This is a genomic window from Streptomyces sp. NPDC001852 (genome assembly GCF_042891825.1).
Classification (GTDB): Bacteria; Actinomycetota; Actinomycetes; order Streptomycetales; family Streptomycetaceae; genus Streptomyces.
The window spans coordinates 1-57,671 of sequence record NZ_JBIATN010000010.1 but is presented as its reverse complement, the minus strand read 5'-3'; the positions used below and the strand labels follow the sequence as shown (position 1 = coordinate 57,671).

Below are 57,671 nucleotides of genomic sequence, written 5' to 3'. Positions count from 1 at the left end.
CCCGAACTCCTGCACCGACAGCGCCGCCGTGAGCCCGGCGAAGGCCAGCCGGTCCGCCAGCGGCCACCCCGCCAGCGACCCCGTCACGAACCCGGCGACGAAGACGTCCCCCGCCCCCGTCGGATCCAGTGCCTCCACGGCGATCGCCGGCACCTCCGCCGCCTCCCCCGTCCGCCGGTCCACGGCGTACGCCCCCTCCGACCCCAGCGTCACCACAGCCACCGGCACGTGCTCGGTCAGGGCGTGCGCGGCGAGCCGCGGACAGTCGGTCCCCGTGTACCGCTTCGCCTCCTCCGCGTTCGGCAGGAAGGCCTCGCAGTGCTCCAGATCGGCCAGCCCGGCGAGATCCCACGCCCCGGTGTCGTCCCAGCCGACGTCGGCGAAGATCCGGGTCCCCTCCCGCGCGGCCTGCGCGATCCACGGCGCGCGGGAACCGGGCGTCAGTGAGGCCACGGCGGCCCGCGCGCGTGCCGGGCACCGCGCGGCCCCCTCCTGGATGAGCACGGCCTCCGGCGGCGGCTCGTGCCCGTGGGAGACCATCGTCCGCTCGCCCTCGTACGCCATGGACACCGTCACCGGCGAGTGCCAGCCGGGCACGGTCCGGGACGACGACAGATCGATGCCCTCACCCTGGGCGAGCGCGTCCCAGCAGTACTCGCCGTAGTGGTCGTCCCCGAAGGCGGCCGCCAGGGAGGTCTTCAGGCCGAGCCGGGCCAGGGCCGTGGCCATGTTGGCGACCCCGCCGGGGCTGGAGCCCATGCCCCGGGCCCAGGACTCGGTGCCGCGCACGGGCGCCGAGTCCAGGCCGGTGAAGATGATGTCGAGGAAGACCGTGCCCGTCAGATAGACGTCCCAGGGCGGATCGCCGGGCCGGCGCAGCGCGGCGAGCGGATCGACCCGGGCCTGACAGCGCGCGGCCTGGGTGAGGTGTTCCGGTTCCTCTCCGGTGATCGTGTGCGAGGCGGTCACGGTGCGCTCCCTGGCATGGTGCGGATCTGGCCAGTGTGCACCAATCAGCCCGCCGCACAGAGGGTTACCAGCGGGGCATCACCGGTTGCCGCCAGCCCGGTTCGGCCACCCGCATCGCGGCCGCGTCGTCGCGGTCGCGCAGCGAGCCGTCGTCCTCGGCCCACCGCCGGTGCAGCCGGGCCAGTTCGTCCCGGTCGAGCTCGACCCCGAGGCCGGGGGCGTCGGAGACCCGGACCCGCCCGTCACGGAACGCCGGCCGTTCGGTGAGGACGTCCTCGGACTGCCAGGGATAGTGCGAGTCGCACGCGTGGTGGAGCCCGGGGACCGTGGCCGCGACCTGGGTCATCGCGGCGAGGCTGATCCCCAGATGGGTGTTGGAGTGCATCGACACCCCGACCCCGAAGGCGGCGCAGACCGCGGCGAGCCGCTGGGTGTTGCGCAGCCCGCCCCAGTAGTGGTGGTCGGAGAGGACCACCTGCACGGCATCGCGCGTGAAGGCCTCCCTGATCTCCCCGAAGGTGGTCACGCACATGTTCGTGGCAAGCGCGACGCCCGCCCGTCGCCCACCACCACCCTTGTCCGAGGCGCTTCGCGCCGCCCCTCTCAATTCCGCCGACACCTCGGCCATCGCCGCCGTACCCAGCGTCGGGTCCTCCAGGTACTCCAGGACGTCCCCGAGTTCCTTCGCCACCTTCAGCGAGGTCCCGACCGACCAGGCGCCGTTGGGGTCGAGGCGCAGCGGATGCCCGGGGAAGGCCTCGGCGAGGGCCCGTACGGCCGCGATCTCCTGGTCGGGCGGGAAGACGCCGCCCTTGAGCTTGAAGGAGGTGAAGCCGTGCCGCTCCGTGAACCTCCGCGCCTGTTCCACGACCCCGGCCGGGTCGAGGGCGGCTCCCCAGTCGTCCGGTTCGGCCGGCACGCCCTCCGGATGCCGGGCCCACTTGTAGAACAGGTAGGCGCTGTACTCGACGGATTCCCGCACCCTGCCGCCGAGCAGCGCGTGCACGGGCAGCCCGAGTGCCCTGCCCTGGGCGTCCAGGCAGGCGACCTCGAAGGCGGACAGCACCGAAAGGCGGAGCTTGTCGGCGCTCTGCACGCCGCGCAGCCCGCCGGCGTCCACCTCGCCCCGGACCCGCGACTCGTCCACGCCTAGGTCGATCGCGAACAGGCCGTTCACATCCATGACCGATCGCCCAAGGAGCCGTTCGGCCAGCGGGCGGGCCAGTTCCAGGTACTTGGTGTCGCCGTAGGTCTCGCCGAGCCCGGTGATCCCGTCGCCGGTGACGATCTCCACGATCAGCCGCGGGGTGTACGGCTGGTGCACCCCCTGGGTGTTGAGCAGCGGCGGGTCGGCGACCAGGATCGGCGTCAGCCGCACCTCGGCGATGGTCAGGTCACGGGTCACAGGGCGGCTCCTACGAGGTCGAGTCCGGTGGTGAGCAGGGCCTTGCGGGCGGCGAGGCCGGCGGGCGCGGGGTCGGCGTCCCGCAGGGCGGTGACGAAGGCGCCGGCGATCTCGGGGGCGAGGGCGTGCACGGCGGAGGAGTGGGCGGGGGCGCCGACGGGCCGCGCCACGCCTTCGGGACTCGGATCGCCACCCACCTTGACCATCTCCCCTTCCATCTCTCCTTATGAATCATGTCCATGTATGCGAACGCAGCCTAGCGCTTCTACCCGAACCCCTGCCAGGCAAACAGAAAAGTGACACAGATCGCATCCCCCGCCCTTCTTCCGGAAACCGCGTGCTTGATACAACTTGCTCGCGCGTTCCTGTCCGTCGACGGTCGTCGCCCCTCCCCCTTCTTCGAGCCCTTCCTTTCGCCTGCCCTGGGAACGCCCGTGTCCGCCCCCCGCCCCCTGCCCTGGCCCCTCGTCGCCCTTTTCACGGCGGGGTATCTCGCGCCCTATCTGCTGCCGACCACCGTCGGCCGGCTCGATTCCGGGCTTCCGCTCACCGCCACCCAGGCCGGGGCGATCGGCAGTGCGCTGCTGCTGAGTTCGGCGTCGGCGGGCTTCCTGCTGGCCTCCCGGGTCGACCGGATCGGCCCCCGCACGCTCGCCCGGCTCGGCCTCGCGCTCGCCGTCCTCGGCTACGGCGGCGCCGCCCTCACGGCCTTCGTGCCGGCCGTCGTCGCGGGCGCGGTCATCGGCGGATTCGGATCCGGCACGGTCACGGCGGTCGCCGCGAGCGGCATCGCGGCACACCGCGACCCGCACCGGGTCACCACGCTCGGCCTGCTCAGCGTCTCCGCCCTCGCCGGCGCCCTGTACCTGACGATCCCCCACCTCGGCCCCGGCCACGGCCAGCCGCTCGCGGCCCTCGCGCTCACGGCACTCGCCGCTCTCCCGCTCACCGGCCGCCTGTCCGGTCGTACCGCACCGGCCCCGACGACCATCGCGCACGGCCGTCTCCCCCGCCCGCGTGCCGGGCTGCTGCTGGCCGCCGCCATGCTCTGCTGGTCCCTCGCCCAGAACTCGCTGTGGGGCGTCAGCGGCCGGATCGGAGTCGACCAGGCCCACCTCACCGAGGCCACCGTCGGCGCGGTGTTCGCGATCGCGCTCGGCGCCGGACTCGTCGGGGTCGTCGGCGCGGGCGCGCTCGGCCCCCGGCTGGGCCGGGCGGTGCCCATCGGCGCCGGTACGGCGCTGATCGCGGGCTGCATCGCGCTCAGCGCGTCCGCGAGCGACCTGCCGGCCTTCGCGGCGGGCGAGATCTCCTGGAACGTGCTGTACCCGGTCGTCCTGTCGTACGTCATCGGCCTCGCCGCCTCCCTCGACCCGCGCGGCCGCTGGGCGGTCCTGGTCGGCTCGGCGGCATCCCTGGGGACGGCGGCCGGACCACTGGCGGGGAGTGTGCTGGCGGCGGGCGCGGGCTTCCCGGTGATGGGGCGGGTGCTCGGCGCCGGGCTGCTGCTGATCGCCGTGCCGATGACGGCGGTGGCGCTGCGGGCGGGCAGGCGGCCCCTGCCGGTCGTGGAACTCCCGGTGGTGGAAGTACCGGTGGAATCGCCCGCCGTGCCCGCCCGGCACGCCTACGACACGGCGTCGCCGAACTCGTACGCGTCGACCTCGGCGAGGTAACGCGCCCGCCGCTCCTCGTCGTCCTCCAGGAAGGAGGCGAGGAAGGAGTTGCGGGCCAACTCGCGCAGCCGGTCCTCGCCCAGGCCCAGGGTCCGGCGTACGGCCGCGAAGTTGTCGCCGGCGTACCCGCCGAAGTACGCCGGGTCGTCGGAGTTGACCGTGCACAGCAGGCCCGCGTCCAGCATGGCCGGCAGCGGGTGGTCGGCGAGGGTGTCGACGGTGCGCAGGCGGACGTTGGACAGCGGGCACAGGGTGAGCGGGATCCGCTCCCGGACCAGCCGCTCGACCAGCGCCGGGTCCTCCATGCAGCGCAGCCCGTGGTCGACACGCTCGACGCCGAGCACGTCCAGGGCCTCGGTGATGTACTCCGGCGGCCCCTCCTCACCGGCGTGCGCGACACGGCGCAGTCCGAGCGCGGCGGCGGCCTCGTACACCTCCCGGAACTTCACCGGCGGATGCCCGACCTCGGCGGAGTCCAGGCCGACGCCGGTGATCCGGTCCAGGTACGGCCGGGCCGCCTGGAGGGTCTCGAGGGCCGACTCGGCGGATTCGTCCCGCAGGAAGCACAGGATCAGCCTGGTGGAGACGCCGTGGTTCTCCTCGCTGCGGCCCAGCGCCCGCCACAGCCCCTCGACGACCGTGCCCATGGACACGCCCCGCGCGAGGTGGGCCTGCGGGTCGAAGAAGATCTCCGCGTGCCGTACGCCCTGCGCGGCGGCGCGGGCCAGGTAGGCGTTGGCCAGGTCGGCGAAGTCCTGCTCGGTGCGCAGGACGGCCATCAGCTCGTAGTACAGGTTCAGGAAGGACTGGAGGTCCTCGAACTGGTAGGCCTTGCGCAGGGCGTCCGTGTCGGCGTACGGCAGCTCGACGCCGTTGCGGGCGGCCAGCTCGAACGCCAGCTCCGGCTCCAGGGTGCCTTCGATGTGGAGGTGCAGTTCTGCTTTCGGGAGGGGCATCAAAGCATCGTACGGATCTTTTATCGCCGTTTCGGAACCGCCACCCGCTGCAGGTCGTGCGCCACGGTCAACTCGCCGTCGAATCCGGCCGCCCGTGCCTGCCGCTCGAACTCCTCGGGTTCGGTGTAGCGCTGGCTGAAGTGGGTGAGGACGAGGTGCCGTACGCCCGCCTCCCGGGCGACGGCGGCGGCCTGCCCGGCGGTCAGGTGACCGTGCTCCACGGCCAGTTCGACGTCCTCGTCCAGGAAGGTCGACTCGATGACGAGCAGGTCGCAGCCCTCCGCGAGCGCGTGCACGCCGTCGCAGAGCCGGGTGTCCATGACGAACGCGAACCGCTGCCCGCGCCGCACCTCGCTGACGTCCTCCAGCGTGACCTCCCCCAGCCGGCCCTCGCGCTGCAGCCGGCCGACGTCCGGGCCCTTGATCCCGAGCGCGGCGAGCCGGTCGGGCAGCATGCGGCGGCCGTCGGGTTCGATCAGCCGGTAGCCGTAGGACTCGACCGGATGCGACAGCCTGCGCGCCTCCAGGGTGTACGACGGGGTCACCGCGAGGATGCCGTCGGCGGCGACCGGTGCCTCGGTGACGCCGACCGTCTCCCGGTACGCCGTGGCGTACCGCAGTCGGTCGAAGAAGCGCTGCCCGGAGCGCGGGTAGTGCGCGGTGATCTCGTGCGGCACCTGGTCGAGGTTGATCCGCTGGATGACACCGGCGAGGCCGAGGGAGTGGTCGCCGTGGAAGTGGGTGACGCAGATCCGGTTCAGGTCGTGGGCTGCGGCCCCGGCGCGCACCATCTGCCGCTGCGTGCCCTCGCCGGGGTCGAACAGGATGCCCTCGCCGTCCCACCTCAGCAGATAGCCGTTGTGGTTGCGGTGCCGGGTCGGGACCTGGCTGGCGGTGCCGAGGACCACCAATTCACGTACGGACACGGTGGGTCACCCGGGGGGCCACTGCATGCCACGGCCGCCGAGGACGTGCGCGTGGGCGTGCCACACGGTCTGGCCCGCGCCGCTGCCGGTGTTGAAGACGATGCGGTAGCTGTCGAGCTTCTCCTCGTCGGCCACGGCCTGGGTCTCGGCGAGGACGTCGGCGGCGAGTTGCGGTGCTTCGGCACCGAGGACGGCCGCGTTCTTGTAGTGGGCCTTGGGGATCACCAGGATGTGGGTGGGGGCCTGGGGGTTTATGTCCCGGAAGGCGACGGTGGTGTCTGTCTCGCGGACGATCGTCGCCGGGATGCTCCCCGCGACGATCTTGCAGAACAGGCAGTCGTCCTGCGCTTCTCCGGCCATGCGTGTGCCTCCTCACGCTGGTGATCAATACCGGTGCATCGTAGTCGTATCAGGCCGGCATTCCCGGCGGGGTTTTCGCGGGCCGTTCCTCCAGTGCCTCCAGCGCGAGCCGGATCGCCTCGTCCAACTGGGTGTCGCGACCCGCTGCCCAGTCCTGGGGACGCTGTACGACCTCCACATCCGGGTCCACCCCGTGGTTCTCCACGTCCCAGCCCACCCCCTCCAGCCACATCGCGTACTTCGGCTGGGTGATCAGGGTGCCGTCGACCAGGTGGTAGCGGCTGTCGATGCCGATGACGCCGCCCCAGGTGCGGGTGCCGACGACCGGGCCGATGCCGAGGGCCTTGATCGCCGCGTTGACGATGTCGCCGTCGGAGCCGGAGAACTCGTTGGCGACGGCGACGACCGGGCCGCGCGGGGCGTCGAGGGGGTAGCTGGTGGGGCGCATGCCGCGCGGGAGGTCCCAGCCGATGATGCGGCGGGCCAGCTTCTCCACGACCAGTTGGGAGGTGTGGCCGCCGCGGTTCTCGCGGACGTCGACCACGAGTCCTTCGCGGGCCACCTCCACGCGCAGGTCCCGGTGGATCTGGGCCCAGCCGGGGGCCTGCATGTCGGGGACGTGGAGGTAGCCGAGGCGGCCTGCGGAGGCGGCGTGGACGTGGGCGCGGCGGTCCGCCACCCAGGCGTGGTAGCGCAGGGGTTCCTCGTCGGCCACGGGGACGACGACCGTGTGCCGGGGTTCGCCGCCGCCCGCCGGGGAGACGGTCAGCTCCACCGGGTGGCCCGCCGTGCCGACGAGCAGCGGACCCGGTCCCGTCACCGGGTCGACCGGGTGGCCGGAGACGGCGATGACCGCGTCTCCCGGGCGGACGGCGACACCCGGCGCGGCGAGCGGGGAGCGGGCGTCCGGGTCGGAGGTCTCGGAGGGCAGGATCCGGTCGATGCGCCAACTGCCGTCCGGGTGGCGGGAGATGTCGGCGCCGAGCAGACCGTGCCGGGGGCCGCCGCCACGGCCGCCGGAGGGGATGACGTAGGCGTGCGAGGTGCCCAGTTCGCCGTGCAGCTCCCAGAGCAGGTCGACCAGGTCGCTGTGGGTGGCGAGGCGGGCCAGGAGGGGGCGGTAGCGGGCGAGGACGCCGGTCCAGTCGACGCCGCCGAGGTCGGGGCGCCAGAAGTGGTCGCGCATCAGGCGGCCGGTCTCGTCGTACATCTGCCGCCACTCGGCGGCCGGGTCGAGGGTCTGCCGGACGCGGCCGAGGTCGACGGTGACGCTGGTGTCGCCGTCGTCCTCGGTGCCGGTACGGCGGTCGCTGGGGACGACCCGGAGCCGGCCGTCGCTCCACAGCAGCACGCGTTTGCCGTCGCCGCTGACCTCGAAGTGGTCGGCGTCGGAGGCCAGGTGCTCCAGGCGCCGCTGGGCGAGGTCGTAGCGCTCCAGCTCGGTGTGCGGGTCGGGGTCCTCGGGGTGGGCGCGGGCGGCGCCGAGGACGCCGTGCACGGGGTGGCGCAGCCAGAGCACGCCGTCCTTGGCGGCGCGCAGGGTGGAGTAGCGGCCGGCCTCGACCGGGAAGGGGACGATCCGGTCGGCGAGGCCCTCGGGGTCGATGCGGGTGGCGGGGGTGCCCTCGCTGTCGGGGGTCTCGTCCCTGTCCGGGGTCTCGAAGGGGCGGCCGTGGCGTTGCGGGCCGAAGGGCGAGGGGGTGGTGGCGGCGAGGGTGATCAGGTGCGGGCGGGCGCCGACCACGAAGGCGAGGTCGAAGACGTGCTCGTCGTAGACCGGGTCGAAGGCGCGGTTGGAGAGGAAGGCGAGGTGTTTGCCGTCGAGGGTGAAGGCGGGGGCGTAGTCCTGGAAGCGGAGCGGGGTCGCCTCGGTGACCGACAGGTCGGTGGTGTGGGCGATGCGCAGCTGGGAGAGCGGGCGGGGGCCGGGGTGGGCCCAGGCGAGCCAGGCGGAGTCGGGTGAGAAGGCGAGCCCGGAGACCTCGCCGTCGTCGCTGCGGTCGACCTCGCGGACCTCTCCGGTCTCGCGTTCGACGAGCAGCAGCCGTCCGTCGTGCGCGGCCACGGCGGCCCGGCTGCCGTCGGGGGCCATGGCCAGCTCCAGGACCCGGCCGAGCTGTCCGGCGGCGAGGCGGCGGGGCGGGGCGCCCGGTACCGTCCCGGTCGCGGGGGCGAACTCCAGGGCGTCGTCGCCCTCGGCGTCCGTCACCCACACCACCCATTCCTCGCCCTCGGCGCGGAAGGCGCGCGGCATCCGGGCGCGGACCCCGGAGCCGGCGGCGAGGGCGCGGGCGGGCCCGGAGCGGTGGGTGACCCAGTGGATCCCGCCGCGCACGCAGACCGCGCTGCCGCGCGCGGTGTGGTCGGGGGACGCCTCGCCGAACCAGCGACCGGCGTTCACCGGCCGGGGCCGCAGATCGATCCGGGGCCCGCCGAGCCGCACGTCCAGCCGACGCGGCTCGGCGCCCTCCAGGTCGTCCAGCAGCCACAGTTCACCGGCCGAGCTGTAGACGACCCGGGCGCCGTCACCCGAGGCGTGCCGGGCGTAGAACCCGTCGAGCGGGGTGTGCCGACGCAGGTCGGAGCCGTCGGCGAGGGAGGAGTACAGGGCGCCGGTGCCCTCGTGGTCGCTGAGGAAGGCGATCCGGTCCCCCGCCCACACCGGCCGCTCGATGTTCCCGTCGACGTCCTCGTGCAGCCGGACGAACTCCCCGTCGCCCTCCCGGTCGATCCACAACTTGCCCGCCGTGCCGCCCCGGTAGCGTTTCCAGTGCGCGGCCTCGCGGCCCATCGGTGCGGACAGCAGCACGGTGGCGGGGCCGAAGGCCACGTCGCCGACCGGGCCGTACGGCAGGGTCTCGGCGGGGCCGCCGTCCAGCGGGACGGCGTACGCCCAGGTGTGCCGGAAGCTGGCCCGGCCCTGCGCACCGAGCGCGAGCACCCGCCCGTCGGCGGTCCAGCCGAGCACCTCGGTACGACGGTTGCCCCAGTAGGTCAGCCGGTCGGCGGGGCCGCCGTCGACGGGGGCGACATGCACCTCGGGCGCGCCGTCACGGGTGGAGGTCCACGCGAGGTGCCGTCCGTCCGGAGACATCCGGGGCGAGGTCACCGGCACGTTGTCGGCGCTGACCCGCCAGGCCCTGCCGCCGGCGAGGGGCACGAGCCATACGTCGTCCTCGGCGACGAAGGTCACCAAGTCGCCGTGCACATGGGGGTATCGGAGATAGGCGGCACCCTGAGTCACCCCGTCACTGTACGCAGTGACCGGTGTGTCCCGCTTGCGTTCCGATCACTTGCCCCCGGCGGGCCAGCAGGTGGGGTCGCCCTTGCACCAGACGGTGCGGGTGACGGTGACGGTCACGGTGGGCTTCCCGCCCCCCGGCCGAGGGGTGGGCGGCCTGTACGTCGGCCCGGTCGTGGCGCCGCAGTCCCCGAGCCCGCTGACGTGGAACACCTGCCTGCCGCCGACCTCGGCGGTCAGGTCCCCCCGCACACACGCCCCGTCGACGGCCTTGGTCACCTTCCCGGTGACGGTGATCTTCCGCCCGTCCTTGGTCTCACCCCGGCAGTCGACGGACACGACGGTGCTCGCGCCGGGCGAGGGCGACCTACCCGTCGAACCGCCCCCGTCATTGCCGGTACAGGTGAGCCAGCTGACCTCGATGTGCTGCTGCTCGAGCCTGGCCTTGGCGGTGGTGGCGGTGGTGTAGGCGACGGTGGCGGGACTGAGGTCGGCGGGCCGGCACGCGACCACGACCGCACCGGCTCCCACGACCATTCCGGCCGCGGCAACCACCCGCACTCCACGCCGATTCCCTCTCAAAGCCCCCATGCAGGGCAGCGTGCCACCGACGCGGGCACCGGGGAAGGCCGCATACGGCCACTCACTCGTCCGGGAGCAGGGCAGCGCCCCGAAGGGGCGCGGGGAACTGCGCGGGCAACCACGACGGACCCGCAGACGCCGGACGACACATGCCCGGCACGTCCGATCGCGCCCTCGGCCGAACCAGCGGAGCTACCCCCGCAACAGCAGCCACTGCTGGAGTTCGACCAGGTTGCCCTCCGGGTCCTTGAGGTGGGCGACTCGCATGCGGTCGGTCATGGGGGCCGGGCCGTGCACCAGGACCGCGCCCCGGGCGACGATCTCCGACACGTAGGCGTCCAGGTCGTCGACGCGCAGCACCACCAGCGAACGGTGACCGGTGGCCGTGTCCCCCAGCTCCTCCAGCACCTCCGCCATCATCGCCCGGTCCTGCAGCGCGATCCCCGCGGAACCGGTGTGCGGGCTGAACTTCTCGTACGGGCCCCCGGTCGCCCCGGACTGCGGCTTGAGGCCGAGGACGTCGGCGTAGAAGCGGTAGCAGGCGGCGAAGTCGGTGACCAGGAGCCGGACTTGGGCGAGTTCCACGGTGTCCCCCAGGTGTCAGGACCAGCGGCCGGTGCGGCCCAGCAGCAGGGCCACCGCGGCGGTGCCGGCGGTTGATGTACGCAACACGGTAGGGCCGAGTACGTACGCCTTCGCACCCGCCTCCTCGAAGAGCGCCAACTCGTCCCGGGCGACCCCTCCTTCGGGGCCGACGACCAGCACGATCTCGCCCTCGGTGGGCAGTTCGGCGGTCGCCAGCCGCCCGCTCTCGTGCTCGAAGTCGGAGTGGAGCACGGCGGCGAAGTCGGCTTTGGCGAGAAGTGCGGCAACCTGCTTGGTGGTTGCCGCGTCCGCGACCTCCGGGAAGCGCAGCCGGCGGGACTGCTTGCCGGCCTCGCGCGCGGTGGCCCGCCACTTGGCGAGGGCCTTCTGACCCCTCTCGCCCTTCCACTGGGTGATGCACCGGGCGGCCTGCCAGGGGACGACCGCGTCGACTCCGGTCTCCGTCATCGTCTCCACGGCGAGTTCGCCCCGGTCGCCCTTCGGGAGGGCCTGAACCACGGTGATACGGGGGCTGGGCTCCGGCTCCACCGGGAACTCGAAGGGCTCCACGACCAAGTGGTCCTTGCCCGACACACCGACCACGGCCCCGGCGGCCCCGCGCCCCTTGCCGTCCGTCAGCACCACGTGCTCTCCGGGCTGCAGCCGCCGTACGGAGACCGCGTGCCGCCCCTCGGGGCCCGTGACGTCGACGACCGAGCCGGGACCCACACCCTCCAGCGAGTCCACGACGAACACCGGCGCGGTCATCGCAGGCCCCCCTTGGCCGACAACGCTGTCCGGGCGGCGTCGAGTTCGGCGGCCAGCACCTCCACGAGCTCCCCGGCGGGCAGCTCGCGGGCCAGCCGGTGGCCCTGGCCCGCCCACAGCGCCATGCCCTGCGCGTCCCCGGCCTTGGCGGCGGCCTTGCGCAGCGGCGAGGTGAGGTGGTGGATCTCCGGGTAGGCGGCGGGGGCGTACGGGCCGTGCTCGCGCAGGAAGCGGTTGACCAGTCCGCGCGCCGGGCGGCCGGAGAACGCGCGGGTCAACTCGGTACGCACGAACAGGGGGTTGGTCAGCGCCTGCTTGTGCACGGGCTGGGCGCCGGACTCCGGGGTGGCGAGGAAGGCGGTGCCCAGCTGGGCCGCGCTCGCGCCGGCCGCGAGCGCGGCGGCGACCTGGCTGCCGCGCATGATGCCGCCGGCGGCTACGACCGGGATGCGCACGGCCTCCCGGATCTGCGCGACCAGAGAGAGCAGCCCGATGCCGGAGCCGTCGTTCTCGGGGAGGTCCCGGTGGGTGCCCTGGTGGCCGCCGGCCTCCACGCCCTGTGCGATCACCGCGTCCGCGCCCGCCCGCTCGACCGCGCGGGCCTCCTCGGCGGTGGTGGCGGTGACCAGGGTGAAGGTTCCGGCACGGCGGAGGGCGTCGAACACGTCCCGGCTCGGCACCCCGAAGTGGAAGGAGACCACCGGTACCGGGTTGTCGAGGAGTACGGCGAGCTTGGCGTCGTAGCCGTCGTCCCGGCCGCTGTCCGGGTCGCCCAGCTCGGTCTCGTACCAGGCGGCCTCACCTGCCAGCTGGTGGGCGTAGACCTCGACGGCGCCCGACTCGGCGTGCTCCTGCTGCGGCATGAAGACGTTCACGCCGAACGGGCGGCTCGTGAGCCCCCGCAGCTGCTTGATCTCCTGGTACATGCCGTCGGCCGTCTTGTACCCGGCGGCGAGAAACCCGAGGCCACCGGCCTCGGAGACGGCGGCGGCGAGCTGCGGCACGGAGACACCGCCCGCCATGGGGGCCTGCACGATCGGGTGGGGGAAGAGATCGGTCAGTGCGGAGGACATGACCGCATGTTGTCACGTCCCTTGAACAAGTCCGAATCCGGGCGCCCCATGGCATAAACCAATGGCATACGGGGTGCCGAAGCACCCCGTACCCACCATCTCAGCGACCGTTGAAGGCGTCCTTCAACCGTGAGAACAACCCCTGCTGACCCGGCTGGAACTGTCCCTGCGGCCGCTCCTCGCCGCGCAGCTTGGCCAGCTCGCGCAGCAGGCGCTCCTGCTCGGGATCGAGCTTGGTCGGGGTCTGCACCTCGACGTGCACGATCAGGTCACCCCGGCCGCCGCCGCGCAGATGCGTGACGCCCCGGTTGTGCAGCGGGATCGACTGGCCGGACTGGGTGCCGGGCCGGATGTCGACCTCCTCCATGCCGTCCAGCGTCTCCAGCGGCACCTTGGTGCCGAGCGCCGCCGCCGTCATCGGGATCGTCACCGTGCAGTGCAGGTCGTCACCGCGCCGCTGGAACGTCGGGTGCGGCAGCTCGTGGATCTCGACGTACAGGTCACCGGCCGGACCGCCGCCGGGCCCGACCTCGCCCTCACCGGCGAGCTGGATCCGCGTGCCGTTGTCGACGCCGGCCGGGATCTTCACGGTCAGGGTGCGCCGCGAGCGGACCCGGCCGTCTCCGGCGCACTCCGGGCACGGGGTCGGCACCACGGTGCCGAAGCCCTGGCACTGCGGGCAGGGACGCGAGGTCATGACCTGGCCCAGGAAGGACCGGGTGACCTGCGAGACCTCACCGCGGCCACGGCACATGTCACACGTCTGGGCGGTCGTGCCGGGCGCCGCGCCCTCGCCGTTGCAGGTGTTGCAGACGACCGCGGTGTCGACCTGGATGTCCTTGGTGGTCCCGAAGGCCGCCTCGTCCAGCTCGACCTCGATGCGGATCATCGCGTCCTGGCCGCGCCGGGTGCGCGAGCGCGGCCCGCGCTGCGACGCCGTACCGAAGAACGCGTCCATGATGTCGGAGAAGTTGCCGAAGCCACCGGCCCCGAAGCCGCCCGCGCCCGCGCCGCCGGACTGCGAGAGCGGGTCGCCGCCGAGGTCGTAGACCTGCTTCTTCTGCGGGTCCGACAGCACCTCGTAAGCGGCGTTGATCTCCTTGAACCGCTCCTGGGTCTTCGGATCGGGGTTGACGTCCGGGTGCAGCTCGCGCGCGAGCCGACGGAACGCCTTCTTGATCTCATCCTGCGACGCGTCGCGGCGCACGCCGAGAACGGCGTAGTAGTCCGTGGCCACTTACGACTCCGCCAGGATCTGTCCGACGTACCGTGCCACTGCGCGTACCGCTCCCATCGTTCCCGGATAGTCCATGCGGGTCGGTCCGACCACGCCGAGCTTGGCAACCGCCTCGCCGCCCGAACCGTAGCCGACCGACACCACGGAGGTGGAGTTGAGTCCCTCGTGGGCGTTCTCGTGCCCGATGCGCACCATCACGCCCGGATCCTTCGCCTCGCCGAGGAGCTTGAGGAGCACGACATGCTCCTCCAGGGCCTCCAGGACGGGCCGGATCGTGAGGGGGAAGTCATGTCCGAAGCGGGTGAGATTGGCGGTGCCGCCGATCATCAGCCGCTCCTCGTTCTCCTCGACGAGCGTCTCCAGGAGGGTGGAGAGCACCGTCGAGACCGTACCGCGGTCCTCGGGGTCGAAAGCCTCCGGCAGGTCCTCGACCAGCTTCGGCACGTCCGTGAACCGGCGGCCCGCGACCCGGCTGTTCAGCCGGGCGCGCAGATCGGCGAGGGAGGTCTCGCCGAAGGGCGCCGGGCAGTCGACCATCCGCTGCTCGACCCGGCCGGTGTCCGTGATCAGCACGAGCATCACGCGCGCGGGGGCGAGCGAGAGCAGCTCCACGTGCCGCACGGTGGACCGGGTCAGGGACGGGTACTGCACGACGGCGACCTGGCGGGTGAGCTGCGCGAGCAGCCGTACCGTACGGGCCACGACGTCGTCGAGGTCGACGGCGCCCTCCAGGAAGTTCTGGATCGCCCGCCGCTCGGGCGCGGTCATCGGCTTGACGCCCGCCAGCTTGTCCACGAACAGCCGGTAGCCCTTGTCGGTGGGGATGCGCCCGGCGCTGGTGTGCGGCTGAGCGATGAACCCCTCGTCCTCCAGGGCCGCCATGTCGTTGCGGACCGTCGCCGGGGACACGCCCAGGTTGTGCCGCTCTGTGAGGGCCTTCGACCCGACCGGCTCCTCGGTGCCGACGTAGTCCTGGACGATGGCGCGCAGTACCTGCAGCCTGCGTTCACTCAGCATCCGCGCGCACCTCCAGCACGTCGTCCCCTCGGTTCCACTCGGTCCTGCGGTCCGTCCGCCTGGCACTCTTCGCATGCGAGTGCCAGCGTTCCCGGGCCCAGTGTACGGCTGTCGGGTACGCCCGGGGCAAGGTCGGTGCCGTCCCGGCGGCTCATGCGGCTAGCGTCGCGGTATGACGGTGACTTGGGAAGAGCTGGGGTGGGAGCGGTTGGCCGCGGGGGTCGGCCGGTGCCGGCTGCCCGGCTGGGACTGCACGGCCGGACTGGTCCTCGGCGAGGGTACGGCACTGATGGTGGACGCCGGCTCGAGCGTGGCCGAAGGCGCGCGGCTGCGGGGACAGGCCGAGGAACTCGCCGACGGCCGTGTGACCCATCTCGCGCTGACCCATCCCCACTTCGACCACGTCTTCGGGGCGGCGGCCTTCGCGGGAGCGCAGGTGTACGGGGCGGTGGGCGTCGACGTGGTGTTCGCCCATGAACGCCACGAGCTGCACATGGACGCGGTCAGGAACGGTCTGCCGGTCGCCGACGCCGACGAGGCGGTGGACGCGCTGGTGACGCCCGGCCATCCGGTCTCCGGCGAGTGGACGCTGGACCTCGGGGGCGGCCGCCAGGCGCTGCTGGCGAACGTGGGTCCGGGTCACACGGCCCACGACCTCGCGGTGCTGGTCCCCGGCTCTCCGGAGGTGGTCTTCTGCGGAGACCTGGTCGAGGAGTCCGGCGAGCCACAGGCCGGTCCGGACGCGCTGCCCTCCCGCTGGCCGGACGCCCTGGACCGGCTTCTCTCCCTGGGCGGCGAGGACGCACTGTACGTGCCCGGTCACGGAGCGGTGGTGGACGCGGCGTTCGTACGACGGCAGCGCGACGAGCTGGCGGCTCGCTTCGGCGTGTCGTAGGCGCAGGTCCGCGGCTTCTCCTATCGTCACTCGAATGCGCCAGTACTCCGCCGACCTGACCCCGCCGTGGAAGAAGCAGCAGCCCGCGCCGGAGGTACCGGCGGAGCCGGGCCTGGTGGTGGAGGAGCCCGGCACCGGGTTCTGCGGGGCGGTGATCCGCTGCGAGGCGGGCACGGTGACCCTGGAGGACCGGTTCGGCAAGCACCGGGTGTTCCCGCTGGAGCCACGGGGCTTTCTGCTGGAGGGGCGGGTGGTGACGCTCGTACGCCCGTCGTCCTCCGGTCCGGTACGACCCACCCGTACGGCCTCCGGTTCCGTCGCCGTCCCCGGCACCCGCGCCCGCGTGGCCCGCGCCGGCCGCATCTACGTCGAGGGCCGGCACGACGCCGAACTGGTCGAGAAGGTGTGGGGCGACGACCTGCGCATCGAGGGCGTGGTGGTGGAGTACCTGGAGGGCGTGGACGACCTGCCGGCGATCGTCGCCTCCTTCGCACCGGGCCCGGACGCCCGCCTGGGTGTCCTGGTGGACCACCTGGTGCCGGGCACGAAGGAGTGGCGGATCGCGCAGTCGGTGACCAGCGAGCACGCGCTGGTGGTCGGCCACCCGTACATCGACATCTGGGAGGCCGTGAAGCCGTCGTCGCTGGGGATCGAGTCCTGGCCGAAGGTGCCGCGCGGGCAGGACTGGAAGACGGGGGTGTGCCGGGCGCTGGGCTGGCCGTCGGAGAACACCGGGGCGGTGTGGCAGGCGATCCTGAAGCGGGTGGGGTCCTACAAGGACCTGGAGCCGGAGCTGCTGGGGCGGGTGGAGGAGCTGATCGACTTCGTCACGGGTAGCGGTGGGGCCTGACGTTGGGGAAGGTTCCGAACTCGGTGGTTTTCAGCTCGACACCCAGGACATCCAGCATCAGCGGCCGGCCGAACTTCTCGATGTACTGCGCCCGGTAGTTGGCGTCCTCGCCCTTTCCCTCGGGCTTTGTGAACAGAACGCACTGCGCCATGATCGGATCGATGACGAGATAGGCGGGCACGTTGCCTGCGGCATAGATCGAACGCTTGACGGCGTAGTCGCGGTGCACGCTGTTCTTGGAAACGACCTCAACAACCATCGTGATCAGTTGGCACGGCAGCAGACGCCCCGAATCGGGCAGGACGTCACGCGCCACGACTACGAGGTCCGGAACCGGCTCACTCGCCTCGTCGACGAGGTCCACATCCTGGGTCTGGAGCGGATACCAGCGATCCAACGGAATCTGCCGCTCCGTCAGCAACACGATCAGGTTGTGCACCAGATCAGGGCTGGCCATCATCACGATTTCCCCCCGCAGAAGCTCCGCTTTGAGCCCGTCAGGCGGCTCAAAACCCTCGAAGAACTCTGCGACTCCACGTTCGTCCACAGCGGTCATCTCCGTGGCCTCTACATTCGCCGCATGCTGTCAGCGGCAGCCTACGAACCAGGTTAGGGGCCGAACCGGCGTCCGGCCGTGATTCACCCGCCCGAGTGATCAATCCACCAGGTCCCTGACCACCGCATCCGCCAACAAGCGGCCACGCAACGTCAGCACCGCCCGCCCCTCCTCGTACGGACCGCTCTCCAGCAGCCCCTCAGCCAGCGCCCGCCGGGACGCCGCCAGCCCCTCCTCCTTCAGCAGCGACAGCGGCACCCCCTCCCGCAGCCGCAGTTCCAGCAGGATCCGCTCCACCCGCCGGTCCTCGTCGGACAGCAGCTCCCGGCCCGCCCCCGGCGACCGCCCGGAAGCGAGCGCCGCCGCGTACGCCCCCGGATGCTTGACGTTCCACCAGCGCACCCCGCCGACGTGCGAGTGCGCCCCTGGACCGGCCCCCCACCAGTCGGCGCCGCGCCAGTACAGCTCGTTGTGCAGGCAGCGCCCCGACTGGGAGGTGGCCCAGTTGGAGACCTCGTACCAGTCGAAGCCCGCCGCGGTCAGGCTGTCCTCGGCGATCAGATACCGGTCCGCGTGCACGTCGTCGTCGGTCATCGGGACCTCGCCCCGGCGGATCCGGCGGGCCAGCTGGGTGCCCTCCTCGACGATGAGCGCGTACGCGCTGACGTGGTCCGGCCCCGCGCCGATCGCCGCGTCCAGCGAGGCCCGCCAGTCGTCGTCGCTCTCGCCGGGCGTGCCGTAGATCAGGTCGAGGTTGACGTGCTCGAAGCCCGCCGCCCGCGCCTCCGCGACGCAGGCCTCGGGGCGGCCCGGGGTGTGGGTGCGGTCGAGGACGCGCAGCACGTGCTGCTTGGCGCTCTGCATGCCGAAGGAGATCCGGTTGTAGCCGCCCTCCCGGAGCGTGGCGAGGTAGACCGGGTCGACCGACTCCGGGTTCGCCTCGGTGGTGATCTCCGCGTCCTCCGCCAGGCCGAACTCGTCGCGGATCGCCCCCAGCATCCGTACGAGATCGTCCGCGGCCAGCAGCGTGGGCGTACCGCCGCCGACGAAGACCGTACGGACCCCACGCGGGTCGTCGCCCAGTACCTTCCGGGCGAGGCGGATCTCCTCGATCACCGTGTCCGCGTAGTTGTCGCGGGACGCCAGCACGCCCCCCGTGCCGCGCAGCTCGGTCGCGGTGTAGGTGTTGAAGTCGCAGTAGCCGCAGCGGGTCGCGCAGTACGGCACGTGCAGGTAGAAGCCGAGCGGACGGTCGGCCGCCCCGGCGAGCGCGTGCGCGGGCAGCGCGCCGTCGGCGGGGACGGGCTCGCCGTCGGGGAGAGCGGAAGGCATGCCTTCCATTGTCCAGCACCGGCGCGGTTACTCCGCCTGCAGCACGAGCAGGGCCAGGTCGTCCTCCGGCAGGCCCCCGCCGAAGTCGTGGACCAGGCGGCGGATCCTTTCCGCGATCAGTTCGGCGCTGAGCCCCACGCAGCCGGACAGGGCGCGGGCGAGGCCGTCGCCGTCGTCGAACTGGCGGGAGCCGGAGCGCCGCTCGGTCACCCCGTCGGTGACGCACAGCAGGCTGTCGCCGGGCCGCAGGTCGAGGGTCTCGCTGGTGTAGGTCTCGTCCTCGACCACGCCGAGCAGGGTCTGCGGTCGGGCGGCGGTGTGCACGGTGCCGTCGGGGCTCAGGACGAGCGGGAGCGGGTGGCCGGCGGAGGCGAGTGTGCAGCGGACCCCGCCGTCGTACGGGGTCAGCTCGCCGTAGAGCAGGGACAGGAAGCGGGTCTGCGGGCCGTCCCCGGCGGCCACCGGCCGGCCGGGGACGGCGACGAGCGCGCGGGCGGCGGCGTCGGCGGCCTCGGTGGCGTCGTCCAGGAGGAGCTGGTTGAGCCGGTCCAGGACATCGGCGACGCGGTACCCCTCGCGGGCGAGGAGGCGCAGCCAGGGCCGGGCGAGGCCGATCACGACCGCCGCCTCCGGGCCCTTGCCCTGGACGTCGCCCACGGCGAAGCACCAGCGGCCGTCGCCGGCCGGGAACAGGTCGTAGAAGTCGCCGCTGGGGCCGCCCTTGTCGCAGGGCTCGTAGACGAGCGCGCTGCTCACGCCGGGGATCTCGGCGACCGCGCCGGGCAGCAGGCCGCGCTGCAGGACGGCGCTGATGGTGGCCTGGCGGGCGTACTGGCGGGCCGCGCCGATGGCGAGGGCCACGCGCCGGCTGAGGTCCTCGACGAGCCCGGTGACCTCTTCGGGAAAGCTCAGCAGTCCGCACCGGCCGATGACCAGCGTGCCGAGCGGCCGGCCGGCCGCGATCAGCCGGTACGCCAGCGCCGTGCCGTCGGCGCCCTGCGGGCCGAGCGCGTGGCCGGGCCACGGGTACGGCTCGGGGCCGGAGCGCAGCCCCTCGTGCGGGCAGGGCGGCTCCTTCTCCAGGGCGCACCGCAGTTCCTCGATGTGGCTCTCGCTGGCGTGCCAGACCCGGTCGGGGCCGCTGGTGGCGCCGCCGCGCACGGTCGCCTCGTCCTCCAGCCACACCGCGCACCAGTCGGCGAGCCGGGGCACGATGAGCTGCCCGGTGAGGGCGGTGACCAGGTTCTCGTCCAGCTGTCCGGCGAGCAGGTCGGAGGCCTCGGCGAGGAACGACAGCGCGCCCCGGCCGAGCCAGTCCCGGTCTCCGCCGGCGCGGTGCGGCTGCGGGGCCAGGTCCTCGGCGACCTCCAGGGCGGCGTCCGGGGCGGGGGTGTCCGGATCCTCGACCCCACCGGGCGGCAGCCGCGCCCAGACGGTCTTGGCGCCGGCGCGGTAGGTGACGCCCCAGGACTCGGCGAGCGTGGTGACCAGCCGCAGGCCGCGCCCGTACTCGGGAGTGTCGTACGGCCCCTCGCCGCCGAGCGGGTCGCGCGGGGCGCGGGAGGGATGCCGGTCGCCGACCTCCACCACGAACGCGCCCGTCTCCTCCAGCAGCCAGTCGACCTCGACGTCGGTGCCGGCGTGCACGACGGCGTTGGTGACCAGTTCGCTGACGATGGCCATGGCGTCGTCGACGAGCCGGGCCGGGACTCCGGGCGTCTCGGCCAGCGCGGCCCGCACCAGGGCACGTGCGGACCCCGGTGCCAGGGGGCTTCCGGGCAGCGTCGTGCGGCCCCGCGCCTCCCTGGCCCGGGGCTCGCTCTCCCGCTGCGTCGGTATGGCCGCCATGTCCATGCGGCCAGGGTGACAGACCGAGGGCGTCCATAAGCGGTGTGTCACTGAAGTGGGCAGAAGACGACCACTTTCGAACGCCGTCGAGCTCAACCTACCCAGGGGCGCGGGCCGTACCGATACGCGGCTCCGCCGCGTGGGCGCGACAACGGGCCCGCGGCCCCCCACTCACCGAACCGCCCCTCACTTCTCCCTGGTCCCGGCGTACATCTCATCGATGAGGTGCTTGTACTCCCGCTCCACCACGGGCCGCTTCAGCTTCAGGCTCGGCGTGATCTCCCCGTGCTCCACGTCGAGATCCCGCGGCAGCAGCCGGAACTTCTTGATCGTCTGCCACTTCTGAAGCCCCGCGTTGAGCTGCTGCACATACCCGTCGACCATCTCCACCGTCTGCGGCGCGGCGACGATCTCGGCGTACGGCCTGCCCTCCAGGCCGTTCTCCTTCGCCCAGTCCAGAAGGGCGAGCTCGTCCAGGGCGATGAGGGCGGTGCAGTAGTTCCGGTCGGCGCCGTGCACCAGGATGTTGGAGACGTACGGGCACACCGCCTTGAACTGGCCCTCGACCTCGGCCGGGGCGACGTACTTGCCGCCGGAGGTCTTGATGAGGTCCTTCTTGCGGTCGGTGATGCGCAGGTAGCCGTCGGGCGAGAGCTCGCCGATGTCCCCGGTGTGGAACCAGCCGTCGGACTCCAGCACCTCGGCGGTCTTCTCGGGCAGGCCGTGGTAGCCCTCCATGATGCCGGGGCCGCGCAGCAGGATCTCGCCGTCGTCGGCGATCCGCACCTCCGTGCCGGGCAGCGGCTTGCCGACCGTGCCGGTGCGGTAGGCCTCGCCGGGGTTGACGAAGGAGGCCGCTGAGGACTCGGTGAGGCCGTAGCCCTCCAGGATGTGGATGCCGGCGCCGGCGAAGAAGTAGCCGATCTCGGGCGCGAGCGCGGAGGCGCCGGAGACACAGGCGCGCAGCCTGCCGCCGAAGGCCTCGCGGAGCTTGCCGTAGACGAGGGTGTCGGCGACCTTGTGCTTGGCGGCGAGCCCGAAGGGCACGGCGTGGGTGCCGGTGCGGCGGAAGTTGTCCTGGCTGACCTTGGCGTACTCGCGGGCGACCTCGGCAGCCCACTGGAAGATCCTGTACTTGGCCGGGCCGCCCTCGCGGGCCTTGGCGGCGACGCCGTTGTAGACCTTCTCGAAGATGCGCGGCACGGCCGCCATGTACGTCGGCTGCACCACCGGGAGGTTCTCGATGATCTTGTCGACGCGGCCGTCGACGGCGGTGACGTGGCCGACCTCGATCTGGCCGGAGGTGAGGACCTTGCCGAAGACGTGCGCGAGCGGCAGCCAGAGGTACTGCACGTCCTCGGCGCTGATCAGGCCGGTCCCGGCGATCGCCTTCGCCATGTACGACCAGTTGTCGTGCGGGAGCCTGACTCCCTTGGGGCGGCCGGTGGTGCCGGAGGTGTAGATGAGGGTGGCGAGCTGGTCCCTGGTGATCGCACCGACCCGCTCCTTGATCAGCTGCGGGTGCTGCTCCAGGTAGGCGGCACCGCGCCGTTCCAGCTCGGCGAGCGTGATCACCCAGTCGCTCGTCTCGGCACCGGCCGGGTCGACGACGACGACCTTGGTCAGCTCGGGCAGCTCGGCGCGCTTCTCGAGCGCCTTGGCGACCTGGGCGGCGTCCTCGGCGATCAGCACCCGGCTCTCGGAGTCGGAGAGGATGAAGGCCGACTCGTCCGCGTTGGTCTGCGGGTAGATGGTGGTCGTGGCGCCGCCGGCGCACAGGATGCCGAGGTCGGCGAGGATCCACTCGACCCGGGTGGAGGAGGCGAGCGCCACCCGCTGCTCGGGCTGCACACCCAGCTCGATGAGGCCGGCCGCGATCGCGAACACCCGTTCGGCCGCCTGCGCCCAGCTGAGCGACTTCCAGTCGTCGGGACCCTGGCCGGAGGCGGGCGGCACCGGATACCGGTAGGCCTCGGCGTCCGGTGTGGCCGCCACGCGCTCCAGGAAGAGGGCCGCCACGGACGGCGGACGGTTCTCGATCAAGGTCTGTGTGTCGCTCACGACATCCTCCGGGGCCCGCGACGGTGCGGCTGAACTCGGTGCGGCTGGGTTAACTCACGGTGGGGGTTCGTGCTGCTGCTTCGCTGTTGTTTAACTCGCGAGTAACTATCGAGCAGGGATCAGAGTAAGCCGCGACAGGCCGCTGCGTAAGGGGCTTCGGCCTGTCACTTTCCACGGAGAGCGACGCTACGCACGCGTAGGGACCCGCCGCGCTTTCGCACGACGGGCCCCCTTGTGTCCCGTTTATGGACGTAACCCGTTGTTACCCCTGGTTACTTCTTGCCCTTGGCCGACCCCGCGCTGTCATCACTGGACAGGACGGCGATGAAGGCTTCCTGCGGAACCTCCACGGAACCCACCATCTTCATCCGCTTCTTGCCTTCCTTCTGCTTCTCCAGCAGCTTCCGCTTGCGGGAGATGTCACCGCCGTAGCACTTGGCGAGGACGTCCTTGCGGATGGCGCGGATGGTCTCGCGGGCGATGACCCGGGAGCCGATGGCGGCCTGCACCGGCACCTCGAAGTTCTGCCGCGGGATCAGCTCCTTGAGCTTGGCGACGAGCCGCACGCCGTAGGCGTACGCCTGGTCCTTGTGCGTGATCGCCGAGAAGGCGTCCACCTTGTCGCCGTGCAGCAGGATGTCGACCTTGACGAGGGAGCTGGACTGCTCGCCCGTGGGCTCGTAGTCCAGCGAGGCGTACCCGCGCGTCTTGGACTTCAGCTGGTCGAAGAAGTCGAAGACGATCTCCGCGAGCGGGAGGGTGTAGCGGATCTCGACGCGGTCCTCGGAGAGGTAGTCCATGCCGAGCAGGGTGCCGCGCCGGGTCTGGCACAGCTCCATGATCGCGCCGATGAACTCGGTGGGCGCGAGGATCGTGGCCCGCACGACCGGCTCGAAGACCTCGTCGATCTTGCCCTCGGGGAACTCGCTCGGGTTGGTGACGGTGGCCTCGCTGCCGTCCTCCATGATCACGCGGTAGACCACGTTGGGGGCGGTGGCGATCAGGTCGAGGCCGAACTCACGCTCCAGCCGCTCCCGGATCACGTCCAGGTGCAGCAGGCCGAGGAAGCCGACGCGGAAGCCGAAGCCGAGCGCGGCGGAGGTCTCCGGCTCGTAGACCAGCGCGGCGTCGTTGAGCTGCAGCTTGTCCAGGGCCTCGCGCAGCTCCGGGTAGTCGGAGCCGTCGAGCGGGTACAGGCCCGAGAAGACCATCGGCTTCGGGTCCTTGTAGCCGCCGAGCGCCTCGGTCGCCCCCTTGCTCTGGCTGGTGACGGTGTCACCGACCTTGGACTGGCGGACGTCCTTCACACCGGTGATGAGGTAGCCCACCTCACCGACGCCGAGACCGTCGGCCGGGAGCATCTCGGGCGAGTTGACGCCGATCTCCAGCAGCTCGTGCGTGGCGCCGGTGGACATCATCCGGATGCGCTCGCGCTTGTTGAGCTGGCCGTCGATGACACGGACGTAGGTCACGACACCGCGGTAGGAGTCGTAGACCGAGTCGAAGATCATCGCTCGCGCGGGGGCGTCGGCGACCCCGACCGGGGCCGGGATCTCCTTGACGACCTTGTTCAGCAGCGCGTCGACACCGAGACCGGTCTTCGCGGAGACCTTGAGGACGTCCTCCGGGTCGCAGCCGACGAGGTTGGCGAGCTCCTCGGCGAACTTCTCGGGCTGGGCCGCGGGAAGGTCGATCTTGTTGAGCACGGGGATGATCGTGAGGTCGTTCTCCATCGCCAGGTAGAGGTTGGCGAGGGTCTGCGCCTCGATGCCCTGGGCGGCGTCGACGAGGAGGATGGTCCCCTCACAAGCGGCGAGCGACCGCGAGACCTCGTAGGTGAAGTCGACGTGCCCCGGGGTGTCGATCATGTTGAGGATGTGGGTCGTGCCCTGGTCGGGGCCCTCGGTGGGGGCCCAGGGCAGACGCACCGCCTGGGACTTGATCGTGATACCGCGCTCGCGCTCGATGTCCATCCGGTCGAGGTACTGAGCACGCATCTGCCGCTGCTCGACCACACCGGTCAGCTGGAGCATCCGGTCGGCGAGCGTGGACTTGCCGTGGTCGATGTGCGCGATGATGCAGAAATTGCGGATCAGAGCCGGGTCGGTACGGCTCGGCTCGGGCACATGGTTAGGGGTCGCGGGCACGCAGGGTCCTGTCTCTTGAGGCGCCTTATGCCTCGGGTCGGATCGATACGTAGTCTCCATGGTCCCACGCGGAGGGACCGGGCACCGTTTTGGGCCGCTCGCAGGGCCACTGGTACTGTAGATGGCTGTGCCTCATGCCCTCTCAGCGCGAGGCGCGTCAGAGAAATTTTGGATCACCGGTACGGGACCCGTGCGGCCCCGCACCTGAACCTGAAAAGGCTCCTTCGTGGCGAACATCAAGTCCCAGATCAAGCGGATCAAGACCAACGAGAAGGCCCGGCTGCGCAACAAGGCCGTCAAGTCCTCCCTGAAGACCGCGATCCGCAAGGCCCGCGAGGCCGCTGCCGCGGGTGACGTCGAGAAGGCCACCGAGCTGCAGCGCGCTGCCGCGCGTGCGCTCGACAAGGCCGTCTCGAAGGGCGTCATCCACAAGAACCAGGCCGCCAACAAGAAGTCGGCGCTTGCTTCCAAGGTCGCGACCCTCAAGGGCTGAACCCCTTTCTGATCTGACCGCCGGAAGGACCAAGAGCGGGCCCTCTCTCATCCGCTCCCGCCCGGCACCCCCGGATTCGCACGCGGCCTGCGTTCGCCACGCGGGTGCGAGTCCACCAGCTTGATCCGAAGGCCCCGGCACCCTCCCTTCCCCAGGGCGGACGCCGGGGCCTTCGGCATGCGCCTTTCTCAACGACCGCAGGCGGTCACCACGGGAGCCGGTTCGCGCAGTTCGGCACGAGATCCGGGACGACCGTTGCGTGCGGGTGTTTGTCCAGCCACGGCGATCGCCGCCTCCCACGCGTCGGCGACGTCGGCTGACAGCTCCGGCTCTCCACGGCTGATGCCGGGGGTGGAGGGGACGGGACTCACGCCGGGTCGGCGTCGAGGCCTTCCCGGGTCGGCGTCAAGGCCGCCCGGGTCGGCGGCGGATCAGGCCCGGCCTCTCGATCGCGCTGCCCGGGCGATCGTCACGACCGCCTTCTCCAGGGCGTACTCGGGGTCATCGCCCCCGCCCTTCACTCCGGCGTCGGCCTCGGCGACGGCCCGCATCGCCAGCGCGACCCCGTCCGGCGTCCACCCCCTCATCTGCTGCCGCACCCGGTCGATCTTCCACGGCGGCATCCCCAGCTCCCGCGCCAGGTCGGCAGGCCGCCCCCCGCGCGCTGAGGACAGCTTCCCGATCGCCCGCACGCCCTGGGCCAGCGCACTGGTGATCATCACCGGCGCCACGCCCGTCGCCAGCGACCATCTGAGCGCCTCCAGCGCCTCCGCCGTACGCCCCTCCACGGCCCGGTCGGCGACCGTGAAGCTGGAGGCCTCGGCCCGGCCTGTGTAGTACCGCCCGACCACCGCCTCGTCGATCGTGCCCTCCACGTCGGCGACCAGCTGGGAGACCGCCGAGGCCAGTTCCCGCAGGTCGCTGCCGATGGCGTCGCACAGGGCCTGGCACGCCTCCGGCGTGGCCGACCGCCCGAAGGAGCGGAACTCTCCCCGCACGAAGGCCAGCCGGTCCGCCGGCTTGGTCATCTTCGGGCAGGCCACCTCCCGCGCCCCCGCCTTGCGCGCGGCGTCGAGCAGCCCCTTGCCCTTGGCCCCGCCCGCGTGCAGCAGCACGAGGGTGATCTCCTCGGCGGGCGCCCCGAGATAGGCCTTCACGTCCTTGACCGTGTCGGCGGACAGGTCCTGCGCATTGCGTACGACCACGACTTTCCGCTCGGCGAAGAGCGAAGGACTGGTGAGCTCGGCGAGGGTGCCGGGCTGCAACTGGTCCGGGGTGAGGTCGCGCACGTCCGTGTCGGCGTCGGCGGCCCTGGCGGCGGCCACCACCTCCTGCACGGCACGGTCGAGCAGGAGGTCCTCCTGGCCCACGGCGAGCGTCACCGGGGCGAGAGGGTCGTCATTCGCAGTCTTCCTGGCCATCACTCACAGCATCCCACGCGGCACTGACAACGAACCGGCCCCGGCACCCTGACCGATCCCGGAGCGGACCCCGAGACCGGGCCGACCCGCTCAGGATCCGGTTCGGGCGCCGGGCTTGGAGGCCCGGCTCGGGGACACGGCCCAGGATCCGGCTCGAGGCCCGGCTCGGAGACACGGACCGGGGCCCGGCTCGAGGTCACGGCTCCTCGCGCCAGCCGTCCCACCCCGCGGCGAACTCGTCCAGCTCCGCCGGGTCCAGCCGCTCCTCCTCGTCCCGCAGGACGACCAGCCACTGGGCATCCTCGGCGTCGTCCTCGCCGGCCAACGCGTCCCGGACGAGCCGGGGCTCCTCGTCCAGCCCGAACCGCTCCCCGAGCGCCTCGGCCACCTCCTCGGCGGCATCCCGGTCGGGCAGCACCAGCACGTGTCTCACATCGCTCACGGGCCCATTCTCCGCCACCGCACGAGAACCGAACCGCCAGGTCAGACCTCTGGCGCGGGGGGTCAGGAGGTCCCGTTCCGGCTTCCTGCGTTCGGCACGCGGTCCAGTTCGATCCCGAACCGCTCCCGGTACACCGTCAGCACCTCCTCGTCCGTCCCCAACTCCCGCACACCGCGCGTACCGTCGCCGGCCGTCGTCTTCAGCTCCCGGCCGCTGAGCGTGATCCTCCCTCCGTCCCCGGTGACCCGTGAGCAGACCAGTGACCGGGTGAAGTGCGACAGCGGCGAGGTGCTGTGCCACCAGGCCCCTGCCGTGAAGTCCCCGAGCACCCGGGGCCGCGTCTCGAGCCGGTACTGCGGCCTGCCGTCCCGTATGACGTCCAGGTCCCCGGAACCGGCCGAGCCGCCGCCGCTCACCCCGGCCGCGTCCGGCCCGGCCTCGACCACCCGGAACACCCCAGCGGGGTCGACCTGCTCCCCGCGCTCCTCGTACCTCAGCGGACAGTGGCTGTGTGCCCCGAACCCGACGTCCGCGAGCCAGGTGTCCGCCTCCGCCGTCCGCACCCGCAGGGCGAGGTGGTCGTACGGGATGCCGAGCCGTCCCTCATCGCCGTACACGCGCGCCGCGAGCAGCTCGACCTCGTAGCCGAGCGCGGCGAGCAACGCGCCGAACGCTCCGTTGAGTTCGTAGCAGAAACCGCCCCGACCGCGTCCGACCACCTTGTCCAGCAGCTTTTCCTCCTCCAGTACGATCGCCTCGCCGAGGTGGATCGACAGGTTCTCGAAGGGCACGGTCCGCAGATGGCGCAGCTGCAGTTCGCGCAGTGCCCCACCGGTGGGCTCCTGCGGGCGCTCGGCCCCGATCCGACGGAGATAGGCCTCGATCCGGCTTGAGTTCATGGACTCAGTCTGCGCGAACTCCTGTTCCTCAGTCTCTCGCCACCCGCAGCTCCCCGCCCGCCCCTCCCGTCCCGCCGACCGCGAGCTCCCCGTCCCGGTCGGTGCGCAGTACCAGCGCCCCGCCCGCCCGCAGCGCGGCCACGGTCGCCGGTGCCGGGTGGCCATAGGGGTTGTCGGCGCCCACGGAGATCAGCGCCACCCGGGGAGCCGCGAGTCGTATCAGCTCCGGGTCCTGGTAGGCCGAGCCGTGGTGGGCCACCTTCAGGACGTCCACGCCGGCCAGCTCGGCCGCCGCCGGTGACCGCACCAACGCCTGCTGGGCCGGTGGTTCGAGGTCGCCCAGCAACAGCAGCCGCAACCCGCCCGAGCGCACCAGCATCGCGACGCTGGCGTCGTTCGGACCGTCCGGCTCGGGCACCGGGCCCGGCCAGGCCGGGGTCTGCGTGTCCCCGGGCGGCCGGGTGCTCGGCGGGGGCCACAGGACCCGCCAGGACAGCGCTCCGGCACGCCGTTCCTCTCCCGCTACGGCACGCGTGACCGGGATGTGCCGCGCCGCCGCCTCCCTTCTGACGAACTCGGCCTCGTCGGCGGGCTCCTCGAAACCCGTGGTCTCGATCGCGGCCACCGAACGGCCCCGCAGCACCCCGAGGAGTCCCGCCACATGGTCGGCGTGGAAGTGGGTCAGGACGACAAGCGGAATGCGGGTGATGCCCAACTGCCGCAGACAGCGGTCGACCAGCACCGGATCGGGGCCGGCGTCCACGACCACCCCGGCTCCCTCGCCCGCCGCCAGCACCGTCGCGTCGCCCTGCCCGACGTCGCACATCGCGAACCGCCAGCCCGGGGGCGGCCAGCCGGTGATCACCCGGGTCAGCGGCGCCGGCCGCACCACCGCCAGCAGAAGCAGCACCCCGAGCAGTGCGCACCACCAGGGATGCCGCGTGAGCCGCCGCCCGGCCAGAACGACGGCCACGGTGACCGCCGCGAGCAGCAGCGCCCCGGGCCAGCTGCCCGGCCAGTCCACTCCCGCTCCGGGCAGCGCCGCCCCCGTCCGGGCCACGGCGGCGATCCACCCGGCGGGCCAACTCGCGCACCACGCCAGCGCCCTGGCGGGCGCCATCGCCACCGGCGCCGTCACGAGCGCCGCGCATCCCAGCACCGTGGCCGGTGCCACCGCCACCTCGGCCAGCAGATTGCACGGCACCGCGACCAGGCTCACCCGGGCCGACAGCACCGCCGTGACCGGGGCGCACACCGCCTGAGCCGCCCCGGCCGCCGCCAGCGCCTCCGCGAGCCTCGGCGGTACCCGGCGCCGCCTCAGCGCCTCGCTCCAGCCCGGTGCCAGCACGAGCAGGGCGCCGGTGGCCAGCACGGAGAGCAGGAAGCCGTAACTGCGGGCCAGCCACGGGTCGTAGAGCACCAGCAGCAGACCGGCCGTGGCCAGTGCCGGGATCAGGGATCTGCGGCGCCCGGTGGCCAGGGCGAGCAGCGCGACCGCGCCACAGGCGGCGGCCCGCAGCACACTGGGGTCGGGCCGGCACACGACCACGAATCCCAGCGTGAGCGCCCCGGCGAGCAGCGCCGTCGTCCGCAGCGACAGCCCGAGGCGCGGGGCCAGGCCACGGCGCTCGGCCAGCTGTGCCAGGCCCGGCGGTCCGATGAGGAGCGCGAGCAGGACGGTGAGGTTGCTGCCGGACACGGCGAGCGTGTGCGCCAGATCCGTATCCTTGAACGCCTGGTCCAGCTCGGGCGTGATCCGTGAGGTGTCCCCGACGACCAGTCCGGGAAGAAGGGCCCGCGCGTCCCCCGGCAGGCCGTCGGTCGCCTTCCGCAGTCCGGCCCTGAGCCGTCCCGCGAGCCGTTGCGGCCCACTGGGGCCCGCCACGATCCGCGGCCCCGGCCGGCCGCGCACCCGCAGCACGGCCGCGGTCCGTTCCCCGCCCGCCGCCGCGGGCGCCAGCCGTCCGCCGACCCGCAGCCGCGTGGACGGCAACAACCCGAGCCAGGCATCGCGCGCACCCTGATTGCCCCGCGTGCCCGGGGCTGCGGGGCGCGCCGCGAATCCCTCTGCCGGAGAGCCGCCGTTCCTGGCAGCCGTCGCTTCCGGGGCCGGAACGTCCGCGTCGACGACCAGCAGCACCGGAGTCCGCGTCCGCACGCTCGTCCCGTCGCTCCGTTCGACCTGCCGCACCTCGGCCTGGGCCAGTACCGCGGTCGGCGCGGCATGATCGCCGCGCACCCGTGGCCGGCTCAGCCAGGGGTCGCCGCTCAGTTCGACCTCGGCGGTCACGGTCGCGTACCGCCGGGCCAGCTCGGGTACCGGCCCACGCCGCAGGTCCGCCCCGTGCAGTCCGGCCGAGGCGGCCGCTGCGGAAACGCACAGCAGCACGGCGGCGATCGAGGATCGCGCCCACGCGAACCGCCCGGGCGGCATTGCGGCCGGTGCTCTGTGTGTGACCCGCCCGGCCGGTACGGGCTGTGCGGGCCGTGAGGGCCTCCGCGCCACCAGCAGAACGACCCCGGCCGCCAGACAGGCCACCGCGATCCCGGCCGTCCAGCCCGCGGGGGTGTCCAGTGTCAGGGCCGCCGTGACCCAGGCTGCGAGTGCGGGCGGCACGAGGCGCAGGTCCATGGGCCCCGCCCGGTCGCCGCGAGCGGCGGTGTCGTCCTCCCCGGTGCCGCGAACCACGGCGCCGAGGGCCTCCCGGTCTGCGGACCGCTCGCTCTCTCGCCGGGCGTGCACGAGCAGGCCGGTCCTCCCGCGCTCCGGTGACCCGTCATCGATCGCTCGGGTCATGGCCGTACCAGATTCCGCAGATCGCCGAAGCGGCGGTCGCCGATGCCGTTGACCTCGCGCAGTTCGTCCACCGAGCGGAAACCGCCGTGCTGGGTGCGGTAGTCGATGATGTGCTGGGCGAGGACAGGCCCGACTCCCGGCAGCGCGTCGAGCTGGTCGGCCGTGGCCGTGTTGAGGGAGACGGGCGTCGCGGGGCCCGGGCCTGCCGGTCCGGGGACGGCGGGCCCGGCCGAGGGGCCGGAGGGAGGTGCGGCCCCGGCGGGCGCGCCGACGACGACCTGTTCGCCGTCGACCAGGAAGCGGGCCCGGTTGAGGCCCTCGATGCTCACGCCCGGACGGACACCGCCGGCCGCCCGCAGCGCGTCGGCGACCCGGGAACCGGCCGGCAACCGCTGGATCCCCGGATTGCGGACCTTGCCGCTGACGTCCACGACGATCTGTCCGCCCGGCGTCGCGGAGGCGCTCGCGCCCGCTCCGGGCCTCGCGTCGTTCCCCTTCTTGGGGTAGGGCGTGCCCGCCTCGGTGTGAGGCGCCTCGGCGCGCACCACTTGAGGGGCGCTGACGGACTGGGTCCGCCCGGCCCAGAAGTGCTGAACCGCGAAGACCGCGGCGGCCACGAGCACCACGGCCAGCGCCACGACTCCCCGCCGCTCCACCCCGCACCGCGCCTGCAGCCACACCGGCATCCGCTCCCGCAACGCCGGCCCGACCCGCTCTCGCCAGCCGAGGCCATCGGCGCCGGGCAGCTCCAATGGGCCTGAAGCACCCGCTGGTTCGGGCTCGTCAGCCGTGCTCGGTGCCGGAGTCGGCGTCGGTGTCGGCCCGTCCGGCGGGAAGGCGTGCGGTGGCTCGGTCCGAGCAGGCGCGACCGTGGCTGCGACCGCCCTGGCAGGGCTGAGCCCGGACGCCCGGCCCGTGACCGATGCCGTGGCCGCCCCGGTGGCTGCCTCGGTCGCCGTCCTCGCAGGCCCCTCTGCGTCCGGCGGGCCGTTTCCCGACTCCCGCCGTCGCACGGCTCGTTCACCGAAGAGGAGTTCCGCTCGGCGTCGCAGATCCTCGGACGGTGCCGGCGGGCGGTGGCGGGCACGGCCGCGGTCGATGCCACGGCGGTGCCGGATGCGGCCGTCGGAGGTGGGGCCACGGCCCGGGCCGCTGGTCGGAGTGGCTGTGCGTGAACGTGATCGAAGTGCCATGCGACGAGGATGGGACATCCCGCCGCTCCGCGATGATCTTGGTCAATTCCCGTGGACGACAGCCCTGTTGTGGACAACTCCGTCACCCGTACGGGTGCGGGCTCAGCGGGGGGAGATCACCGCTCCGAGCAGCCCGGGACCGGTGTGTGCCCCGATCACCGCTCCGACCTCGCTGACATGGAGGTCGGCCAGGCCAGGCACCCGTTCCCGCAGCCGGTCGGCGAGCGCGGCGGCGCGGTCGGGCGCGGCCAGGTGGTGGACGGCGATGTCCACCTCGGCGTCGCCCGCCCGCTCGGCGGCGATCTCCTCCAGGCGCGCGATGGCCTTGGAGGCCGTGCGGACCTTCTCGAGCAGTTCGATGCGGCCACCGTCCAGCTGGAGCAGGGGTTTGACGGCGAGTGCGGAACCGAGCAGGGCCTGTGCGGCTCCGATGCGGCCGCCCCGGCGCAGATAGTCGAGGGTGTCGACGTAGAAGTAGGCGGACGTGCCCGCGGCCCGCTTCTCGGCGGCCGTGACGGCCTCGTCCGCGGTGCCGCCGGCTTCGGCGGCCTCGGCCGCGGCGAGCGCGCAGAAGCCGAGGGCCATCGCAACCATCCCCGTGTCCACCACCCGCACCGGCACCGGCGCCTCGCGGGCCGCGAGGACAGCGGCGTCATAGGTGCCGGACAGTTCGGCGGACAGGTGCAGGGAGACGATGCCGCTCGCGCCGGAGTCGGCGACCCTGCGGTAGGTTTCCGCGAACACCTCGGGGCTCGGGCGCGAGGTGGTGACGGGACGCCGCTTCTGCAGCGCCTGGGCCAGGGAGCGGGTGGAGATCTCGGTGCCCTCTTCGAGTGCCCGGTCACCGAGAACCACGGTCAGGGGCACTGTGGTGATGCCGTGACGCTCCATCGTCCGCGGCGGCAGGTAGGCCGTTGAATCGGTGACGATCGCGACATGGCGGGACATGAGCTGGAGGTTACCTGCCGTAGTGCTGGTGCGGCAGCCCGGCCCCCGTGGTGCGGGCCCGGAGCGGCCAGGTCAGGTGGTGCTCTCGGGGCGCGGCTTCCTCTGCCACGGGTGGGCGAGACGTGGCGACGGCGGGGTGATCGCCTGGCGCGCCTGCTCCGCGGCGGGGCGGGACGTCCGCGAGCGGTCGTGCTGGGCCGCCGGACCGCCGGGGGCGGACGCGGCGGACACGTCGGTGTGCTGCTCCTGCGCCTGTGCGGGACCGGCCGGGGTCCAGTGGCGCAGGGCGTCGGATTCGATGTCTATCTGGTCGCTGAGCGCGCCCAGATCGTCGTCGATGAAGCGGCGCGCCCGGTCGCGGACCGCCCAGCGCAATGAGTCCGCGGACTTGGTGATGCGCTCGGTGCGGCTGCGCAGTTCGGGCAGCCGGGCGCCGAGTTCGGCCCGGTCCGGCTCCGACTCCAGCCGCCGCAGGTCGGCGTCCAGCTCGTGACCGTGTGCGCTGAGCCGTTCGAAGAGGCCGAGGGACTCCTTCAGCGACTCGTCCTCGGGCGCGCCCGCACGCAGCGCGTCCCGGGTGGCGCGCATGGAGGTGCGCAGCGCGAGCCGGAGCTGCGCGATCTCGGCGGCCGGGCCGGTCTGGACGAACGACTTGGCGCGCAGCGTGTGGTCCTCGACGCTGCGGCGGGCCTGCTCGATCGTCCGGTCCACCCCGCGCTTGGCGGCGCCGACCGCCTTGACCGTGGCGTACGCGCCCAGGCCGATGAAGAGCAGGAAGAGAAGGGCGAACACGGCGATCACTGCTTCCACGACGCTCCTCCTCGGGCCGGACGCGGCACACGCCGCTGTGCTCTCCACGGTAAACGCAGAGGGCAGGCCCGGGGTTCCAGAAAAACCCCGAACCTGCCCGTAGGGGACTACCCCGAGACGGCGAACGGCCCCCGTTTCCTAGGCGGGAACGATGTTCACCAGCTTCGGTGCCCGGACGATCACCTTGCGGATGCCCGCGCCACCCAGCGCCGCGACGACCTTCTCGTCGGCCAGCGCCACCTTCTCCAGCTCCTCCTCGGAGATGGCCGGCGGCACCTCCAGGCGGGCCTTGACCTTGCCCTTGATCTGCACGACGCAGGTCACGGTCTCGTCCACGACGTAGTCCGGGTCGGCGACCGGGAAGTCCTGGTGGACGACCGAGTCGGTGCGGCCCAGCTTGCGCCACAGCTCCTCGGCGATGTGCGGGGCCAGCGGGGCGACCATCAGCACCAGCGGCTCGGCCACCGAACGCGGCACCGCCGTGCCGGCCTTGGTCAGGTGGTTGTTCAGCTCGGTGACCTTGGCGATGGCGGTGTTGAAGCGCAGGCCCTCCAGGTCCTGGCGGACGCCGTCGATCACCTTGTGCAGGGCGCGCAGGGTCTCCTCGTCGGGCTCGGCGTCGGTGACGGTGACCTCACCGGTCGCCTCGTCGACGATGTTGCGCCACAGCCGCTGCAGCAGCCGGAACTGGCCGACCACCGCGCGCGTGTCCCACGGCCGGGAGACGTCCAGCGGCCCCATGGCCATCTCGTACAGGCGCAGGGTGTCGGCGCCGTACTCGGCGCAGATCTCGTCCGGGGTCACCGCGTTCTTCAGCGACTTGCCCATCTTGCCCAGCAGGCGGGAGACCTTCTCGCCCTGGTAGTAGTACTCGCCGTCCCGCTCCTCGACCTCGGCGGCCGGCACCGCGATGCCACGGCTGTCGCGGTAGACGTAGGCCTGGATCATGCCCTGGTTGAACAGCTTGTGGAACGGCTCGGCCGACGACACGTGGCCCAGGTCGTAGAGGACCTTGGACCAGAAGCGCGCGTACAGCAGGTGCAGCACGGCGTGCTCGGCGCCGCCGACGTACAGGTCGACTCCGCCGTGCGGACGGCCCTCGCGCGGGCCCATCCAGTACTGCTCGATCTCGGGGTCGACCAGCTGCCGCTCGTTGTGCGGGTCCAGGTAGCGGAACTCGTACCAGCAGGATCCCGCCCAGTTGGGCATGGTGTTGGTCTCGCGGCGGTACTTCTTCGGGCCGTCGCCCAGGTCCAGGGTGACGTTGACCCACTCCTCGTTGCGCGACAGCGGGGTCTCGGGCTGGGTGTTCGCGTCGTCCGGGTCGAAGGTGCGCGGGCTGTAGTCCTCGACCTCGGGCAGCTCCAGCGGCAGCATCGACTCGGGCAGCGGGTGAGCGATGCCGTCCTCGTCGTAGACGATCGGGAAGGGTTCGCCCCAGTAGCGCTGACGGCTGAACAGCCAGTCGCGCAGGCGGAAGTTGACGGTGCCCTCGCCGATGCCCTTGCCCTGCAGCCACTCGGTGATGCGGGCCTTGGCCTCGGTGACGCCCAGGCCGTCCAGGGAGACCTCGTCGTTCGAGGAGTTGATGATCTTCGCGTCGTACGCCCCGAAGGCGTTCTCCCACGTCGAGGTGTCGGTGCCGCGGCCGTCGGTCGGCTCGACCACACAGCGGATCGGCAGCTCGAAGGCGCGCGCGAACTCGAAGTCACGCTGGTCGCCGCAGGGTACGGCCATGATCGCGCCGGTGCCGTAGCCCATCAGGACGTAGTCGGCGATGAAGACCGGGATGCGCTCGCCGTTGACCGGGTTGGTGGCGAACGCGCCGGTGAAGACGCCGGTCTTGTCCTTGGCCTCGGCCTGGCGCTCGACGTCGGACTTCGAGGCGGCCTGCGCGCGGTAGGCGGCGACGGCCTCGGCCGGGGTGGCGTGCCCGCCGGTCCACACCGCGTGCGTGCCCTCGGGCCAGGCCTCGGGGGTGAACTTCTCGACCAGCGGGTGCTCGGGCGCCAGCACCATGTAGGTCGCGCCGAACAGGGTGTCCTGGCGGGTGGTGAAGATCGTGATGTGCTCGCCGTCGATCGGGAAGTCGACGCGGGCGCCCTCGCTGCGGCCGATCCAGTTGCGCTGCTGCAGCTTGATGGCCTCGGGCCAGTCCAGCTCCTCCAGGTCCTCCAGCAGCCGGTCGGCGTAGGCCGTGATGCGCATGTTCCACTGGCGCAGCTTGGCCTTGAAGACCGGGTAGTTGCCGCGCTCGGAGCGGCCGTCGGCGGTGACCTCCTCGTTGGCCAGCACGGTGCCCAGGCCGGGGCACCAGTTGACCGGCGCGTCGGAGGCGTAGGCCAGGCGGTACTCGCCCAGGACGTCGGCGCGCTCGGTGGCGTTCAGCTCGCTCCACGCGCGCGTGGTGCCCGGAACCGCGCGCTCACCGGACTCGAACTGTGCGATCAGCTCGGAGATCGGGCGGGCCTTCTCCGCCGCGTCGTCGTACCAGGAGTTGAAGATCTGCAGGAAGATCCACTGGGTCCACTTGTAGTAGTCCGGGTCGATCGTGGCGAAGGACCGGCGCTTGTCGTGGCCCAGGCCCAGCCGGCGCAGCTGGGCCTTCATGTTCTCGATGTTGGCCTCGGTGGACACGCGCGGGTGCGTGCCGGTCTGCACGGCGTACTGCTCGGCGGGCAGGCCGAAGGCGTCGAAGCCCAGGGTGTGCAGGACGTTGTGGCCGTTCATGCGCTGGAACCGGGCGAAGACGTCGGTGGCGATGTAGCCCAGCGGGTGGCCGACGTGCAGCCCCGCACCCGAGGGGTACGGGAACATGTCCATGATGAACTTCTTGGGCCTGGCGACCAGCGCGGCGTCGCCCGCCAGGTCGCCCTTGGGGTTCGGCGCGGCGTAGGTGCCGTCGGCGTCCCAGAAGTCCTGCCAGCGTGCCTCGATCTCGGCTGCCATGGCGGCCGTGTAGCGGTGCGGCGCGGCGGCCTCCGCCGACGTGGTGGCGGCGGCAGCGGGGTTCGTCTCGCTCATGATCCTCAAAGCTCCATCGATCGTCTCTGCCTGCGGCTGTGACATTCCAAGAAACGAAAAAACCCCTCGCACAGGAGGGGACGCCGCGCCGATGCCGACCTCACGGTTCGACCCGGGGTCGGTACTGATCAGCGCGGCCCGCTAAGCAGAAGGCGTACGGCACGCATGGCGTTAGGGTACCGCAGGCCCTGAGCGAGCGGCGACGGCCTTGAGCAAGCCGCGGCCCGCTTCCGTATCCCTTGTGGACATGCCAGGAGCCGCAAGGGGAGCTGAACCAAGGTCGACAACTACTTCGCGTACCGTCCCCCAAGGGACATCGCCCCTGTCACATTGTCCGTTGATAACAACGCAATAACTCAAACCCCCGTACTGATCGGTATGGCGCCACTTAGAGTTCGGCAGCGGGACCGCTTTCCCGAAACTGCTCGGAGTTGCCCCCATGAACCCTCGTCGTAGTACCCGCTCCCTCCCCCAACCGGGCCGCTCGGCCTATGGGGTGGCGTCGGCCGTCGTCCTGCTGCTGATACCCGTGGTCGTGCTGGTCGGAGGCAACCAGTTCCGCGACTTCCTGAACTTCGGCGCGGGCGTGCTGTCGCTGGTCTCGCTCAGCTGCTCGGTGATCTGGGGCCTGTTCGCGCAGGACCGGATCTTCCTGAACATCCGGCAGCGGATCATCGGCCAGGCCGTGCACCGCACGCTGGGGGTCGCGTCGATCGCGTTCCTGCTGCTGCACATCACCACGAAGGTCGCGCTCGGCCACACGAAGGCGATCGCCGCGATCATCCCGTTCTCGCTCGGCATCACGGGCATCGGCGGCCTGATCGGGCTGGGCTCGCTGGCGGGGCTGCTGATGATCTTCGTGGGCGTCACCGGCGCCCTGCGCAGCAATTTCGCCACCCCGGCGCCGGTCGCCGCCCGCTGGCGGGCGATGCACATGCTGGCCTACCCGGCCTGGTGCGCGGCGCTGATCCACGGCCTGTACGCGGGTCGCGCGGCCAAGCCGTTCTTCGTGATCTCCTACGGCCTGTCGCTGCTGGGCGTGATGGCCGCCCTCGCCCTGCGCGCCGCCCCCCGCCCGGTCAAGCGCAGGGTCGCCGACCGGCTCGTGGCGCTGTTCGGCAGTTCGGAGCGGCCGGGACTCGACGAGCTCGACGCGAGCCGTTCCCGGGTGGCCGAAGCGGCTCCGGCGGGCTTCGAGGACCGGCGCGAGCCCAGGGGGGCCGCCGCCCCGTCCGCGCCGCTGTACCAGTCCCCCGCCGCTCCCGCGGCGGAACCCGCGTCGGGCTTCGCGGCCGCCTACCGCGCCGTCTCCACGCCGGGCCGCTCCCGGCCGTCGTACCCGGCCGGCCAGACCGCCCGCATGGACCTGCCGCTGGACATGCAGGCCACGGAGGCCATGCCGCGCATGGACGGCTCCGCCGGCACCTCGGGCAGCTGGCCGATCCCGTCCCCGCCGCCGGTGGGCGAGGCCCCGCGGTCCGTGTACGACCCGCTCCAGGACACCGGGCAGACCATTCCGGTCTATGGCAATTCGGGCGCCGCGGGATACGGCGGAAGTGACATGTACGACACCGGTGAGACAAACGGCCTCTATGGCACGTACAACGCCAGTGACACGTACAACAGCGGTCCCGCTACCGAAACGCTGCCCGGCGCGTCCTACGACACTCCGGGTTCGGGCGAATCCTGGAACACGCCGTCCGGAGGCTTTTAGTGAACGAGGCCCTGCCCGACGTCCCCGAAGTCCGCGTGGTCGGCCTTCCGCAGCTCACGTCGGGCTTCGACCTTGTGGAACGACTCGACCTGCCCATGCACCTGAAGGTGCACGGGCCGCTCGACCCGCTCGGCGGTGAACAGCTCGCACAGCTCGCCGAACGCATCAACCTCAGGGGCCGCGGCGGCGCGGGCTTCCCCTTCCACAAGAAGCTGCGCTCGGTCGCCGAGTCGGCGATCAAGCGCGGCGTGCGGCCGGTCGTCGTGGTCAACGGCAGCGAGGACGAACCGGCCTGCCGCAAGGACACGGTGCTGATCAACCGTGCCCCGCACCTGATCCTTGACGGCGCGCTGCTGTGCGCCGAGGCGCTCGGCGCACGCACGCTCGTGATCGGTGTCACACGCGAGTCCACGCAGCGCTCCATGGAGGCCGCGCTCGCCGAACGCGGGCTGAGCAACAGCCGTAGGTCCGCGCTCCGCGCGTGGGTGCAGCGCAACCCGGTGCGGATGGTCACCGGCGCGGCCGCCTCGCTGATCCGCTCGGTCGACGGCGGCCCTGCGATCCCGCCCGGCCGCAAGATCAGCGCCTCGCAGAGCGGCGTCGGCGGCGCGCCCACGCTGCTGTCGAACGCGGAGACGTTCGCGCAGCTGGCCATCGCCGCCCGCATCGGCCCCGAGCGTTACGGCAACACCGGCCTGTACGACGAGCCGGGCACCGTCATGCTCACGGTGTCCGGTGCGGTCGCCCGCCCGATGGTGCTCGAGGTGCCCACGGGTGTGCCGCTGCGCTACGTGCTGCAGCTGGCGGGTGCCCCGCCGGTGCCGCAGGGCGTGCTGACCGGCGGCTATCACGGCAAGTGGATCGACGCGGCGACCGTCGACGAGGCGATCGTCTCCCGCAACTCGCTGGACGCGGTGGGCGGTTCGCTGGGCGCGGGCGCGATCCTGCCGATCAGCCAGGAGACCTGCCCGCTCGGCGAGTCGCTGCGGGTGGCGCAGTGGCTGGCCGAGGAGAGCGCGGGCCAGTGCGGCCCCTGCTACCTCGGACTGCCGGCGGCCGCACGCGGCATGGAGGACATCCTCAACGGCGGCGGTCCGGCCGCCCTGGAGGCGCTGAAGCAGGTCGCGAAGAACGTCAAGCGCCGCGGCGCGTGTTCGCATCCGGACGGCTCGGCGATGTTCCTGGAGTCGACCATCAAGGCGTTCACCGACGACCTGGCCGCGCATGTCCTCGGAAACGGCTGCGGACGGCCCGTGGAGGGCGTTCTGCCGCTCTTCGAGGGAGGCAGGGCCCCTACGGGCATCCCGGGCGGCGGAGAGCCCGAGGAGACCGGCGCCAGCCGCCAGAAGATCTACGTCGACTGGACGCTGTGCCGGGGCCACGGACTGTGCGCCGACATCCTGCCGGAGGTGTTCGAACTCGGCGCCGACGGTTTCCCGACGGTCGCCCAGGCGCAGGTGCCGCGGTACGCGGAGGCGAAGGCGCTGCGCGCGGTGCGCCGCTGCCCGGCGCTCGCCCTGCGCATCGAGGAGGACACGCGCGGGCAGGCACCGTCCCGCAACCTGCCGGTCGTCTCCCAGGGCCGCGGCCGGCGCGCTCTCGGCCGCTGAGCACAGACAACGGCGGGCCACCCGAAGCGGGTGGCCCGCCGTTGTGTTCGCGCGCGTGGCGCATCACACAACACGCCGAAGGCGGACCACCCATCGGGATGATCCGCCTTCGACTCCTGTGGAGCTAAGGAGAATTGAACTCCTGACCTCCTGCATGCCATGCAGGCGCTCTACCAACTGAGCTATAGCCCCTTGTTTTCTTGTTTCGCCCGGTTCCCCCGGCGACGTCGTAAACATTACAGGCCCGGGGGCGCAGCGCCAAATCCATTCCTACCGCGCCCCAGTTAGAAGGCAGATGTCCGTTTTGTCAGGCAGTGACGAAGGAGTAGAACCGCTTGAGTGTGCAGTGCTCTTCGAGGAGACGGCCGTAGATCGGCTCGCCCTCCAATTCCCGGTACGTCTCGATCGGGTCGCCTTTTATGATCAGCGCCCGCGCGCATTCCTCGCACCAGTACTGGTAGTCGGGATTGATCGGCTCCATGTCACGGACGATCGGCGTACCGCTCCCACACCAGTCGCACTTTCGCCTGTGTGCACCCATCGATCAGCTCCAGCTGTGGCCGCAGGCCGTGCACACGTAGGAGATTCCGCCGTTGTCGCCCAGGACTTGCGCGACATGCGCGGAACCGCAGGAAGGGCAGCTCAGCCGGGTGGTCGTGCCCTGTATCAACGCCGCACCGAGGAGGTGGCCGACCTCCTCGAGGATGCTCGCAGGCATCGCTACTCCCTCCCGTCGGGCCGCGCCCCCTTCCGGCCGTTTGATTCTGCCACGGCCGGAGCAATACGGTCAGCGACGCCTCAGTACCAGTCCGGACACGAGCGCCGAGAACGCCTCCCCAGCAGGTATACGAGCGCGGGGCGGGAGTGACTCAACCCGGTTCGGCCCTTCGTGCGGTCGGCCCCCGGCCACACAGCGGAAGGCCCGCAGCAGAAGCCCAGAGCAGAAGATCCCGCCCCCCTGAGGGGGACGGGATCCGATCTGTGGAGCTAAGGAGAATTGAACTCCTGACCTCCTGCATGCCATGCAGGCGCTCTACCAACTGAGCTATAGCCCCTTGCGTCACGCGGCGGAGCCGCGTGGTGTCTCGCTCCGCTCGGCGGGGCGAACAAGAAGAACTTTAGCCTGTGACCTGCCAGAAAGTGAAATCCGGGGTCCGCGAGCCGCCGGACGCTCAGTCGTCGTCGCCGAGCACGGGCTCCGGGAGGGTGCCGGCGTTGTGCTCCAGCAGGCGCCAGCCGCGGGCGCCCTCACCGAGCACGGACCAGCAGCAGTTGGAGAGGCCGCCGAGGCTCTCCCAGTGCCCGGCCTCCAGACCGAGCAGCCGTCCGATGGTGGTGCGGATGGTGCCGCCGTGGCTGACGACGACGAGGGTGCCGTCCTCGGGCAGCTTCTCGACGTGCCGCAGTACGACGGGTGCGGCGCGGTCGGCGACCTCGGTCTCCAGTTCGCCGCCGCCGCGGCGGACCGCCTCGCCGCGCTTCCAGGCGGCGTACTCCTTGCCGTAGCGGGCGATGATCTCCTCGTGCGTCAGCCCCTGCCAGACGCCCGCGTAGGTCTCGCGCAGGCCCTCATCGCGGGTGATGTCGAGGCCGGTGAGGGCGGCCAGCTCGGCGGCCGTGTCCGCCGCGCGCTGCAGGTCCGAGGAGATGATCGCGTCCGGCCCCAGGGAAGCCAGCAGCCGGGCGGCGCGGCGGGCCTGGCCGATGCCGGTCTCGGTCAGCGCGACGTCCGTGCTGCCCTGGAAGCGGCGCTCGACGTTCCATGCGGTCTGGCCGTGCCGCCACAGGATGATGCGGCGGCCGCGGTTCCTGCGGTCGGTCACCTCGCCCGTGACGCTCATCACCACTCCCCGCCCGGCTCCTGCTCGGCCTCGGCGGCCTGCAGCCTCATGTGCTCCTCCGCCTTGCCGCGGGTGGCCTTGGCGTCGGCGGGCAGCTCCAGCTCGGGGCAGTCCTTCCAGAGCCGCTCCAGGGCGTAGAAGACCCGCTCCTCACTGTGCTGGACGTGCACGACGATGTCGACGTAGTCGAGCAGGATCCAGCGGGACTCTCGGTCGCCCTCGCGGCGCACCGGCTTGGCGCCGAGCTCCTTCAGCAGGCGCTCCTCGATCTCGTCGACGATGGCCCTGACCTGGCGGTCGTTCGGCGCGGAGGCGAGCAGGAAGGCGTCCGTGATCGACAGCACGTCGCTGACGTCGTAGGCGATGACGTCGTGGGCGAGCTTGTCGGCCGCCGCCTGGGCGGCGGTGTTGATGAGCTCAAGGGAACGGTCGGTGGCGGTCACTGCGTAGCTTTCGGGTCGGCGGTCACTGGACCTCAAGGGTCTCACGGACCGCCCGGCGCACCCCACGTGATTACTGTGGCACGTGGGGCGCCCGGGACCCGGTCACGAACTGGCGGGCTTGTAGTCCTGGCCGAGGACCACCGAGACGTCGGCACCGGAGGAGACCGTGCCCTTGGCCACGGAGCCGGCGGGCAGGCCGAGGGTCTTGGCGACCTCGGTGGCGTCCGACTTGTGGGAGGCGTCCGCGTACAGCACCTTCGAGGTGGCCTGCGCCCCGGAGGCGGTGCCGCCCTCCAGGAAGGTGAAGCCGCCGTTGAGCAGCACCACGCGGGCCTTCTCCGTGTCGTCCTTCACACCGGTGGCGTTCTGCACGGAGACCCGGACCGCGGACCCGGCGTCGGGGCTCTTGGCGGTGCCGCCGAGGATGTCCTTCACCACGCTGTCGCTGGTCCTCGCGCTCAGGGTGCCGTCGGCCTGCACGGGCAGCAGGGCGGTCCGGTAGGCCCCGCTCTTGGCGAGGTCGGCGAGCTTGGCGAGGAAGGCGCCGAGGTCCTTGTCGGTGAGGGGCGGGTCGAGGATCTGCGCGAGGGTCTGCACGGTGGTCGTGGCCGACGACGGGTCGGAGGACATCTTGCGCAGCACGCCCTGCATGACCTGGCCGAACCGCTCCAGCTGGGCGTTGGGCGACTCGCCGGCGGCGCGGTAGGTGGCGTAGGCGACGGCCATCTTGCCGCTGAGGGTCTGCTGGCTGCCCTTGTGGACGAGGGGTTCGGCGCCCTTCTTCGTGGTGTCCGGGTCGGGCACGTCCGTGTTGGTGTCGATGTCGATGTTGCCGACCAGGTCGACGAGGTTCTGCAGGTAGGGGGTGTCCAGCCGCCAGGTGCCCTGGATGCTGGTGCCGAGCACGGTGTCGAGCTGGCCGAGGGTGCCGGAGGAGCCGTCGTCGGCCACCGACTTGGCGAGGGTGGTGGTGGAGCCGTCGTCGCCGCTCAGGGCGAGGGAGTTGGGCAGCAGCACGGTGCTGCCCTGCTTGGTGGTGGTGTTGTCCACCAGCAGCGCCGTGGAGGTGCCGCCCTTGCCGGTGTTGTGCAGGTGGACGACGATCACGTCGCGTTTCTGGGCGCCGACCGGCGTGGCCGCGCCGGGCTTGGAGCCGGCGGAGGACAGGCCGGGAAGCTTCCCGGCGTACCAGAGGTAGCCGACGCCGCCGACGGCGACCAGGGCGAGGACGACGACGAGGGCGATGATCCGGCTGCGGGCTCGGCGGCGGGCCTCCTCGCGGCGCTCGGTGCGGTTCTCGGTGAACTTCAGCCAGTCGATGACGTCCTCGGAGTCGCCGTCCGGCTCCTCGACGAACGCGAACTGCTCGGTGTGGTAGTCCCGTTCACCGTCCTCGTGCGGCCTCTCGGGCTGCGCCGGGATGTGCGGGGCCTGCGCCGGGGCGGCCTGCTGCGGGATGTGGGCGGTGTGCTCGGTGACCCGGGGCTGCTGTCCGCTGCTCGCGGCCTGCCCGTACGGGTCGTGGCCGGCGGGGTGCCGGGCGCCGGTGCCGTAGGGGTCGTAGGGAGCCTGGGAGCCGTAGGGGTCGTACCCGGGTGCGGGCCGGCCGCTGTCGTAGGAGGTCACCGGCTGCTGGCCGGTGGCGTACGGATCGTAGCCGTAGCCCTGCTGCTGGGCGTACGGGTCGTAGGTCACCTGCTGAGCCTGCGGCGTCTGCTGTGCCGGGACCTGCCGGTACACGGGCCGGCCGTACTCGTCGTAGCCGACGATTTCGTACGGGCCGGCGCCGTGGCCTGCGTCACCCGCGTCGTATCGGTCGTTCACCGGTGCCCCTCTCGGCTCACTCGCCGCGGTACAGCTCGCGCTTGTCGATGTAGCGCACGACTCCGTCCGGCACCATGTACCAGATGGGTTCTCCCTTGGCGACTCTCGCACGGCAGTCCGTGGAGGAGATGGCGAGCGCCGGCACCTCGACGAGCGAGACGCCGCCTTCCGGCAGGCCGACGTCGGTCAGGTGGTGGCCGGGCCGGGTGACGCCGATGAAGTGCGCGAGGGAGAACAGTTCCTCGCTGTCCCGCCAGGTCAGCAGTTGCGCGAGGGCGTCGGCGCCGGTGATGAAGAACAGGTCCGTGTCGGGATTGAGCGCACGCAGGTCACGCAGGGTGTCCACGGTGTAGGTGGGCCCGCCGCGGTCGATGTCGATGCGGCTGACGGAGAACTGCGGGTTCTCGGCGGTGGCGATGACCGTCATCAGATAGCGGTCCTCGGCCGGGGAGACCTTGCGGTGGGACTTCTGCCACGGCTGGCCGGTGGGCACGAACACCACTTCGTCCAGCTGGAACTGCGCGGCGACCTCGCTGGCCGCCACCAGGTGCCCGTGGTGGATCGGGTCGAAGGTCCCGCCCATGACACCGAGGCGCCGCTTGCCCGTGTGGGCGGGGCCGCCGAACGGCCGGTACTCCGGGTGCTCGACCCTGTCGTCGGCGGTCTCGTACGCCGGACCGGTAGGCATGTCCTGCTCTCCCATGCGTGCAGACCCTACCGGCCCGGTCTCGGGCGTCCGGCCGGGGACGGGGTCCCCGCTCAGCGGTCGCGGTTGAAGCGGGTGGTGATCCACAGCAGGAGCAGCAGGATGGCGAGGGCGCTGCCGCCGGTGACCGCCGGGTTGAGGCTGTTGTGGTGGCCGCCCTCGGCTTCGGCGAGGGTGACCATCTGGGCTGCGGCGCTGTGAAGGCTCATCTTCGGCAGGACCTAACGCGTGTGGGCGGGATAAAGATGTCGGCTCATCGTATGCGGGCGCCCCGGCGGCGATCACGCCGACTCTGCCGTTCGGGACGCGCGGGGGAACTTATCCGAGCTGTCAGTCGTCTTTCCGCTTGTAGCCGCTGAGCAGGAACCAGGCGGTCAGTGCACAGCCCAGGACCATCACGATCAGGACGATACGGAGCAGATTGCCCGACCCGTGCTGCTGGACGGCGCTCGCGGCGGCCTCGGTCAGCCGGGCGGCTGCGGGGTGGTGCTCCATGAGTGGACTCCTTCGGCTGTACTGCCCGTCCACGGTATCTCCGCCTAGGCTGGGCTCCGCTTCGGGGGCACAGTGGGCACTCATACGCACATGGGGGAAGACATGTCCGACGACGGCCAGCAGCACACGGGGCACGAGCGCGTGCCGAGCAGGCAGCGCAGGCGTTTCCCGGGGATCTCCTCGCGTGCCTACGAGCACCCGGCCGACCGCTCGGCCCTGGTCGCGCTGCGCAAGCTGAGCGGATTCGACACCGTCTTCAAGGCGCTCAGCGGGCTGCTGCCCGAGCGGAGCCTGAGGCTGCTGTTCCTGTCCGACTCGGTGCGCGTCTCCGAGCGGCAGTTCCAGCACCTGCACGACATGCTGCTGGACGCCTGTTACATCCTGGACCTGGAGAAGGTCCCGCCGATGTACGTCAACCAGGACCCGCAGCCGAACGCGATGTGCATCGGCCTGGACGAGCCGATCATCGTGGTCACCACGGGGCTCGTGGAGCTCCTCGACGAGGAGGAGATGCGGGCGGTCGTCGGGCACGAGGTGGGACACGCGCTGTCCGGACACTCGGTGTACCGCACGATCCTGCTGTTCCTGACCAACCTCGCGCTGAAGGTCGCCTGGATCCCGCTGGGCAACTTCGCGATCATGGCCATCATCACGGCGCTCCGGGAGTGGTTCCGCAAGTCGGAGCTGTCCGCGGACCGGGCCGGGCTGCTGGTGGGGCAGGACGTACGGGCCTCGATGCGCGGCCTGATGAAGATCGCGGGCGGCAACCACCTGCACGAGATGAACGTGGACGCGTTCCTGGAGCAGGCCGAGGAGTACGAGTCCGGGGGCGATCTGCGCGACTCCGTGCTGAAGATCCTGAACGTGCTGCCCCGCTCGCACCCCTTCGCCACGATCCGTGCGGCCGAGCTGAAGAAGTGGGCCGAGTCCCGCGACTTCCAGCGGATCATGGACGGCCACTATCCGCGGCGCGACGAGGACAAGGACACCTCGGTCAGCGAGTCCTTCCGCGAGTCGGCGGCCAGCTACGCGAGCGAGGTGAAGACCTCCAAGGACCCGCTGATGAAGCTGGTCTCCGACCTCGCGGGCGGCGCGGGCGACCTGGGCGGCCGGGTTCGCCGCGGCTTCGACGGCTTCCGCAGCCCGCCCCCGGCGCAGGAGGGCCCGACGGACGCCCCTCAGGAGGGCTGACTCCACCCCGCCGCAATCCGGACACCCGGAAACCGCTCACACCTTCGGCTGAGCCCCGGCGGCCAGTGTTCCGCACAGGGCCGTGGGGCTGTCCGTCTCGTAGGGGTCGGTGCCCGCGGGGACGCCGGTGTGGGCGGTCTGGCCGGCCAGGAGGGGGCGGAAGTAGGCCGTGGAGTCCTCGGCGCAGGCGAGGGGGCCGGCCTGGACGTAGGACGTGAGCAGCTGGACCTGGTGGGTGCGCAGGTCGTCGCGGGTGAAGCGGAAGGTCAGCTCGCGGCGGACGGTGAAGAGGGACACCGGCGCGTTCGCCGCGGCGCCGGTGGGGCGCAGGGCGTAGACGAAGGTGTGGTCGGCGGTGACCTCCAGCGTGTCCGAGTCGGACTCGGTGGCCTGCAGGTCGCCCTGGACGCGGACCCGGTCGTCGGCGAGCTGGGCGCGGGAGGGGTCGAGGCGGACCAGCCAGCCGGTGGCACTGTGCCGGCCGTCCGCCGCCGGGTGGTCGAAGCTCTGGTCGAACTGGTCGAGCTGGTCGGCGTCGATGAGGGCGCGGGCGGGGCTGACCTGACGGCCGGTGAGCACCTCGGGGTAGAGCGAGGAGCGGACGATGTAGTCCTTGGCGGTGGTGAGCGCGGCCACCACCTGGCTGTCGGAGAAGTGGGCGGTGCTGCGGGAGGCCGGCAGGGGTATGCCCTCGGCGCCGACGTCGTACTGGGCGGCTGGGCTGTGGGCGTACAGGTACTCGGCGTCGGCGGTGCCGGGCACCCTGCCCGTCGGGGCGAGCGGGATCACCGTCATCCGCAGGGGCTCGGCGGGGCGCCGGGCCTCCGGGGAGCCGTAGGGGTGGCGGACGCCCATGTAGATCGCGGTGCCGAAGGCGACGGCGATCAGCAGGACGAGGACCAGGGCCTGCCGGGTGAGTCCGCGGTGCAGGGGCGGGCGGCGGCGTACGGCGGGCGCGTGGTCGGCCATCCGCTCCTCGGCCGAGTACTCCTGGAGGCGGGCAGCACGGACGAACGACTCGTCGAACACGACGGATCGGTACTCGTCCTCGCCACCTGCGGGGCCGCCCTCGGGTGTGCCCTCCGGTGGGTCTCCAGGCCCGCCCATACTTTCAGAGTAGGTCGCGTGGGCCTCAGGTAAACGCCCTGCTACACGACAACTTCTGACAGGTGCTCACCAAGTGTGGGCGTGGCCGTTCAGGGGGAGCGCGGGATGGCCGAGGCCGCCGGCTGGGAGGTGTCGGCGGAGACGGACGGCCCGGCGGCGCTGCCCTGTTCCAGGCCGGTCGGGGCGGGCGCGGGGACCCCGTCACGGGTGCCGGCGGAACCGCCCCGGTAGACGGCGGCGAAGGCCAGGGCGACCATGCCGATGCCCATCACGACGGCCAGCACCCAGGCCACGGGGCGGTGCCAGCGGACCGGTCTGCCGTATCCCCCGAAGTGGCGGTCGCCGAGGACGTAGGCGTCCTCCAGCTCGTCGTCGTCCGGATCTTGGCCGAAATCGGCCCCCTCGGGGCCGTAGGCGTCGTCGTAGCGCTCGCTTCGGGCGTGGGCGCGGTGGGCCTCCGCCTCGGAGGCCTCGGCTCTGGCCTGTGCGGCGGCCAGGAGGCGCTCGACGGCGGTCGGCTCATGGACCGTGGCCGCCCGTACGAAGGCCTCGTCGAAGACCACGGAGGCGAACTCTTCGTCCGACACCCCGTGGTCGTGGTCGTCGTCGGGCTCCCAGCCGTCCGGGAACGGCGTGCCCCCCACGTCCTCCGGCACGCATACAGAGTAGACCTGGGGGGTCAATTTGGGCAGACGGTATGGAAATTCGTCTGACTGATGAGACACCGTTTCGGCCGCCCCGCACGCCCCCGGCGACGTACGGCCGAACGGGTGGGTCTCAGGGGCGCACGTGACCGTCGCCGGTGACGATGTACTTGGTGCTGGTCAGCTCCGGCAGGCCCATCGGGCCGCGGGCGTGGAGCTTCTGCGTGGAGATGCCGATCTCGGCGCCGAAGCCGAACTGGCCGCCGTCGGTGAAGCGGGTGGAGGCGTTCACGGCGACGGTGGTGGAGTCGACCAGCTGGGTGAAGCGGCGGGCGGCCTGCTGGGAGGTCGTGACGATCGCCTCGGTGTGGCCGGAGGTCCACAGCCGGATGTGCTCGACGGCCTTGTCCAGCGAGTCCACCACCGCGGCGGCGATGTCGTACGAGAGGTACTCGGTCTCCCAGTCCTCGGCCACGGCCTCCACGACCGTCGCCTTGGAGTCCTGGGCGTAGGCCAGCACCCGCTCGTCGGCGTGCACGGTGACGCCGGCCTCGGCGAGGGCGTCGAGGGCGCGCGGCAGGAACACGGGGGCGATGTCCTGGTGGACGAGGAGGGTCTCGGCGGCGTTGCAGACGCTGACCCGCTGGGCCTTGGAGTTGATCAGGATGTCGATGGCCATGTCGATGTCGGCGTGGGCGTCGACGTAGACGTGGCAGTTGCCGGTGCCGGTCTCGATGACGGGGACGGTGGACTCGCTCACCACGGTCTGGATCAGGGAGGCGCCGCCGCGTGGGATGAGGACGTCGACCAGGCCGCGGGCACGCATCAGCTCGCGGACGGACTCGCGGCTCTCGCCGGGCACCAGCTGGACGGCGTCGGCGGGCAGCCCGGCGCCGCCGACGGCGTCACGGATGACGCGGACGAGGGCGGTGTTGGACTCGTAGGCGGAGGCGGAGCCGCGCAGCAGGACGGCGTTGCCGGACTTCAGGCAGAGCGCGGCGGCGTCCACGGTGACGTTCGGACGGGCCTCGTAGATGATGCCGACGACGCCGAGCGGGACGCGGACCTGGCGCAGGTCGATGCCGTTGGGGAGGGTGGAGCCGCGGACGACCTCGCCGACCGGGTCGGGCAGCTTGGCCACGTCACGGACGTCGGAGGCGATGGCGCGGACCCGCTCGGGGGTGAGGGTGAGCCGGTCGACGATGGCCTCGCTGGTGCCGTGCTCCCGGGCCTTGGCGACGTCCTTGGCGTTGGCCTCGACGATCTCGCTGGTCCGGACCTCGAGGGCGTCGGCGATGGCGAGCAGCGCGTCGTCCTTCACGGCACGCGGGAGCGGCGCGAGGTCGGCGGCGGCGGCCTTGGCCCGGTAGGCGGCCTGGGTGACCGGGGACATCGAGTCGTACGGCGAGAGCGTGGTCATGAGGGAAGGGTAGTGCGCGGGACGGGCCGGTCACCGCTCATCCCAAACCCCGAGACAAGGCCTCAGGAGGGATCAAGGTGGCTCAAGGGGGATCAAAAGGGGTGGACTCCGACCGGTGTCGCGGGCGGCGGGCCGTAGCCCTCGGCGATGCGCTGGTGGTAGGTCTCGCGGTCGATGACCTCCAGGCCGACGATCTCCCACGGGGGAAGTCCGGCGGTCTGCCGGTGCTCGCCCCACAGGCGCAGGGCGACGGCGGCGGCGTCGTGCAGGTCGCGGGCCTCCTCCCAGTACCGGATCTCCGCGTGGTCGCTCGCGTAACGGCTGGTCAGCAGGAAGGGGTGGTCGTGGGCCAGCTGTTCCAGGGCCCGTCGCAGATCCGCGAGGGGGACGTCCGGCCCGGCGACGCTGAGGGTGACGTGCCAGAGCCGGGGCAGGTCCTTGGGCTCCTCGTAGGTGTCGCCGGCCGCGACGCTCGTCAGGGCACCGCGGGTGGCCACCCCAGCGCGCACTCGTCTCACGACGGCCTCCTTGACCCACCGCTCGGGAACGCCACTCGGACGTCTCTCTGAGACAAAGTTGAGCAGGACCTACGGCACCGCGGGGCGGTTTTACGGAACGTCCCCCACCGGGAGCCGTCGTTACGTCCTGTTTTACGTGTGCAGGAGCACCAGGTCGTCCCTGTGTACGACCTCGCGTTCGTACGCCGGGCCGAGTTCCCGGGCCAGTTCGCGGGTCGAACGTCCGATCAGCCGGGGAATCTCCTTGGCGTCGAAGCTGACGAGCCCACGGGCCACCGCGCGCCCCGTGGTGTCGCGCAGTTCGACGGGGTCGCCGGCGCTGAACTCGCCCTCCACGGCGGCGATTCCGGCGGGCAGCAGCGACGTGCGCCGCTTCACGACGGCGTCCACCGCACCGTCGTCCAGGACCAGCGCGCCCTGCGGGGTGGAGGCGTGCTGGAGCCACAGGAGCCGGTCGGCGGAGCGCTTGCCGGTGGGGTGGAAGTAGGTGCCGGTGTCGCCGCCGCCCAGGGCGTCCGCCGCGTGCACGGCGCTGGTGAGGACCACGGGGATGCCGGCGCCGGCGGCGATCCGGGCGGCCTCGACCTTGGTGACCATCCCTCCGGTGCCCACGCCGGCCTTGCCCGCGCTGCCGATCTCGACGCCCGCGAGGTCCTCCGGGCCCTTCACCTCCGCTATCCGCGAGGTGCCGGGCCTGCTGGGGTCGCCGTCGTAGACGCCGTCGATGTCGGAGAGGAGGACGAGCAGGTCGGCGTGGACGAGGTGGGCGACGAGGGCGGCCAGGCGGTCGTTGTCGCCGAAGCGGATCTCGTCGGTGGCGACCGTGTCGTTCTCGTTGACGATCGGGAAGGCACCCATCGCGAGGAGCTTGTCGAGGGTGCGGGAGGCGTTGCGGTGGTGGGCGCGCCGGCTCATGTCGTCGGAGGTGAGCAGGACTTGGCCCACGCGGACGCCGTAGCGGGCGAAGGAGGCGGTGTAGCGGGCGACGAGCAGACCCTGGCCGACGCTGGCGGCGGCCTGCTGCCGGGCGAGGTCCTTGGGGCGGCGCCGCAGACCGAGCGGGGCGAGGCCGGCGGCGATCGCCCCGGAGGAGACGAGGACGATCTCGCGCTCTCCCCCACTGCGGATCTTGGCGAGCACATCGACCAGCGCGTCGACGCGGTCGGCGTCCAGGCCGCCGGCGGCCGTGGTCAGCGACGAGGAGCCCACCTTGACGACGATCCTGCGGGCCTCGCACACGGCCTGCCTTGCCCTTGCCACCTTGTCCTCAGTTTTCTCGCGCGGTTTGGCTGCCTGTGCCGCAATCTACGCGAAGTGGATCGCCTCGCGCCCGTCGGTCCAGCGTCCGGACAGGCTCTGGGCAGCCGTTCACTCACGATGCGAGTACGGCAAAAAGGGTTGTACCGGTTTCGTATGGAAATTAAAGCTATCCCAACGGGCTGCGGAACCTGAACGACGGCAGAGGGCCGGCCCCGGGAGCGATCCCGGGGCCGGCCCGCGCATGCAGTGGGGTGTCAGCCCGCGTTCACACCGTCCTGGTCGTCCACGGACGCCATCCGCTGCCCCGGCACCCCGTTGCTCAGCTCGGCGGGGTCCGTGCCCCCGGCGCTCAGCCGGGACTGCTGGCCGACGTTGCGCGCCTCGGCCTTGAGGGCCAGGTCGGCCACCGCCATGTTGAACTGGACGATGGACTTCGGCTCGTCCGGGCCCAGCAGATAGCGCTTGAGCTCCTTGCGGGCGTCCATCAGCGGGTCGGCGGACGGGTCGCGCACGGCGTCCAGCAGGCCTCCCAGCTCGCCCGCGTCATTGGACAGGATCACCGCGGCGCGCACGGCCGTGTTCTGCCGCTTGAACTCCTCGTGACCGAGCTCGCCGGAGTCGGTGACCGCGTACGGCTTGCCGCTCGCGATGAAGTCGGAGACCACGGAGGAGATGTCCGAGACCATCGCGTCGGAGACGTTGAAGCAGTCGTACAGACGCGGCTCGGCGCCGGTGATGACGCGGTGCTCGTACGACGGGAAGGAGCGCCAGTAGGCGGCGTTCCACTCGGCGCGCAGCCGGGCGATCTCCTCATGCCGCGCCACGTCGACGACACCGTCGCGGGTGGCCTCGGCCTCGTCCCCCTTGTCGCCGCCCACGCCGGTCAGCTCGGCGAGCCGGGCCTCGATCCGCGCGAGCTCGGCCTTGGCCCGGGCCATCGCCTTGCCGTCGGTGCTGAAGCGGGAGTCGGCGGCCCGTTCGGCGGCGGCCTTCTCCACCAGGGCGGTGATCCGCCGGTGCGCGGCGCCGGCCTCCTTGCTGACCGTGCCGGTGAACGGGTGCGGCTTGTACAGGACGCGGACCGGCGGGTCGGCCGTGACCAGCTTCTTCACGATGGTCTCGCCGGCGAGCACGATCGAGGTGTTGCCCGGGTTGCCGTCCCAGCCCTCCCAGGTCGGCGCGTAGAGAACCGTCGGGCAGCGTCCGTCAGCGGCTCCGCCGCGGGGGCCGTCGGGCTCGCCCTGCCAGGTCTGGATGGGTGCGAGCTGCGGGCGGCCGACCTCCACGATGTCGTCGTCGCGGACGCCGACGTCGGCGATGGCGTAGCGGTCACGGCCGGCGCGGCCGGCGGTCCACACCTCGTCGTACACCTTGCTGTACGGGTTGACGCTGGCGAGCTTGTCGCTGTCACCGTGGCCGATGAAGACGTGCTTCATGGTGGGCACGCGCAGCATGTGGATGTTCTTGCCGACGTTCGCGGCGTACAGGGCCACGCGCACGGTCGACAGGTCCATGTTCATCAGGTGCACCCCTCCGGGCACGCAGATGACGGGGGCCGTGGTCGGCGCGAGGTTGTTCAGGATGGCGCGCTCGCGGAGGATGACCAGCGGCCGGGACTCCAGCTGCTCCATCGTCTCCAGCCACATGTTGACCTGGTACGCGGAGTCCTTGGAGCCGGAGAAGTACAGGACCGTCTCCGGCCTGTAGTCGGCCAGCCAGTCGTCGACGGCGGCGAGGACGACCTCGGCCTTCGGCGGGATCTTCCGGCCGCGCACGTAGGGCATCAGCACGAGCACGTACAGCACGCCGAGGGCGACGCTGAGGCCGATGCCGACGAAGCCCGGGGCGGCCGGGGAGTCCTGCCCGGCGGAGATCAGGATGCCGATCATCGCGAAGACGTCCAGGTGGAGCATCTTCTCCGCACTGCGGTGCAGCAGCCGGCGCGACGGAGCGTCCGGGATGCGGATGCGGGACTTCAGGTCGACGTTGCGGGTGGCGACCGGCATCCGGCGGCGGTTGCGGATGAGGGTGACCAGCGCGCCGTGCGGGGCCTGGAGGCCGTAGAACGCGATGAAGCAGGCGACGGCGCCGTAGAAGATCAGGTCGTCCGCGTGCGACAGGCGGGCCAGCAGCAGGATCAGCAGCAGCTGCCGGATCAGGAAGCGGATCGACAGACCCGCCCGGATCTTGCTGAGGCGGTTGATCAGATAGCTGCTCCTGCGGTGCAGATAGTGGTCCGCCAGGTACGTCACGGCGGCCAGGGCCGCGAAGGCGGGGACGCTCGGGACGAGCGCGGCCAGCATGAGCGCCGGGAAGCCCAGGATCATGAGGGCCGCCGCGGCCAGTTCGGCCGCGCTGCCCACCCGGGCTACGCGAATAGCGGTGGATATCACGGAGAAACCTGCTCTGGGAGGGTGAGTGCCGGTTCGCAGAAGTTGTGAGAGACGTAAGAGATGTACGGATTCAGGCCTCTGCTAACGCCCGGTGAATTGGCGGCAGCAGAGGCCTGAATTTCCTAAGAATCTATTGACGAATTATTACATGCCGTCCTGACGGTCCAGCACGGTGGCCAGCGCCTGTTCGAAGCCGGAGGCCTGGGCCGCGCCCGCCGTCGGGTCCTGCTGGCGGACGTCGATCACATGACCGGTCAGCTCGGACAGCAGCACGTCCAGGGAGGTACGGGCCACGGCCTCGGAGGAGAGCAGCGAGCCCGAGGGCTCCTGGCCGAAGGCCTTGGTGCGCATCGGGGTGGCGGTGCGCTCGGGGTTGATGCAGTTGACGCGGATGCCGTCGCCGGCCCACTCGTCGGACAGCGCCTGGGTGAGGTTCACCATGGCGGCCTTGGTGGAGGAGTAGAGGGAGTACTCGGCACGGCCGCGGGTGTAGCTGCTGGAGGTGTACAGCAGCAACTGGCCCCCCGTCTCGGCGAGGTACTTGTAGCTGGAACGGGCGATCTGCACCGGGGCCAGGTAGTTGACCTTCAGCGCCTCCTCGATGGTGGCGTTGTCGGTCTCGGCGAGCTTGCCGATGCGCAGCACACCCGCGGTGTTGACGACATGGTCGATCCGGCCGGTCTCCGCGTACGCCGTGGACAGCGCGTCGTCGACCTCCTCCGGGTTCTCCACGTGGGTGCCGGTGGTGGAGCGGCCGAGCGCGTAGACGTTCGCGCCGTAGGACTCGGCGAGTTCGGCGATGTCCTTGCCGATGCCGTAGGAGCCGCCGAAGACGACGAGCGTCCTGCCGGTGAGGAGTTCGCGGTAGGCGTCCTCGCCGACCTGCTCGGGCGCGGCGGTGGAGGCGAGCTGGAACAGCTTGTCGGCGATGAAGACGTCGACCGGCTGCGTCACCTTCATGTTGTACTCGTCACCCGCGACGACGTGGATCGGCACGTCCGGCAGGTACTTGAGCACGACGGAGCAGTCGTCCGTGGCCTGGAAGTTGGGGTCACCGGCGGCGACCTCGTAGGCGCGGCGGATCGTGGACAGCTTGAAGGCCTGCGGGGTCTGGCCGCGGCGAAGCCGGGAGCGGTCCGGGATCTCGGTGATGAACTCGCCGTCCTCGCCGTGCGTGCGCGTGACGATGATGGTGTCCGCGGACGGGATGGCTACGTCCACGGCCTGGTAACGCTCCAGCGCGGCCACGCAGTCGTCGATGACGCGCCGCGAGAGCAGGGGGCGTACGGCGTCGTGGAAGAGGACGTTGAGGTCCTCGCCCTCGGCCAGTCCCTCGCCCAGCGCGGAGATGGCGCGCTCGGTGGTCTCGTTCCGCGTCGAGCCGCCCTCGATGATCTTCTTCACCTTGGTGAACCCGGCCTTGGCGACGATCTTCTCGACGTCCGGGACGTAGCCCCGCGCCATCAGCACGATGACGTCGTCGATCGAGTCGGCCTTCTCGAAGGTGGTCAGGGTGTGCTCGATGACTGCCTTGCCGGCGATCTTCAGCAGCTGCTTGGGGATCGACAGACCCACCCGCTGACCGGTACCACCGGCCAGGATCACTGCGGTGGTACGGGGCTTGGCTATGTGCTGGGACACAGATGACCTACCTAGGGGCGACAGGGAACTGCGAAATGCTCCCACTTTAGGTAAGGGGAGTGCAAGGTGAGCGCCATCCCATGCATATCTGAGCGCAACCTGTCATTTACCTTGTACTCCTCGTGATTGAGGCCGGGGCCTCTCGAACACCCGTGAATTTGCTGTGAGTAAGTCCACAGGTTGGTCACAGGTTCACGCGGGCGCCCGAGCACCCGGACGAGTTCCTTCGACGACATCTGGTGCACGGTCCGGCGCAGGCCACTCCGGCCGCAGACCGCTCCGGCCGCCGCGGCGGGGCACGCGGTCAAATGACGCACGACGACGTCGCGGACAAGTCGGGAATACAGCTCGTCCGGCAGTTCATTGCCGCGGAATTCGACATCAAGATTCCGCAGCATTTCGGTCTCGGCGAGGGTAAGAGACCGGTTAGCTCCGCACGCCTCGTAGGGACGGTAAGAGCCTTACCCGAGGCGAGGCCGAAAGGAGCCTGGGACCGCGATGAATCCCCGGCTCGGCGGCTCACACGACCCGCACGCCGGGCTCGTCGGCCTCCACCCGCAGGCGGGTGAGCGTGCTCGCCGTGGCCTGCGGCTGCAGGACGGTGTCGACGACGCGGACCTGGACGTCGATGCCGTCGGGGCGGATGTCGAAGAGGTGGTAGCCGCGGTGGGCGTCGATCACCTTCCAGTGCGGGTTGTCCGCCATCAGCGGGTCCCACCGGGCGTGGAAGGCGGCCTGGTCCTGGTCGCCGTCGCTGGAGATGGAGGTGCCGACGAACTCGGCGCCGACGACCTCGGAGTCCGGGGCGGCGAAGTCCTCCGTGAGGTCGCTGATCATCGTCAGGTGCCGGTCGCCGCTGAGCACGACCGGGTTGCGGATGCCGGCGAACTCCTTCAGCAGGGCATCTCGCTCGGCCTGGTAGCCGTCCCAGGCGTCGTGGTACCAGAACGTGCCGTCGCCGGGCAGCAGATCGGTCCCGGCCATCATGATCTGCGAGGCGATCAGGTTCCAGCGGGCCGGGGAGTCGTGCAGCCCGTCCAGCAGCCACTGCTTCTGCCCGGCGCCCAGCACGGTCGTCGACGGCGACTCGGCTCCCTCCTGCGTGGTGGCCCGACGGGCGCGGAACCGCCGGGTGTCCAGGACGCTCAGCCGCGCCAGCCGGCCGAACTCCAGCCGGCGGTGCATCCGGATGTGCGGGCCCGTGGGGATGACGGAGGCACGCACCGGCATGTGCTCGTAGTACGCCTGGCAGGCCGCCGTCAGCCGGGCCGTGAACGCGTCGTGCGACCGCTCGTCCGGGTCCCGCGGGAGCTCACCGGCCCGGTCGCTGTCGACCTCGTGGTCGTCGAAGGTGACCACCCACGGGGCGTTCGCGTGCATCGCGGCGAGGCCGGGGTCGGTGCGGTACTGGGCGTACCGGTTGCGGTACTGCTCCAGGGTGTACGGCTCGTCGCCGCCCTCGTGCCGGCGTACGGCGGTCGCGGAGGGCCCGGACGCGTCGATGTAGTCGCCGACGAAGAGGACGAAGTCGGGGTCCTGGGCGAGCATGTCGGCGTACGGCGTGAAGTAGCCGTGCTGCCAGTTCTGGCAGGAGGCGAGGGCGACACGCAGCGCACCCCCGCTGCACTGCGGGTGGGGCGCGGTGCGGGTGCGGCCGGTGGGCGAGAGGCGGCCGCCGGCCCGGAAGCGGTACCAGTACGGGCGGTCCGGGCGCAGCCCGCGCACGTCCACGTGGACGCTGTGGCCGAGTTCGGGCCGGGCCTGGGCGGTGCCCCGGCGGACGGTCCGGTGGAACCGCTCGTCCTCGGCGAGTTCCCACTGCACGGGGACGGCCTCGTCCGGCATGCCACCGCCGTTCAGCGGGTCGGGCGCGAGCCTGGTCCACAGCACGATGCCGTCGGGCAGGGGGTCGCCGGAGGAGACACCGAGGGCGAACACCCCGTCGGGGAGCGGGGTTTCGGCGGCGCGGGCCGTGCTCGGCAGCCACAGCTGGGCGGACGCCGCGGCGCCGAGGACGGCTGCCCCGGCGGTCAGAAGGCGACGGCGGTCCGGCGGTGCTGCGGTCATGCCCTGACTCCCTTGCCACGGTGGCCTCTTCCGACATGGGGAACCTTTACGGCCGGGTGGTCGGCCCGCTGAACGGGTCCCGTCGCGGGTGTGGCAAGTGAGCACACAACAAGACGTCTCGTGGGTCGGTCACCGGCCGGAACAGGACCGGTTCAGAACCGGAAAAGTGGGGGGGGGGGGGGGGGCGCGGGGCCGCCCCCCCCCCCCCCGGGGGGGGCCCCCCCCCGCGGGGCGGGGGGGCGGGGGGGGGGCGGGGCCCCGGGGGGGGGGGGGGGCGGCGGCGGGG

At 71.7% G+C, this 57,671-nt stretch carries 49 protein-coding genes and 2 tRNA genes (1 of these 51 running past the window's edge); 7 read left to right on the top strand and 44 right to left on the bottom strand.

All coding sequences use genetic code 11. The annotated features are described in order from the left end of the window. The 3 genes from ACFYZB_RS18780 to ACFYZB_RS18770 form a co-directional block, all read right to left on the bottom strand. Positions 1–969, bottom strand: partial view of a carbohydrate kinase family protein gene (locus ACFYZB_RS18780; RefSeq protein ID WP_388759611.1) — the 5' portion only. 189 nt of this gene lie to the left of the window's left edge; the window shows 969 of its 1,158 coding nt (coding positions 1–969); the start codon lies at positions 967–969; its stop codon lies off the left edge, out of view. Between the two features lie 64 nt (positions 970–1,033). Continuing rightward, positions 1,034–2,374 (bottom strand): glucarate dehydratase family protein, encoded by a 1,341-nt coding sequence (locus tag ACFYZB_RS18775; RefSeq protein WP_388759608.1) that lies wholly within the window; start codon positions 2,372–2,374, stop codon positions 1,034–1,036. Further along, positions 2,371–2,592 carry a hypothetical protein gene (locus tag ACFYZB_RS18770; protein ID WP_388760155.1) on the bottom strand — a complete coding sequence of 74 codons (222 nt, stop codon included), beginning with the start codon at positions 2,590–2,592 and terminating at the stop codon, positions 2,371–2,373. Before ACFYZB_RS18770 ends, ACFYZB_RS18775 begins: the two co-directional genes overlap by 4 nt. 216 nt (positions 2,593–2,808) lie before the next feature. Here ACFYZB_RS18770 and ACFYZB_RS18765 point away from each other — a divergent pair, with 216 nt between their 5' ends. Continuing rightward, entirely contained in the window at positions 2,809–4,050 is a 1,242-nt protein-coding gene (locus ACFYZB_RS18765; protein WP_388759605.1) for an MFS transporter, read from the top strand. Here ACFYZB_RS18765 and ACFYZB_RS18760 read toward each other — a convergent pair. From ACFYZB_RS18760 to hrcA, 10 genes are all read right to left on the bottom strand, one after another. After that, a complete protein-coding gene (locus ACFYZB_RS18760) occupies positions 4,002–5,006 on the bottom strand; it encodes an adenosine deaminase (RefSeq protein ID WP_388759602.1) in 1,005 nt (334 codons plus the stop codon). The two genes, ACFYZB_RS18765 and ACFYZB_RS18760, sit on opposite strands and share 49 nt — an antisense overlap. 20 nt (positions 5,007–5,026) lie before the next feature. After that, on the bottom strand, positions 5,027–5,932 hold the full coding sequence (locus ACFYZB_RS18755) for a ribonuclease Z (RefSeq protein WP_388759600.1): 906 nt from the start codon (positions 5,930–5,932) through the stop codon (positions 5,027–5,029). A 6-nt stretch (positions 5,933–5,938) separates the two neighbouring features. Further along, the gene (locus tag ACFYZB_RS18750) at positions 5,939–6,292 is read right to left on the bottom strand and encodes a histidine triad nucleotide-binding protein (RefSeq protein ID WP_388759598.1); all 354 of its coding nucleotides are present in this window, start codon (positions 6,290–6,292) and stop codon (positions 5,939–5,941) included. A 49-nt stretch (positions 6,293–6,341) separates the two neighbouring features. Further along, positions 6,342–9,488 (bottom strand): S41 family peptidase, encoded by a 3,147-nt coding sequence (locus ACFYZB_RS18745; RefSeq protein WP_388760131.1) that lies wholly within the window; start codon positions 9,486–9,488, stop codon positions 6,342–6,344. A 93-nt stretch (positions 9,489–9,581) separates the two neighbouring features. Next, positions 9,582–10,088 (bottom strand): hypothetical protein, encoded by a 507-nt coding sequence (locus ACFYZB_RS18740; RefSeq protein ID WP_388760128.1) that lies wholly within the window; start codon positions 10,086–10,088, stop codon positions 9,582–9,584. A gap of 219 nt (positions 10,089–10,307) precedes the next feature. Further along, entirely contained in the window at positions 10,308–10,700 is a 393-nt protein-coding gene (locus ACFYZB_RS18735) for a VOC family protein (RefSeq protein ID WP_351203057.1), read from the bottom strand. A 15-nt stretch (positions 10,701–10,715) separates the two neighbouring features. Then, a complete protein-coding gene (locus tag ACFYZB_RS18730) occupies positions 10,716–11,468 on the bottom strand; it encodes a 16S rRNA (uracil(1498)-N(3))-methyltransferase (RefSeq protein ID WP_388759593.1) in 753 nt (250 codons plus the stop codon). Continuing rightward, entirely contained in the window at positions 11,465–12,541 is a 1,077-nt protein-coding gene (locus tag ACFYZB_RS18725) for a nitronate monooxygenase (protein ID WP_388759590.1), read from the bottom strand. The genes ACFYZB_RS18730 and ACFYZB_RS18725 overlap by 4 nt, the downstream gene beginning before the upstream one ends. A 100-nt stretch (positions 12,542–12,641) precedes the next feature. After that, positions 12,642–13,778: a molecular chaperone DnaJ gene (gene dnaJ, locus ACFYZB_RS18720; RefSeq protein ID WP_055709624.1), complete on the bottom strand. Its 1,137-nt coding sequence runs from the start codon at positions 13,776–13,778 to the stop codon at positions 12,642–12,644. Continuing rightward, on the bottom strand, positions 13,779–14,795 hold the full coding sequence (gene hrcA / locus ACFYZB_RS18715; protein WP_351203049.1) for a heat-inducible transcriptional repressor HrcA: 1,017 nt from the start codon (positions 14,793–14,795) through the stop codon (positions 13,779–13,781). It abuts the gene before it with no gap. Positions 14,796–14,967: 172 nt separating this feature from the next. On the opposite strand from hrcA, the gene ACFYZB_RS18710 reads away from it, so the two are divergent. Together ACFYZB_RS18710 and ACFYZB_RS18705 are read left to right on the top strand one after the other, a co-directional pair. Then, complete coding sequence (locus ACFYZB_RS18710) at positions 14,968–15,690, top strand: MBL fold metallo-hydrolase (RefSeq protein WP_388759586.1); 723 nt, start codon at positions 14,968–14,970, stop codon at positions 15,688–15,690. 34 nt (positions 15,691–15,724) lie between these two features. After that, on the top strand, positions 15,725–16,540 hold the full coding sequence (locus tag ACFYZB_RS18705) for a DUF3097 domain-containing protein (protein ID WP_388759583.1): 816 nt from the start codon (positions 15,725–15,727) through the stop codon (positions 16,538–16,540). Here ACFYZB_RS18705 and ACFYZB_RS18700 read toward each other — a convergent pair. From ACFYZB_RS18700 to lepA, 5 genes are all read right to left on the bottom strand, one after another. Next, positions 16,518–17,096: a Uma2 family endonuclease gene (locus ACFYZB_RS18700; protein WP_361184664.1), complete on the bottom strand. Its 579-nt coding sequence runs from the start codon at positions 17,094–17,096 to the stop codon at positions 16,518–16,520. The two genes, ACFYZB_RS18705 and ACFYZB_RS18700, sit on opposite strands and share 23 nt — an antisense overlap. A gap of 99 nt (positions 17,097–17,195) precedes the next feature. Further along, positions 17,196–18,428 carry a radical SAM family heme chaperone HemW gene (gene hemW / locus ACFYZB_RS18695; RefSeq protein WP_388759579.1) on the bottom strand — a complete coding sequence of 411 codons (1,233 nt, stop codon included), beginning with the start codon at positions 18,426–18,428 and terminating at the stop codon, positions 17,196–17,198. A gap of 27 nt (positions 18,429–18,455) precedes the next feature. Then, positions 18,456–20,276: a SpoIIE family protein phosphatase gene (locus ACFYZB_RS18690; RefSeq protein ID WP_388760126.1), complete on the bottom strand. Its 1,821-nt coding sequence runs from the start codon at positions 20,274–20,276 to the stop codon at positions 18,456–18,458. Positions 20,277–20,462: 186 nt separating this feature from the next. Further along, positions 20,463–22,337 carry an AMP-dependent synthetase/ligase gene (locus ACFYZB_RS18685; RefSeq protein WP_388759576.1) on the bottom strand — a complete coding sequence of 625 codons (1,875 nt, stop codon included), beginning with the start codon at positions 22,335–22,337 and terminating at the stop codon, positions 20,463–20,465. 272 nt (positions 22,338–22,609) lie between these two features. Then, complete coding sequence (lepA, locus tag ACFYZB_RS18680; RefSeq protein WP_388759573.1) at positions 22,610–24,484, bottom strand: translation elongation factor 4; 1,875 nt, start codon at positions 24,482–24,484, stop codon at positions 22,610–22,612. A gap of 226 nt (positions 24,485–24,710) precedes the next feature. Here lepA and rpsT point away from each other — a divergent pair, with 226 nt between their 5' ends. Further along, on the top strand, positions 24,711–24,977 hold the full coding sequence (gene rpsT / locus ACFYZB_RS18675; protein WP_061922887.1) for a 30S ribosomal protein S20: 267 nt from the start codon (positions 24,711–24,713) through the stop codon (positions 24,975–24,977). A gap of 431 nt (positions 24,978–25,408) precedes the next feature. On the opposite strand, the gene holA is transcribed toward rpsT, so the two are convergent. The 8 genes from holA to leuS form a co-directional block, all read right to left on the bottom strand. After that, positions 25,409–26,398 (bottom strand): DNA polymerase III subunit delta, encoded by a 990-nt coding sequence (holA, locus tag ACFYZB_RS18670; RefSeq protein ID WP_351203034.1) that lies wholly within the window; start codon positions 26,396–26,398, stop codon positions 25,409–25,411. A 196-nt stretch (positions 26,399–26,594) separates the two neighbouring features. Further along, positions 26,595–26,840: a hypothetical protein gene (locus ACFYZB_RS18665; RefSeq protein WP_351203032.1), complete on the bottom strand. Its 246-nt coding sequence runs from the start codon at positions 26,838–26,840 to the stop codon at positions 26,595–26,597. A gap of 62 nt (positions 26,841–26,902) precedes the next feature. Beyond that, positions 26,903–27,739, bottom strand: coding sequence for an arylamine N-acetyltransferase (locus ACFYZB_RS18660; protein ID WP_388759570.1), 837 nt, complete (start codon positions 27,737–27,739; stop codon positions 26,903–26,905). A gap of 28 nt (positions 27,740–27,767) precedes the next feature. Further along, complete coding sequence (locus tag ACFYZB_RS18655) at positions 27,768–30,371, bottom strand: ComEC/Rec2 family competence protein (RefSeq protein ID WP_388760123.1); 2,604 nt, start codon at positions 30,369–30,371, stop codon at positions 27,768–27,770. Positions 30,372–30,532: 161 nt separating this feature from the next. Further along, positions 30,533–31,729 (bottom strand): helix-hairpin-helix domain-containing protein, encoded by a 1,197-nt coding sequence (locus ACFYZB_RS18650; protein WP_388759567.1) that lies wholly within the window; start codon positions 31,727–31,729, stop codon positions 30,533–30,535. Between the two features lie 102 nt (positions 31,730–31,831). Continuing rightward, positions 31,832–32,677 carry a DegV family protein gene (locus ACFYZB_RS18645; protein WP_388759564.1) on the bottom strand — a complete coding sequence of 282 codons (846 nt, stop codon included), beginning with the start codon at positions 32,675–32,677 and terminating at the stop codon, positions 31,832–31,834. A 72-nt stretch (positions 32,678–32,749) separates the two neighbouring features. Continuing rightward, positions 32,750–33,487 (bottom strand): hypothetical protein, encoded by a 738-nt coding sequence (locus ACFYZB_RS18640; RefSeq protein WP_388759561.1) that lies wholly within the window; start codon positions 33,485–33,487, stop codon positions 32,750–32,752. Between the two features lie 138 nt (positions 33,488–33,625). Further along, complete coding sequence (gene leuS / locus ACFYZB_RS18635; RefSeq protein ID WP_388759558.1) at positions 33,626–36,511, bottom strand: leucine--tRNA ligase; 2,886 nt, start codon at positions 36,509–36,511, stop codon at positions 33,626–33,628. A 439-nt stretch (positions 36,512–36,950) separates the two neighbouring features. Between leuS and ACFYZB_RS18630 the strand changes: the two genes are divergently transcribed. Both ACFYZB_RS18630 and ACFYZB_RS18625 read left to right on the top strand, forming a co-directional pair. Continuing rightward, complete coding sequence (locus ACFYZB_RS18630) at positions 36,951–38,225, top strand: cytochrome b/b6 domain-containing protein (RefSeq protein WP_388759556.1); 1,275 nt, start codon at positions 36,951–36,953, stop codon at positions 38,223–38,225. Further along, positions 38,225–39,835: an NADH-ubiquinone oxidoreductase-F iron-sulfur binding region domain-containing protein gene (locus ACFYZB_RS18625; protein ID WP_351203018.1), complete on the top strand. Its 1,611-nt coding sequence runs from the start codon at positions 38,225–38,227 to the stop codon at positions 39,833–39,835. The genes ACFYZB_RS18630 and ACFYZB_RS18625 overlap by 1 nt, the downstream gene beginning before the upstream one ends. A 119-nt stretch (positions 39,836–39,954) precedes the next feature. Here the strand turns inward: ACFYZB_RS18625 and ACFYZB_RS18620 are convergent. The 10 genes from ACFYZB_RS18620 to ACFYZB_RS18575 form a co-directional block, all read right to left on the bottom strand. Next, positions 39,955–40,027, bottom strand: a tRNA-Ala gene (locus tag ACFYZB_RS18620). A 115-nt stretch (positions 40,028–40,142) separates the two neighbouring features. Continuing rightward, a complete protein-coding gene (locus ACFYZB_RS18615) occupies positions 40,143–40,376 on the bottom strand; it encodes a hypothetical protein (protein ID WP_006136074.1) in 234 nt (77 codons plus the stop codon). 3 nt (positions 40,377–40,379) lie between these two features. Then, the gene (locus tag ACFYZB_RS18610) at positions 40,380–40,553 is read right to left on the bottom strand and encodes a hypothetical protein (RefSeq protein WP_351203015.1); all 174 of its coding nucleotides are present in this window, start codon (positions 40,551–40,553) and stop codon (positions 40,380–40,382) included. A 264-nt stretch (positions 40,554–40,817) separates the two neighbouring features. Continuing rightward, positions 40,818–40,890 (bottom strand) — tRNA-Ala (locus ACFYZB_RS18605). Positions 40,891–41,007: 117 nt separating this feature from the next. Then, positions 41,008–41,676: a histidine phosphatase family protein gene (locus ACFYZB_RS18600; RefSeq protein WP_388759553.1), complete on the bottom strand. Its 669-nt coding sequence runs from the start codon at positions 41,674–41,676 to the stop codon at positions 41,008–41,010. Continuing rightward, a complete protein-coding gene (gene rsfS, locus ACFYZB_RS18595) occupies positions 41,676–42,119 on the bottom strand; it encodes a ribosome silencing factor (protein WP_351203011.1) in 444 nt (147 codons plus the stop codon). The genes ACFYZB_RS18600 and rsfS overlap by 1 nt, the downstream gene beginning before the upstream one ends. A gap of 102 nt (positions 42,120–42,221) precedes the next feature. Continuing rightward, complete coding sequence (locus ACFYZB_RS18590; protein ID WP_388759549.1) at positions 42,222–43,943, bottom strand: LCP family protein; 1,722 nt, start codon at positions 43,941–43,943, stop codon at positions 42,222–42,224. A gap of 16 nt (positions 43,944–43,959) precedes the next feature. After that, complete coding sequence (gene nadD, locus ACFYZB_RS18585; protein WP_388759546.1) at positions 43,960–44,646, bottom strand: nicotinate-nucleotide adenylyltransferase; 687 nt, start codon at positions 44,644–44,646, stop codon at positions 43,960–43,962. A 56-nt stretch (positions 44,647–44,702) separates the two neighbouring features. Beyond that, a complete protein-coding gene (locus ACFYZB_RS18580) occupies positions 44,703–44,858 on the bottom strand; it encodes a hypothetical protein (protein ID WP_388759543.1) in 156 nt (51 codons plus the stop codon). Between the two features lie 121 nt (positions 44,859–44,979). After that, positions 44,980–45,144, bottom strand: a complete 165-nt coding sequence (locus tag ACFYZB_RS18575; protein ID WP_388759541.1) for a hypothetical protein — start codon at positions 45,142–45,144, stop codon at positions 44,980–44,982. Between the two features lie 102 nt (positions 45,145–45,246). Here ACFYZB_RS18575 and ACFYZB_RS18570 point away from each other — a divergent pair, with 102 nt between their 5' ends. Next, a complete protein-coding gene (locus tag ACFYZB_RS18570; RefSeq protein ID WP_388759538.1) occupies positions 45,247–46,335 on the top strand; it encodes a M48 family metallopeptidase in 1,089 nt (362 codons plus the stop codon). 36 nt (positions 46,336–46,371) lie between these two features. Here ACFYZB_RS18570 and ACFYZB_RS18565 read toward each other — a convergent pair whose 3' ends face one another. The 8 genes from ACFYZB_RS18565 to ACFYZB_RS18530 all read right to left on the bottom strand — a co-directional run bounded on the left by ACFYZB_RS18565 (position 46,372) and on the right by ACFYZB_RS18530 (position 57,385). Next, a complete protein-coding gene (locus tag ACFYZB_RS18565; RefSeq protein ID WP_388759536.1) occupies positions 46,372–47,442 on the bottom strand; it encodes a hypothetical protein in 1,071 nt (356 codons plus the stop codon). An 89-nt stretch (positions 47,443–47,531) separates the two neighbouring features. After that, positions 47,532–48,098, bottom strand: coding sequence for a hypothetical protein (locus ACFYZB_RS18560; RefSeq protein ID WP_388759534.1), 567 nt, complete (start codon positions 48,096–48,098; stop codon positions 47,532–47,534). A gap of 121 nt (positions 48,099–48,219) precedes the next feature. Further along, a complete protein-coding gene (locus tag ACFYZB_RS18555; protein ID WP_388759532.1) occupies positions 48,220–49,506 on the bottom strand; it encodes a glutamate-5-semialdehyde dehydrogenase in 1,287 nt (428 codons plus the stop codon). 92 nt (positions 49,507–49,598) lie between these two features. Then, the gene (locus ACFYZB_RS18550) at positions 49,599–50,024 is read right to left on the bottom strand and encodes a hypothetical protein (RefSeq protein WP_351202993.1); all 426 of its coding nucleotides are present in this window, start codon (positions 50,022–50,024) and stop codon (positions 49,599–49,601) included. A gap of 132 nt (positions 50,025–50,156) precedes the next feature. Then, positions 50,157–51,263 carry a glutamate 5-kinase gene (gene proB / locus ACFYZB_RS18545; RefSeq protein WP_388760121.1) on the bottom strand — a complete coding sequence of 369 codons (1,107 nt, stop codon included), beginning with the start codon at positions 51,261–51,263 and terminating at the stop codon, positions 50,157–50,159. 275 nt (positions 51,264–51,538) lie between these two features. After that, positions 51,539–53,647: a hypothetical protein gene (locus ACFYZB_RS18540; protein WP_388760118.1), complete on the bottom strand. Its 2,109-nt coding sequence runs from the start codon at positions 53,645–53,647 to the stop codon at positions 51,539–51,541. Positions 53,648–53,821: 174 nt separating this feature from the next. Beyond that, positions 53,822–55,318 carry a D-ribitol-5-phosphate cytidylyltransferase gene (locus ACFYZB_RS18535; RefSeq protein ID WP_388759528.1) on the bottom strand — a complete coding sequence of 499 codons (1,497 nt, stop codon included), beginning with the start codon at positions 55,316–55,318 and terminating at the stop codon, positions 53,822–53,824. Positions 55,319–55,837: 519 nt separating this feature from the next. Then, positions 55,838–57,385, bottom strand: coding sequence for an alkaline phosphatase D family protein (locus tag ACFYZB_RS18530; protein ID WP_388759526.1), 1,548 nt, complete (start codon positions 57,383–57,385; stop codon positions 55,838–55,840). Positions 57,386–57,671: the final 286 nt, after the last annotated feature.

Coding starts and splice junctions, on each gene's coding strand:
- ACFYZB_RS18750 (WP_388759598.1), bottom strand. CDS start 6,292: ATGGCCGGAGAAGCGCAGGACGACTGCCTGTTCTGCAAGATCGTCGCG.
- ACFYZB_RS18725 (WP_388759590.1), bottom strand. CDS start 12,541: ATGTCCTCCGCACTGACCGATCTCTTCCCCCACCCGATCGTGCAGGCC.
- ACFYZB_RS18700 (WP_361184664.1), bottom strand. CDS start 17,096: ATGACCGCTGTGGACGAACGTGGAGTCGCAGAGTTCTTCGAGGGTTTT.
- hrcA (WP_351203049.1), bottom strand. CDS start 14,795: ATGCTGAGTGAACGCAGGCTGCAGGTACTGCGCGCCATCGTCCAGGAC.
- ACFYZB_RS18770 (WP_388760155.1), bottom strand. CDS start 2,592: ATGGAAGGGGAGATGGTCAAGGTGGGTGGCGATCCGAGTCCCGAAGGC.
- ACFYZB_RS18690 (WP_388760126.1), bottom strand. CDS start 20,276: ATGGCGGCCATACCGACGCAGCGGGAGAGCGAGCCCCGGGCCAGGGAG.
- ACFYZB_RS18730 (WP_388759593.1), bottom strand. CDS start 11,468: ATGACCGCGCCGGTGTTCGTCGTGGACTCGCTGGAGGGTGTGGGTCCC.
- ACFYZB_RS18615 (WP_006136074.1), bottom strand. CDS start 40,376: ATGGGTGCACACAGGCGAAAGTGCGACTGGTGTGGGAGCGGTACGCCG.
- ACFYZB_RS18530 (WP_388759526.1), bottom strand. CDS start 57,385: ATGACCGCAGCACCGCCGGACCGCCGTCGCCTTCTGACCGCCGGGGCA.
- ACFYZB_RS18555 (WP_388759532.1), bottom strand. CDS start 49,506: ATGACCACGCTCTCGCCGTACGACTCGATGTCCCCGGTCACCCAGGCC.
- ACFYZB_RS18610 (WP_351203015.1), bottom strand. CDS start 40,553: ATGCCTGCGAGCATCCTCGAGGAGGTCGGCCACCTCCTCGGTGCGGCG.
- ACFYZB_RS18660 (WP_388759570.1), bottom strand. CDS start 27,739: ATGAACTCAAGCCGGATCGAGGCCTATCTCCGTCGGATCGGGGCCGAG.
- holA (WP_351203034.1), bottom strand. CDS start 26,398: ATGGCCAGGAAGACTGCGAATGACGACCCTCTCGCCCCGGTGACGCTC.
- ACFYZB_RS18565 (WP_388759536.1), bottom strand. CDS start 47,442: ATGGGCGGGCCTGGAGACCCACCGGAGGGCACACCCGAGGGCGGCCCC.
- ACFYZB_RS18580 (WP_388759543.1), bottom strand. CDS start 44,858: ATGAGCCTTCACAGCGCCGCAGCCCAGATGGTCACCCTCGCCGAAGCC.
- ACFYZB_RS18655 (WP_388760123.1), bottom strand. CDS start 30,371: ATGGACCTGCGCCTCGTGCCGCCCGCACTCGCAGCCTGGGTCACGGCG.
- hemW (WP_388759579.1), bottom strand. CDS start 18,428: ATGCCTTCCGCTCTCCCCGACGGCGAGCCCGTCCCCGCCGACGGCGCG.
- ACFYZB_RS18705 (WP_388759583.1), top strand. CDS start 15,725: ATGCGCCAGTACTCCGCCGACCTGACCCCGCCGTGGAAGAAGCAGCAG.
- ACFYZB_RS18710 (WP_388759586.1), top strand. CDS start 14,968: ATGACGGTGACTTGGGAAGAGCTGGGGTGGGAGCGGTTGGCCGCGGGG.
- ACFYZB_RS18575 (WP_388759541.1), bottom strand. CDS start 45,144: ATGGAGCACCACCCCGCAGCCGCCCGGCTGACCGAGGCCGCCGCGAGC.
- ACFYZB_RS18630 (WP_388759556.1), top strand. CDS start 36,951: ATGAACCCTCGTCGTAGTACCCGCTCCCTCCCCCAACCGGGCCGCTCG.
- ACFYZB_RS18645 (WP_388759564.1), bottom strand. CDS start 32,677: ATGTCCCGCCATGTCGCGATCGTCACCGATTCAACGGCCTACCTGCCG.
- ACFYZB_RS18570 (WP_388759538.1), top strand. CDS start 45,247: ATGTCCGACGACGGCCAGCAGCACACGGGGCACGAGCGCGTGCCGAGC.
- ACFYZB_RS18760 (WP_388759602.1), bottom strand. CDS start 5,006: ATGCCCCTCCCGAAAGCAGAACTGCACCTCCACATCGAAGGCACCCTG.
- nadD (WP_388759546.1), bottom strand. CDS start 44,646: ATGGGAGAGCAGGACATGCCTACCGGTCCGGCGTACGAGACCGCCGAC.
- ACFYZB_RS18600 (WP_388759553.1), bottom strand. CDS start 41,676: ATGAGCGTCACGGGCGAGGTGACCGACCGCAGGAACCGCGGCCGCCGC.
- leuS (WP_388759558.1), bottom strand. CDS start 36,511: ATGAGCGAGACGAACCCCGCTGCCGCCGCCACCACGTCGGCGGAGGCC.
- ACFYZB_RS18650 (WP_388759567.1), bottom strand. CDS start 31,729: ATGGCACTTCGATCACGTTCACGCACAGCCACTCCGACCAGCGGCCCG.